59 protein-coding genes and 1 tRNA gene (1 of these 60 running past the window's edge) are annotated in these 57,671 nt (G+C 48.7%); 19 read left to right on the top strand and 41 right to left on the bottom strand.

Features of this window, described 5'->3' with window-relative positions:
- Positions 1-235, bottom strand: partial view of a 23S rRNA (pseudouridine(1915)-N(3))-methyltransferase RlmH gene (gene rlmH, locus V8F51_RS28405; protein ID WP_337103875.1) — the 5' portion only. It extends 245 nt beyond the left edge of the window; only the first 235 of its 480 coding nucleotides appear in the window; the start codon lies at positions 233-235; its stop codon lies beyond the left edge, outside the window.
- A 205-nt stretch (positions 236-440) separates the two neighbouring features.
- Between rlmH and V8F51_RS28400 the strand changes: the two genes are divergently transcribed.
- Complete coding sequence (locus V8F51_RS28400; protein ID WP_337103874.1) at positions 441-827, top strand: DnaJ family domain-containing protein; 387 nt, start codon at positions 441-443, stop codon at positions 825-827.
- Positions 828-890: 63 nt separating this feature from the next.
- Here the strand turns inward: V8F51_RS28400 and V8F51_RS28395 are convergent, their stop codons facing one another.
- Together V8F51_RS28395 and V8F51_RS28390 are read right to left on the bottom strand one after the other, a co-directional pair.
- Positions 891-1,058, bottom strand: a complete 168-nt coding sequence (locus V8F51_RS28395) for a CxxH/CxxC protein (RefSeq protein ID WP_307204279.1) — start codon at positions 1,056-1,058, stop codon at positions 891-893.
- Positions 1,059-1,513: 455 nt separating this feature from the next.
- Positions 1,514-2,866 carry a S1C family serine protease gene (locus V8F51_RS28390; protein ID WP_337103873.1) on the bottom strand — a complete coding sequence of 451 codons (1,353 nt, stop codon included), beginning with the start codon at positions 2,864-2,866 and terminating at the stop codon, positions 1,514-1,516.
- Positions 2,867-3,057: 191 nt separating this feature from the next.
- On the opposite strand from V8F51_RS28390, the gene V8F51_RS28385 reads away from it, so the two are divergent.
- Positions 3,058-3,279 (top strand): hypothetical protein, encoded by a 222-nt coding sequence (locus V8F51_RS28385; protein ID WP_337103872.1) that lies wholly within the window; start codon positions 3,058-3,060, stop codon positions 3,277-3,279.
- On the opposite strand, the gene V8F51_RS28380 is transcribed toward V8F51_RS28385, so the two are convergent.
- The 7 genes from V8F51_RS28380 to V8F51_RS28350 form a co-directional block, all read right to left on the bottom strand.
- Complete coding sequence (locus V8F51_RS28380; protein ID WP_337103882.1) at positions 3,248-4,054, bottom strand: MBL fold metallo-hydrolase; 807 nt, start codon at positions 4,052-4,054, stop codon at positions 3,248-3,250. The two genes, V8F51_RS28385 and V8F51_RS28380, sit on opposite strands and share 32 nt — an antisense overlap.
- A 381-nt stretch (positions 4,055-4,435) precedes the next feature.
- A complete protein-coding gene (yycI, locus tag V8F51_RS28375) occupies positions 4,436-5,185 on the bottom strand; it encodes a two-component system regulatory protein YycI (RefSeq protein WP_337103871.1) in 750 nt (249 codons plus the stop codon).
- A gap of 42 nt (positions 5,186-5,227) precedes the next feature.
- Complete coding sequence (locus tag V8F51_RS28370; RefSeq protein WP_337103870.1) at positions 5,228-6,691, bottom strand: YycH family regulatory protein; 1,464 nt, start codon at positions 6,689-6,691, stop codon at positions 5,228-5,230.
- Complete coding sequence (walK, locus tag V8F51_RS28365; RefSeq protein WP_337103869.1) at positions 6,688-8,535, bottom strand: cell wall metabolism sensor histidine kinase WalK; 1,848 nt, start codon at positions 8,533-8,535, stop codon at positions 6,688-6,690. The genes V8F51_RS28370 and walK overlap by 4 nt, the downstream gene beginning before the upstream one ends.
- Positions 8,532-9,302, bottom strand: coding sequence for a response regulator YycF (yycF, locus tag V8F51_RS28360; protein ID WP_337103881.1), 771 nt, complete (start codon positions 9,300-9,302; stop codon positions 8,532-8,534). Before yycF ends, walK begins: the two co-directional genes overlap by 4 nt.
- A gap of 209 nt (positions 9,303-9,511) precedes the next feature.
- The gene (locus V8F51_RS28355) at positions 9,512-11,089 is read right to left on the bottom strand and encodes a M23 family metallopeptidase (RefSeq protein ID WP_337103868.1); all 1,578 of its coding nucleotides are present in this window, start codon (positions 11,087-11,089) and stop codon (positions 9,512-9,514) included.
- A gap of 138 nt (positions 11,090-11,227) precedes the next feature.
- Positions 11,228-11,911: a hypothetical protein gene (locus V8F51_RS28350; RefSeq protein WP_337103867.1), complete on the bottom strand. Its 684-nt coding sequence runs from the start codon at positions 11,909-11,911 to the stop codon at positions 11,228-11,230.
- 167 nt (positions 11,912-12,078) lie between these two features.
- Here V8F51_RS28350 and V8F51_RS28345 point away from each other — a divergent pair, with 167 nt between their 5' ends.
- From V8F51_RS28345 to V8F51_RS28320, 6 genes are read left to right on the top strand one after another with little or no spacing between them, the layout of a single operon-like run.
- Complete coding sequence (locus tag V8F51_RS28345) at positions 12,079-13,653, top strand: spore germination protein (RefSeq protein ID WP_337103866.1); 1,575 nt, start codon at positions 12,079-12,081, stop codon at positions 13,651-13,653.
- The gene (locus tag V8F51_RS28340) at positions 13,650-14,846 is read left to right on the top strand and encodes a Ger(x)C family spore germination protein (protein WP_337103865.1); all 1,197 of its coding nucleotides are present in this window, start codon (positions 13,650-13,652) and stop codon (positions 14,844-14,846) included. The genes V8F51_RS28345 and V8F51_RS28340 overlap by 4 nt, the downstream gene beginning before the upstream one ends.
- Positions 14,843-15,061, top strand: coding sequence for a hypothetical protein (locus V8F51_RS28335; RefSeq protein WP_337103864.1), 219 nt, complete (start codon positions 14,843-14,845; stop codon positions 15,059-15,061). The genes V8F51_RS28340 and V8F51_RS28335 overlap by 4 nt, the downstream gene beginning before the upstream one ends.
- Positions 15,062-15,095: 34 nt before the next feature.
- The gene (locus V8F51_RS28330) at positions 15,096-16,229 is read left to right on the top strand and encodes a GerAB/ArcD/ProY family transporter (RefSeq protein WP_337103863.1); all 1,134 of its coding nucleotides are present in this window, start codon (positions 15,096-15,098) and stop codon (positions 16,227-16,229) included.
- A complete protein-coding gene (locus V8F51_RS28325) occupies positions 16,226-16,447 on the top strand; it encodes a hypothetical protein (protein ID WP_337103862.1) in 222 nt (73 codons plus the stop codon). The genes V8F51_RS28330 and V8F51_RS28325 overlap by 4 nt, the downstream gene beginning before the upstream one ends.
- A 36-nt stretch (positions 16,448-16,483) precedes the next feature.
- Positions 16,484-17,605: a GerAB/ArcD/ProY family transporter gene (locus V8F51_RS28320; protein ID WP_337103861.1), complete on the top strand. Its 1,122-nt coding sequence runs from the start codon at positions 16,484-16,486 to the stop codon at positions 17,603-17,605.
- A gap of 61 nt (positions 17,606-17,666) precedes the next feature.
- Here the strand turns inward: V8F51_RS28320 and V8F51_RS28315 are convergent, their stop codons facing one another.
- The 7 genes from V8F51_RS28315 to V8F51_RS28285 form a co-directional block, all read right to left on the bottom strand.
- On the bottom strand, positions 17,667-18,950 hold the full coding sequence (locus V8F51_RS28315) for an adenylosuccinate synthase (protein WP_337103860.1): 1,284 nt from the start codon (positions 18,948-18,950) through the stop codon (positions 17,667-17,669).
- Between the two features lie 191 nt (positions 18,951-19,141).
- A complete protein-coding gene (dnaB, locus tag V8F51_RS28310; protein ID WP_337103859.1) occupies positions 19,142-20,503 on the bottom strand; it encodes a replicative DNA helicase in 1,362 nt (453 codons plus the stop codon).
- A gap of 37 nt (positions 20,504-20,540) precedes the next feature.
- The gene (gene rplI / locus V8F51_RS28305; RefSeq protein ID WP_337103858.1) at positions 20,541-20,984 is read right to left on the bottom strand and encodes a 50S ribosomal protein L9; all 444 of its coding nucleotides are present in this window, start codon (positions 20,982-20,984) and stop codon (positions 20,541-20,543) included.
- Positions 20,981-22,942 carry a DHH family phosphoesterase gene (locus tag V8F51_RS28300; RefSeq protein WP_337103857.1) on the bottom strand — a complete coding sequence of 654 codons (1,962 nt, stop codon included), beginning with the start codon at positions 22,940-22,942 and terminating at the stop codon, positions 20,981-20,983. The genes rplI and V8F51_RS28300 overlap by 4 nt, the downstream gene beginning before the upstream one ends.
- Before the next feature lie 18 nt (positions 22,943-22,960).
- Positions 22,961-23,827, bottom strand: a complete 867-nt coding sequence (locus V8F51_RS28295) for a DUF2232 domain-containing protein (RefSeq protein ID WP_337103880.1) — start codon at positions 23,825-23,827, stop codon at positions 22,961-22,963.
- A 204-nt stretch (positions 23,828-24,031) separates the two neighbouring features.
- Complete coding sequence (locus V8F51_RS28290; protein WP_337103856.1) at positions 24,032-24,460, bottom strand: CBS domain-containing protein; 429 nt, start codon at positions 24,458-24,460, stop codon at positions 24,032-24,034.
- Positions 24,461-24,522: 62 nt separating this feature from the next.
- The gene (locus V8F51_RS28285; RefSeq protein WP_337103855.1) at positions 24,523-25,572 is read right to left on the bottom strand and encodes an LCP family protein; all 1,050 of its coding nucleotides are present in this window, start codon (positions 25,570-25,572) and stop codon (positions 24,523-24,525) included.
- A 226-nt stretch (positions 25,573-25,798) separates the two neighbouring features.
- Between V8F51_RS28285 and V8F51_RS28280 the strand changes: the two genes are divergently transcribed.
- Positions 25,799-26,152: a DUF4870 domain-containing protein gene (locus tag V8F51_RS28280; RefSeq protein ID WP_337103854.1), complete on the top strand. Its 354-nt coding sequence runs from the start codon at positions 25,799-25,801 to the stop codon at positions 26,150-26,152.
- A 35-nt stretch (positions 26,153-26,187) separates the two neighbouring features.
- Here V8F51_RS28280 and V8F51_RS28275 read toward each other — a convergent pair whose 3' ends face one another.
- From V8F51_RS28275 to V8F51_RS28250, 6 genes are all read right to left on the bottom strand, one after another.
- Complete coding sequence (locus V8F51_RS28275) at positions 26,188-26,526, bottom strand: MmcQ/YjbR family DNA-binding protein (RefSeq protein WP_337103853.1); 339 nt, start codon at positions 26,524-26,526, stop codon at positions 26,188-26,190.
- A gap of 156 nt (positions 26,527-26,682) precedes the next feature.
- Positions 26,683-27,837, bottom strand: a complete 1,155-nt coding sequence (locus V8F51_RS28270; RefSeq protein WP_337103852.1) for a cation:proton antiporter — start codon at positions 27,835-27,837, stop codon at positions 26,683-26,685.
- 129 nt (positions 27,838-27,966) lie between these two features.
- Complete coding sequence (gene rpsR, locus V8F51_RS28265) at positions 27,967-28,251, bottom strand: 30S ribosomal protein S18 (protein ID WP_337103851.1); 285 nt, start codon at positions 28,249-28,251, stop codon at positions 27,967-27,969.
- A 27-nt stretch (positions 28,252-28,278) separates the two neighbouring features.
- Entirely contained in the window at positions 28,279-28,809 is a 531-nt protein-coding gene (gene ssb / locus V8F51_RS28260) for a single-stranded DNA-binding protein (RefSeq protein ID WP_337103850.1), read from the bottom strand.
- Between the two features lie 36 nt (positions 28,810-28,845).
- The gene (gene rpsF / locus V8F51_RS28255; RefSeq protein ID WP_337103849.1) at positions 28,846-29,130 is read right to left on the bottom strand and encodes a 30S ribosomal protein S6; all 285 of its coding nucleotides are present in this window, start codon (positions 29,128-29,130) and stop codon (positions 28,846-28,848) included.
- Positions 29,131-29,303: 173 nt separating this feature from the next.
- The gene (locus tag V8F51_RS28250) at positions 29,304-30,290 is read right to left on the bottom strand and encodes an ABC transporter substrate-binding protein (RefSeq protein ID WP_337103848.1); all 987 of its coding nucleotides are present in this window, start codon (positions 30,288-30,290) and stop codon (positions 29,304-29,306) included.
- A 246-nt stretch (positions 30,291-30,536) separates the two neighbouring features.
- On the opposite strand from V8F51_RS28250, the gene V8F51_RS28245 reads away from it, so the two are divergent.
- Positions 30,537-30,719 carry a YjzC family protein gene (locus V8F51_RS28245; protein WP_337103847.1) on the top strand — a complete coding sequence of 61 codons (183 nt, stop codon included), beginning with the start codon at positions 30,537-30,539 and terminating at the stop codon, positions 30,717-30,719.
- 374 nt (positions 30,720-31,093) lie between these two features.
- On the opposite strand, the gene V8F51_RS28240 is transcribed toward V8F51_RS28245, so the two are convergent.
- From V8F51_RS28240 to V8F51_RS28220, 5 genes are all read right to left on the bottom strand, one after another.
- Complete coding sequence (locus V8F51_RS28240; protein WP_337103846.1) at positions 31,094-31,552, bottom strand: helix-hairpin-helix domain-containing protein; 459 nt, start codon at positions 31,550-31,552, stop codon at positions 31,094-31,096.
- Positions 31,553-31,633: 81 nt separating this feature from the next.
- Positions 31,634-31,724 (bottom strand) — tRNA-Ser (locus V8F51_RS28235).
- Positions 31,725-31,810: 86 nt separating this feature from the next.
- The gene (locus tag V8F51_RS28230) at positions 31,811-32,020 is read right to left on the bottom strand and encodes a DUF951 domain-containing protein (RefSeq protein WP_337103845.1); all 210 of its coding nucleotides are present in this window, start codon (positions 32,018-32,020) and stop codon (positions 31,811-31,813) included.
- A complete protein-coding gene (locus V8F51_RS28225; RefSeq protein WP_337103844.1) occupies positions 32,010-32,885 on the bottom strand; it encodes a mechanosensitive ion channel family protein in 876 nt (291 codons plus the stop codon). Before V8F51_RS28225 ends, V8F51_RS28230 begins: the two co-directional genes overlap by 11 nt.
- A 46-nt stretch (positions 32,886-32,931) precedes the next feature.
- On the bottom strand, positions 32,932-33,174 hold the full coding sequence (locus V8F51_RS28220; protein ID WP_337103843.1) for a DUF3343 domain-containing protein: 243 nt from the start codon (positions 33,172-33,174) through the stop codon (positions 32,932-32,934).
- A gap of 109 nt (positions 33,175-33,283) precedes the next feature.
- On the opposite strand from V8F51_RS28220, the gene yyaC reads away from it, so the two are divergent.
- The gene (gene yyaC / locus V8F51_RS28215; RefSeq protein WP_337103842.1) at positions 33,284-33,907 is read left to right on the top strand and encodes a spore protease YyaC; all 624 of its coding nucleotides are present in this window, start codon (positions 33,284-33,286) and stop codon (positions 33,905-33,907) included.
- A gap of 36 nt (positions 33,908-33,943) precedes the next feature.
- Here the strand turns inward: yyaC and V8F51_RS28210 are convergent, their stop codons facing one another.
- The 12 genes from V8F51_RS28210 to rpmH form a co-directional block, all read right to left on the bottom strand.
- On the bottom strand, positions 33,944-34,426 hold the full coding sequence (locus V8F51_RS28210) for a DUF4446 family protein (protein ID WP_337103841.1): 483 nt from the start codon (positions 34,424-34,426) through the stop codon (positions 33,944-33,946).
- Positions 34,427-34,452: 26 nt separating this feature from the next.
- The gene (locus V8F51_RS28205) at positions 34,453-35,625 is read right to left on the bottom strand and encodes an aminotransferase class V-fold PLP-dependent enzyme (RefSeq protein WP_337103840.1); all 1,173 of its coding nucleotides are present in this window, start codon (positions 35,623-35,625) and stop codon (positions 34,453-34,455) included.
- A gap of 123 nt (positions 35,626-35,748) precedes the next feature.
- The gene (locus tag V8F51_RS28200) at positions 35,749-36,600 is read right to left on the bottom strand and encodes a ParB/RepB/Spo0J family partition protein (RefSeq protein ID WP_337103839.1); all 852 of its coding nucleotides are present in this window, start codon (positions 36,598-36,600) and stop codon (positions 35,749-35,751) included.
- Positions 36,581-37,354, bottom strand: coding sequence for a ParA family protein (locus V8F51_RS28195; protein WP_337103838.1), 774 nt, complete (start codon positions 37,352-37,354; stop codon positions 36,581-36,583). The genes V8F51_RS28200 and V8F51_RS28195 overlap by 20 nt, the downstream gene beginning before the upstream one ends.
- Positions 37,355-37,559: 205 nt before the next feature.
- Positions 37,560-38,378, bottom strand: a complete 819-nt coding sequence (gene noc, locus V8F51_RS28190) for a nucleoid occlusion protein (protein ID WP_337103837.1) — start codon at positions 38,376-38,378, stop codon at positions 37,560-37,562.
- Between the two features lie 581 nt (positions 38,379-38,959).
- Positions 38,960-39,685, bottom strand: coding sequence for a 16S rRNA (guanine(527)-N(7))-methyltransferase RsmG (rsmG, locus tag V8F51_RS28185; protein ID WP_442956501.1), 726 nt, complete (start codon positions 39,683-39,685; stop codon positions 38,960-38,962).
- Between the two features lie 8 nt (positions 39,686-39,693).
- Complete coding sequence (mnmG, locus tag V8F51_RS28180; protein WP_337103836.1) at positions 39,694-41,583, bottom strand: tRNA uridine-5-carboxymethylaminomethyl(34) synthesis enzyme MnmG; 1,890 nt, start codon at positions 41,581-41,583, stop codon at positions 39,694-39,696.
- Between the two features lie 9 nt (positions 41,584-41,592).
- Entirely contained in the window at positions 41,593-42,972 is a 1,380-nt protein-coding gene (gene mnmE / locus V8F51_RS28175) for a tRNA uridine-5-carboxymethylaminomethyl(34) synthesis GTPase MnmE (protein WP_337103835.1), read from the bottom strand.
- 99 nt (positions 42,973-43,071) lie between these two features.
- Positions 43,072-43,692 carry an RNA-binding cell elongation regulator Jag/EloR gene (gene jag, locus V8F51_RS28170; RefSeq protein ID WP_337103834.1) on the bottom strand — a complete coding sequence of 207 codons (621 nt, stop codon included), beginning with the start codon at positions 43,690-43,692 and terminating at the stop codon, positions 43,072-43,074.
- Positions 43,689-44,483 (bottom strand): YidC/Oxa1 family membrane protein insertase, encoded by a 795-nt coding sequence (locus V8F51_RS28165; RefSeq protein WP_337103833.1) that lies wholly within the window; start codon positions 44,481-44,483, stop codon positions 43,689-43,691. Before V8F51_RS28165 ends, jag begins: the two co-directional genes overlap by 4 nt.
- Positions 44,484-44,846: 363 nt before the next feature.
- Positions 44,847-45,218 (bottom strand): ribonuclease P protein component, encoded by a 372-nt coding sequence (gene rnpA, locus V8F51_RS28160; protein WP_337103832.1) that lies wholly within the window; start codon positions 45,216-45,218, stop codon positions 44,847-44,849.
- Positions 45,219-45,547: 329 nt separating this feature from the next.
- The gene (rpmH, locus tag V8F51_RS28155; RefSeq protein WP_307204190.1) at positions 45,548-45,682 is read right to left on the bottom strand and encodes a 50S ribosomal protein L34; all 135 of its coding nucleotides are present in this window, start codon (positions 45,680-45,682) and stop codon (positions 45,548-45,550) included.
- Positions 45,683-46,248: 566 nt separating this feature from the next.
- On the opposite strand from rpmH, the gene dnaA reads away from it, so the two are divergent.
- The 6 genes from dnaA (at position 46,249) to gyrB (ending at position 52,585) form a co-directional block, all read left to right on the top strand.
- Positions 46,249-47,601 carry a chromosomal replication initiator protein DnaA gene (gene dnaA, locus V8F51_RS28150; protein WP_337103831.1) on the top strand — a complete coding sequence of 451 codons (1,353 nt, stop codon included), beginning with the start codon at positions 46,249-46,251 and terminating at the stop codon, positions 47,599-47,601.
- 218 nt (positions 47,602-47,819) lie between these two features.
- Positions 47,820-48,962, top strand: a complete 1,143-nt coding sequence (gene dnaN, locus V8F51_RS28145) for a DNA polymerase III subunit beta (RefSeq protein ID WP_337103830.1) — start codon at positions 47,820-47,822, stop codon at positions 48,960-48,962.
- Between the two features lie 40 nt (positions 48,963-49,002).
- Positions 49,003-49,218, top strand: a complete 216-nt coding sequence (gene yaaA, locus V8F51_RS28140) for a S4 domain-containing protein YaaA (protein WP_337103829.1) — start codon at positions 49,003-49,005, stop codon at positions 49,216-49,218.
- A gap of 27 nt (positions 49,219-49,245) precedes the next feature.
- Positions 49,246-50,355: a DNA replication/repair protein RecF gene (recF, locus tag V8F51_RS28135; RefSeq protein ID WP_337103828.1), complete on the top strand. Its 1,110-nt coding sequence runs from the start codon at positions 49,246-49,248 to the stop codon at positions 50,353-50,355.
- A 27-nt stretch (positions 50,356-50,382) separates the two neighbouring features.
- On the top strand, positions 50,383-50,634 hold the full coding sequence (remB, locus tag V8F51_RS28130) for an extracellular matrix regulator RemB (RefSeq protein WP_012772007.1): 252 nt from the start codon (positions 50,383-50,385) through the stop codon (positions 50,632-50,634).
- A 40-nt stretch (positions 50,635-50,674) separates the two neighbouring features.
- Entirely contained in the window at positions 50,675-52,585 is a 1,911-nt protein-coding gene (gene gyrB / locus V8F51_RS28125) for a DNA topoisomerase (ATP-hydrolyzing) subunit B (RefSeq protein ID WP_337103827.1), read from the top strand.
- Positions 52,586-52,722: 137 nt separating this feature from the next.
- Here the strand turns inward: gyrB and V8F51_RS28120 are convergent, their stop codons facing one another.
- Positions 52,723-53,481, bottom strand: coding sequence for a YheC/YheD family protein (locus tag V8F51_RS28120; RefSeq protein WP_337103826.1), 759 nt, complete (start codon positions 53,479-53,481; stop codon positions 52,723-52,725).
- A gap of 326 nt (positions 53,482-53,807) precedes the next feature.
- Here V8F51_RS28120 and gyrA point away from each other — a divergent pair, with 326 nt between their 5' ends.
- The gene (gene gyrA, locus V8F51_RS28115) at positions 53,808-56,291 is read left to right on the top strand and encodes a DNA gyrase subunit A (protein ID WP_337103825.1); all 2,484 of its coding nucleotides are present in this window, start codon (positions 53,808-53,810) and stop codon (positions 56,289-56,291) included.
- Positions 56,292-56,343: 52 nt separating this feature from the next.
- Positions 56,344-57,417, top strand: a complete 1,074-nt coding sequence (locus V8F51_RS28110; RefSeq protein ID WP_337103824.1) for an HD-GYP domain-containing protein — start codon at positions 56,344-56,346, stop codon at positions 57,415-57,417.
- Positions 57,418-57,671: the final 254 nt, after the last annotated feature.

Here is a 57,671-nt window from a genome sequence, read left to right as displayed (position 1 = left end):
CAAGAGCAAGCGCGACGACATGCGCGTCCGGCTTCAGCTGCGCCAGAAGCCGCTCGCCCTCGCGGTCGCGCACAATCGCTTCCTCCGCCGGACTCATCGTCTCCGGCGCCTTCTCATCGGGCACTTCCGTGAGCGTAAGCTTCACGTAAGGCCCGAGCCGCTTGGCATACTCCGCGATGCCAAGCACCAAATATTTTTCCTTCAGCTTGCCAACCGCCGCTATCTGTATATGCATAAGCTGTGCTACACATCCTTTTCCTAGTTGGTCCCAGCATAGCAGAAAATAACCCATGATGTGAAGCGAAGCCCCATCGCACTACGCTTAAAAGGTTACTCCTCTTCATCCTTCACACCCAGCAGCTGCCCTGCAAATCCCCTATTCCCTCTTCTTTAACTAGCATTGCTTTGTGATAAACTACTGCTAAAGGAGTTGATTCGAAATGGATATTTTTCGTACGCTTGCTGAGGAGAAGATACGCGAGGCCATGCGCAAAGGGGAATTCGACAATCTGCCCGGCGCCGGCAAGCCGCTTCCTCCGGACGATATGGACAACGTGCCGGAGGAGCTCCGAGTTGGCTACAAGCTGCTCAAGAACGCCGGGATGCTCCCGGAGGAAATGCAGCTTCGCAAAGAAATGATCACGCTTGGCGATCTCATATCCGCCTGCCAGAACGATACCGAACGCCAAAAGCTTCAAGGCCAGTTATCCGCCAAGAAGCTTCGCTATCAAACTATAATGTCCGAACGCGGCTGGGCATCATCCGAAGCATTCGTCGATTACCAGCGCCAAATTATACAGAGGCTGCTCGACAAGGACGAGAATTGACTCATAGCACCGCACCCATCCATTCCTGCCGTAAAGAACAGCCGCTGACCGAATATATTCCCGTTACACCACTAGGAAAGTGGCTGCTTCTTCACATAGATCACACTTGCGCGGCGGATCCCAATCCGCGAACTGCGTCTCCTTCAAATCGACCACGTCCGGCGCATCCTCATACTCATCTACGAATCTATCTAACGCGTTCTCAATATGAGCTTTACATACACAATACATAATCTGCTCGCTTCCTATCCCTAGTTGATAATTTGATTTTGTTCGCTATCTCCAGCATATCAGAAAATGTCGTATGCTGTGAAGTTAAGAAGTACGTTAGAAGTTTCCAATGCAACCAAACGGTCGCTAATCACTTAACAATTATTATGCTTTTTTTAACCAAGTAACGAATCCTAGAACGCTTATTCGCTGTTTCAACCTATATTCCGCATCCTTACGAATCCAGCGAACCTTATTCACCCAAGTACGATGCATTAGAGTGCCTTTTCAGAGAAATAAGTGTTTCTGGATTCGTTAGTAACCCAATTCCCTCTCTTATCCAACAATAAGCGCTTCTGAATTCGTTAGGCAAAAGCAAACATACAAAAAAACAGGATACAAACGGTCGCCCGTTCGCATCCTGTATCCATGTATCCTTCATCTTGCAAATACATCCTTATTCTGCGCTCAAAGGGTTACTCCTCGTCATCCTTCACGCCCAGCTTGAACTTCGTCGTCTTCAGCTCGCCCTCACGGTAGAACGTGACTTCGATCTCGTCGCCGATTTCCTTCTGGTCGTACAAGTATTTGCGGAGCTCCATCGTGCTGCCGATCGATTGACGATCCAGCTTCACGATCACGTCGTTGAACGCTAGGCCGGCATCCAGAGCTGGACCGACCGCCTCGAGCACGATGACGCCGTCATACACCTCATCCGGCAATCCAAGCTCCTGACCGCCTTCTTCAGCTGTTGCCTCATCCTTGTCTTTCGCCTTCGGCTCCTCGCCGCCGTCCTCTTCCTCGGACAATTCGCCTTCGAAAGCTTCCGCCATGCTCTGTTGTTCCCAATATTGCTCCAGGTCCATCGTATACACGCCAAGGTACGGTCGCGGCACGAAACCATTTTTGAGCAGACTCTCGATGACCGGCATTGCGTTGTTGATCGGAATAGCGAAGCCGATGCCTTCGACGCCGAAGTCGGCGATCTTCATACTGTTGATGCCAACCACATGGCCGTTCATATCAATCAAAGGACCGCCGCTGTTGCCTTGGTTAATAGACGCATCGATCTGAATAACCTCTTGCTCCCAATCATACACGCCATCTTGGTTCAGCGAGACAGGAATGATCTGATGTGTCCGGCTGACGATGCCCTGCGACAATGAATCGCCAAGTCCGAGCGGATTGCCGATCGCAATGACGAACTCTGCTGCGCGAAGCGCCGAAGAATCGCCGATCTCTGCCACTACATCAATACCCTTCGCATCGATCTCCAGTACCGCTAGATCGGTAATCTGATCTTTGCCGACGATACGCGCCTCGCGCTTCTCGCCATTCATGAGAACAGCCTTCACGGATACCGCTTTGTCGATTACGTGATGATTCGTCACGATGATTGCCTTGCCGTCGCTCTTCGATATAATAACGCCCGAACCGACGCCAGCCTCGCGCAGCGTGCCCTTGTCCTCGCTGCCTTCCTCTAGCGCCTCGCCTCCGAGCGAATACATTTGCTCGTTCACAATACTGACGACGGCCGGTCTTACTTTAGCCGACGCTTGAATAGCCCGCTCCGACGCGTCCATCGTCTGGATGACCCCGGCTGCGGCCTTCGCGGAAGGGCCGCTTCCGCTATCTCCAGCACCGCCGTAGAACGCTCCGAACAATAGAGTCGCAGCGATGGCGCTGGTGAAAGATGATACGAAGGCGACCTTTACATTGGACCATTTTCGGCCGCCACTTTTATAAGGAAACGCAAAGTCTTCTCGCTTGCTGACACGCGCGCGCCGAGAAACCTTTGTCGAGTAGAAATCGTCGTCGAATAAGCCCATCGCTATCGCTCCTCTCAATGTCTACCGACATCAAGACTATTTTTTGGTATCTAGGAATGTTTTCGGAAGAATTGACTAAAATAATAATAGATTCGTTAGAAAGCACAATCATTTCTACAGTTTTTGCTGCATCATTTTTCATAGTCATAGCGTTCATGTAACTATTCGTTCATTGAAGGAGAGAAGCCCTTATGAAATCCAAATCCCCCGCTTCATGGGAGCATGTTCAGCTCGTTGCCAAGCTCGCAGATCTGAAGGATGATCATTACCGCACCGTCCTCGCTCTTAGCGCCATGCTAGAGCTGTTCATAGAGAAAGGCCTGCTTACGAGAGAAGAGCTTAGCGCCAAGCAAGAAGAGCTTGATGCACAGATGGAATCGCTTATTTCCGCCTCACTTCATCCCATGGGGTAGGTTTGTCATGATGCGTCTCGCGCAGCGGATGCTCTTCCTTCTTATAAAATATTCCGTGGTCTTCCAATATAGAATTGACCGTCAATTTCGCTAAGTCCATTACATTATGGTCAAGGCTTAGATGAGCCAAATAGACGCGTTTCGTTCGGTCCGTCATGAGCTCGCACAACGCCTCGCCTGCCGCTACATTCGATAAATGGCCGACATCGCTCAAGATTCGGCGCTTAATATTCCAAGGATAACGCCCCATGCGGAGCATTTCCGTATCGTGGTTCGATTCGAGCACCAGCACATCGGAGTCAATGATCTGACGCTTCACCTTCTCGCTTACATAACCTAGGTCTGTAGCCAGACTGAGCTTCTCGCCCCGCTCTTCGAACGTGTACCCGACCGGCTCCGCCGCATCATGCGAGATCGGATAAGACTGTACCTTCATCGGTCCAAAATCAAGCGCCTCGCCCGTCTCCATAATGACGCGCTTCTCAGGTGCAATATTGCCGACGTGACGCTCAAGCGCGCCCCACGTTGCCTCGTTCGCATAGATCGGCAGCTCGTATTTGCGCGCGAACGCGCCTAATCCTTTAATATGATCGGAATGCTCATGCGTAACGAACAGCGCGTCTATGTGATGTCCGGCTATCCCTTGCTCCCGCATGACCTCATCCAGCTTCTTCATGCTGAGTCCCGCGTCGACAAGCACCGTCTTCTCGCTGCCCTGTACGATTGTCGCATTTCCTGTTGAACCGCTTGCCAGTACCGTGAATCGTAATCCCATAACCGCCCGTCCTATCCCTTCTGCCCATACATACGGCATACGCACGTATCTATCTATCATTTCTCTCTAGTTTCGCAATATCCTGTCTATCAACGGCATTTACTAGAAATTAGCAGTCAAATTCCCGCTAATTGGCTGCTCCCGCTGAAATAACTGGAATTTCTCCCGTTGTTGTCATGCTCATCGACTGCTTTAACCAAATAGCTGGAATTACTCCTGTTAATAGGGCCGGTTTTCAAGCAAATGGATGATATCAACGAAATTAACAGGAGGAATTCCCGTTATTCTATATTTTGGTTTCACTTCTCCATATATAACTGGACGAATTCCCTTTATTTTAAACACAGGAAGGTCTCCACACTTGCGCTGGGAACCCACTCTCTACCTAAGCCCTGCCGTCTCTACCTGTTCCTCATCCGTCGTAACTTCCCCGCTGATCGCATGAACGTAATAGATTTGACCGTCCTCCAGCATGACCCGCCAGGAAGGCGCGGACACTTGCTTCTCGGAGTCAAAGATTTGTCCGTGATAACCCAACTGTATATCGGTAATAACCGAGCCGTTCGGCAAGTACGTCTCTATCAAGCTGGCGACGACCTTGGCGGCAGGCAACACCTGCCTCGCATCGCCCCTGCTCAGAATCTCGATGCGATCCTGCTGATAACCCGTTATTTTCTGAAAGCTATGATGCAGCTCCAGTTTCACATCGAACATCGGCCGCCCTTCCGTCGTGCGATGCAAGACGAACACGCCGTCATCGCTGACGAGCTGGTCATAAACATATTGATTCAACTCCGGAATAATGTTCCCGAGCGTCTTCACCAGTTCCGATTGCGTGAAAACAATCCGGCCGTCGACAGCCGTCTCCAGCATGATCGGCCGCGCATTCTTCCTGCTGTCCGAATGCAGCAAATACGTAATATCGCGAAGCTCCGGGGTCTCCAGCGGCAGATTGGCACTCAGCGATATGCCCTTTTGCTGCATAAGCAGCACCTTGTCCTGCGGCAGCTCTGCCGAATTCACGTTCACGTTCACCTGCTCCCGAATATCGAGCCATAGCTGATAGCCTAACAAAATATTAAGCAGCAGGAACGAGAAAATAAGCACACTCTTCGCTCTACTCCAATCCACTCGCCTTCACCTCCATAACCGCTTCGCTGGTCAATTAATTGTTCAATCCGACTCCCCGCCGGCCGCTTTATTCGCCAGCAAACCCGCATTGCTAAGGGAGCTCAGCGAACCAGTCTGTCCGTTTCCTGGGCTGCCGCCAAGCGCTAGATTGCCCGAATTCGCCGCATTGCCTTCCTTCGTCGGTTCTTCCTGCTTCGGAGGCTCATATCCGTACGGGTATGCATTCTCGAGCACATGCTCTGAACCATCCTGCAGCCGTACGGCCCATACAGGGGTGAAACGCATCTTCTTCTCTTCCACCGGCAGCGCCTGCAATGCAGGGAATAACGCAATGACTTCGCTTCGGCGGCCGAACGATTGCAGCGTTTTGCGAAGCGGCTCGCCTCCCGGCAGCCAGCGTTCCTTCCTGCTCTCTTCCTTCACGCCGAGCGTAATCAAGGAACGTGCATATTCGGTGACGACGCCCTGTTGAAGCGCTAATCTCATATAACCGTAATGGAACGGAGCCGATTCAATGACCGGGTAATGCTCGATATATTGCTGGAACAGCACAAGCTTCCCTTTGCTTGATAGGCCAGGATTAACGAAACGATGCATACCGTCCCAACCGCCATGGTCGTTAATGAAATCAACGGAAGCGAACACATTGTCGCTAAGCACATTTTCAATATTTTGCGGAGCGGCGGGGTCTGTATAGCTAATCCACATCCCATTTTGCTCAACCTGCAAGCCACGTTTGCCGTCCGTATAAATTTGTGAGCCGTTGCGGTCCTCCCACGTTCTCGTCGTGCTAGGATCGAAGAACAGGTTGCGCTGCATCAGGTCGGGCGAATACGTCTCGTAAGGGTATACGATCTCCGACGCGACGATCGGATTGTCCGGATAGTACAAGCCGTCGGCCGTCATCGTATACGTCTGCTGGTATTGACCGAAGCCTACATAGTCCTGCACGTCGCGCACCGTCAAGTCGGCGCGTACCGATTCATACACCATTTGCCCGTCATCCGCGAAGAAGAACGTGCGCACCTCTTCCGTACCCGTCGTCTTGAAAATCCAGATTCGGTTAATCGTCTCGTTCAAGAACAGCAGGTCGCCCTCCAGCTTGAGCAGCTTCTGGAGCAGTTGCACCGGCACGCCGCTATCGAAGCGCAGCTCGATGCCGATATCGTTCTTCCGAACCTTGTCCCAATCGAGCATGTTCGCCGGATTGCGCTGGAAGCCCTTGAACTCCCTCCCCTTGATCCGTTGATTCAAGATCATCTCATAGAACTGGGTGCCCGGCAAAATAACCGTATGCTTATTGTCGCCCAAATGAACGATAAGCTGATCCGGAAAGATCACGCTCTCTACATTCAGCTCGCGTCCCATCGGTTCGGCGTTTGCATAGTTCTGATCGCTTCGGACGGTGGCGTTAAGACCGGGCATACTATAGGCAAGCAAATAGCTTTGTATCAGGCTGATTGCAACAAGCGCAATTAGCGCCCCCGTTTTGAATTTCTCTATCATGCAATCTCGCCCCCTTCCTGCAGCAATGGAAGCGTGAATGTTACGGTCGTTCCTTCATTTAGTTCGGAATCCAGCGCGATCGAGCCACCATGCGCTTTCACAATTTCCCGGGCAATCGATAGACCGAGACCCGTGCCGCCCATGTTCCGCGAGCGAGCCTTGTCCACCCGATAGAAGCGGTCAAAAATACGGCTTAAATCCTTTTTCGGAATACCGATCCCCGTATCCTTCACGCTAATAGCCATCGTCCCAGAGCTTTGCTGCTTCCGGGCCGTCAGCTCAATCTTACCGCCATCGAGCGTATATTTAATCGCATTCGATATGAGGTTATCAAGTACTTGGTCGATCTGATCACGGTCCAGCCACGCGTCCTGCAAGCCGGAGTCCACGCGGACGGTTGCCTTAATGGACTTCTGCCGCAACTGAAACGAGAAGCGATCCGCCACCTCGTCGAGCATATCATGAACGTTCGTCTGCCTCCGTCTAAGCGGCGCCTGATTGGAGTCAAGCCGCGACAGATGCAGCAGATCGGTGACAAGGCGAATCATCCGCTCCGTCTCATTGCTAATAACGCCCACGAATCGCGACGACAGCTCGCGCTCCTCGAGCGCGCCGTCATTAAGCGCCTCCGCGTAACTCTTGATCGTCGTAAGCGGCGTCCGCAGCTCATGCGAGACGTTCGCTACGAACTGGCGACGCGAATGCTCCAGCTTTTCTTGCTCCGTTACGTCCTGCAAGACGGCTATTGTACCCGTAATGCCCTTGTCCCGGCGGTGTATTGGCGTGAACGTCACGCGCAGCACATCGCCCTCTTCATCGCTGACATGCTCCACATCTTGTCCGCGATCAAGCAGCAGCGTCTGTCCGCGTCCTTGCTGCAGCTCTTGCAGCTTCTGCTCGGAGAGACCCAGCAGCGTGGGAAGCTCATATCCTTCGCAGGAACGTACATCCAGCAACTCTAGGGCTCGGCGATTCCATACGATGATTTTGCCATGCTCATCCGCAGCGACGACGCCGTCGCTCATATTGGAGAGAATCGAGGCAAGCTTCTCGTTCTCCTCCTCGTTGACCGACAACGCATCCTTAAGACGAATCGTCATATCGTTGAACGCCATGCTCAGCCTGCCGATCTCGTCATCGCCAAGCACCGGTACCTGAAAGTCGAATTTGCCCTCCGCTACCGCTTCGGCCTGCTTCGTCAAGCCTTGAATCGGACTCGTAATCGTATGCGCGAGCAGCACGCCTAGAACGCCGGTAAGTCCCAGCGCAATTAACGTACCCGAGAAAAAAATCTGGTTAACCCGGTTCACCGTGTCATACAGATCGTTCATGGAGGCAACAATATAGACCGCGCCAACGACCTTTTCGTTCAACACGACAGGCTGGGCAATCATCTTCTTATGCATATTATCTTCATCTATAATTTCTTCTTCGTTATCTCGAATGTTCTGCAAGGCGCGGCTAACCGCAAGCTCATTGTTCTTCTTGCCGATATCCGACTGCTGCATCTGCTGCGACGTCGCGACAATCTTGCCGTTCGAGTCCAGCACCTGCACCTCTGCGCCGCTAATACTGAACAGATTGCGCACGACGAGACTTAGCGTCTCGGTCGTATTCTCCGAGCTGTCGCTATCCGCTTCCAGCTTCGGCGACAAGCTAGGCGCGGCGAATTTGGATAAGATATCGGCCTGCTCCTTCAGGTTGTTCGTGAAGCTCTCGATCAGCGAGTTTTTGACCGTACTAATGAAGTAGACGCCAATCAGTTGCATCGCCACAAGAATAAGCAGCAAATATATTATAACGAGCTTTACTTGAATGGTGCGAAAAAAGGATTTCCCCTTCATCCGTAACCAAATCCCCCGGACTTCGGATTACGCATCACATAACCAAGTCCGCGCCGCGTCAAAATATATTCCGGACGGCTAGGATCATCCTCGATCTTCTCGCGCAGACGACGGATCGTCACGTCCACCGTCCGAACGTCGCCGAAATATTCAAAGCCCCATACCGCTTGGAGCAAATGCTCTCTCGTCATCACTTTACCGCTGTTGCGGGCCATGTAGTAGACAAGCTCATATTCGCGGTGTGTCAGATCAAGCGGCGTATTGTCCTTATAGACAACATACATATCCGTATCAATGAACAGGTTGAATAGCTTAAGCCCCTGCTTCTCTTGTTCCGGCGCGGCATTCAGATCAATCTGTTGTCCTCCCGCTCCGGCATCGCCATAACCTGTCGCAGCCGGCTTATTGTGGCGGCGCAAATGCGCCTTCACGCGAGCAAGCAGCTCCCTCGTGCTGAACGGCTTCGTGACGTAATCATCCGCTCCAAGCTCAAGACCGAGCACCTTGTCAATCTCCGTATCCTTGGCCGTCAGCATAATGATCGGCATCTGCAGCTTCGTGCGCACCTCGCGGCACACATCCATGCCATCCTTGACCGGCAGCATCAGATCCAGAAGAATCAGATCCGGCTTCTCCTCGAACGCCAATCTGACCGCTTCACCGCCGTCGAAAGCGCAGATGACCTGATGGCCTTCCTTCTCCAAATTAAACTTTATTATATCTGCAATCGGCTGTTCGTCGTCGACCACTAATATTTTTCCGTGCATCGCTACACCGCCCGTATCTTGTCCTTGTAATCCCTTATATTCTAACATACACCCGCTCCTCGTTCACAATGAAACTTCGCTCATGATATAAAACGCCTCTAGAGTAAATTTAAGGATGCACGAACCCACAAAAAAAGGAACGTCAACTCCGCTGTGTGCTACAGCGAAGCTAACGCCCCTTTATCTCTATAGGTATGAAATTATAAGTGTTATAAGTACCCTAACGGATTCACCTTCGTGCCGTTCTTAATGATTTCGAAATGAAGATGGACGCCAGTGGAGTTGCCGGTGTTGCCCATGACCCCGATCTTCTGACCCTTCTCGATAATCGCGCCTTCCTTGACGCTGTAAGAGCTTAAGTGTCCGTATAACGTCTTGTAGCCGTTCTTGTGGTTAATAATGATCGTCTTGCCTGTGCCCGACTTGCTGCCAACGAATTCAATGACGCCGGTATCGGATGCAAGGATCGATTTGTTGCCTGTTAAGTCGATACCCGTATGCATGCGGCCCCAACGCTTGCCGAACTTACTGGACAACCTGCTGCCGGTAACCGGCATTGCGAAGTTTCCTGAGCCTTCGCCAAGCACAACCTTCGTGCCCTTCATGACGATCGACGCTACCGCTTCCTTCAGTACTTCCTTCGAGAGCAGCTCTTCGCTAACGACGTAGCCGTTCTGCTTCACGATCTTATACGTTAGACGCTTCGAGCCCGGAACGCCTTCCTTGATTACCTTCGATTCGCCGAGACGCATGCTTGCGTTCTTCTGGATCTCAACCGCCGGCTCGATCGACTCGATCTCAACCAGGTTCTCCGACGTCGTGACGGTGAGCTCCGGCTGCAGTACAGTCAGATCAAGCACATCACCGATCGTGAGCTTATCATCCTTGATCCATGTATTGTTCTCATAGATGACTTGCGGTGAAATATCGAACTTCTGTGCGATACAGCCGACACAGTCGCCTTCTTCAACCGTGTATTTCGTCGGTTTCACGCTGCCTTGAACGAGCAGCTTGTACACATCCTCGGCTTGCATAATATCTTCCGGCGCGATATCTACCTCATCGACGATTACGTCTTCTACGAAGCCTACCTCCGTAACTTCCCGGCCAGGTGTCTTCGAAGGCGCCTTCGCCTCGGCTTCCGCCTCTTTCTGTTCCGAATCGGAATTAAAGGACAATACGGATACTTCATTTTTCTTCTTAATCGAAGCGGCCAGCTCAGGTGCGAACTTGCTCTGCACGCGAATCAATATATCATTGGCCGTCTGCTGATCCTTCACGATTCCGATTACTTTGCCGTCAATCTTCACTTCCACGCCGACTGCGTGTGTCGTGAACATGCCTTCCAGCTTCCCAAGCGTTGCCTCGGTCTCAGCGACCGCCTTGAATCCACTTTCACTGGCGTATGTAATCGTGCCGGTATCCAGAACCATCTTGATCTCCGGATTCGCTTCTTGCATTTCCGTAGTTTCTTGCTGTATAAGCAGCTCGACTGCCTCAGTCTGGTCCACCGTGCCAACGGCTGTACCATTCATATATACGTTGTAGAATTGAACTGTGTTTGCTTTGACATATTGGCTTCCGCTAAATCCGGCTACAGTGAGGAGTACAAGCGACCCAACCACGATGACAAACGGCTTCTTGCGCCAAAATGGCGAAGTCGTCTGAACGCTGGCGGGCTGTTGCTGCTTCTTGCCATTCAAGTGTTCTGATCGAGCAGGTCTAAAGTACTGGGTCGTCTTGTCCCATACCTTCTGCAGTCGACCCTTGTCCCTGAAAACGGTCATGATCGTCTCCTTTTCGCGTTAAAGCTACTATTTTTTTCTTAATCAACCAAAAAAAGCGAATTATCCTGTCGGATCACTCGCCTAATACTTTAACATATGCCTAACAAATGGGGCAACCTTTACAAACTGTTAAGAAGATTAATATTTTTTCAGAATATTCATCATTTGCTCGTATTCGGCTTTGTCGAGATGCTGTGCCATAATCTGTTGAACGCTTGTCAGCTCTTGTTCGGTTAGACCATCTTCTACATAGCCGGAGATCAATTGCATCGATTCCTGCGGTAATTTGCTCATGAGCAGACCGAATAACGTTTCCTTGTCGTCATCCGTCATTTGGTCCTTCGCCTCTGTCAAATCGTCGGTCGTAATGGCCGTTTCCGTGCCGTCGATTTCCCCGCTGTCATCGCTTCCCTGACCGGGCTGTGACGGCGAACCGCCCGCCTCTGTTCCTCCTCCGATACCGATATCCGTAAGCGGCGGATTCTCGATTTCTCCGAAAGCATCTTCCGAAACAGGCGCATCGTCCTGCTCGCCGTTGCCGCTTGATACAGTCGTGTCCTCCGGTGAAGATGAAGCCTCCGGCTTGTCCTGCCCGCTTCCGGCCTCCGCTATATCCTCTGCCGCAAGGGGAGGATCGCTCCCCCACAGCTTGCCCCACACACCCGACATCGCTATTGGCGGCACTTCAAGCGGCAAGTTGAATTGCTTCAGGAGCGAATCTACGTAACTCGTAACAATATAACCCGTCGTCCATATCGATAGAAAGCTTAAGATAAGCCCCGACGCGATGAGCTTGCCCAGCCACCCTACTTTTTTCATCATCTCTGCCTCAATCCCTTCTTGAGCCGCAATCTGTTATCTATCATTATGGTCAACTATAGAGAGAGACATTCCTCATTCACCTTATAAAAATGGAATTGTCTGCATGTATTTGTTCCCTGATGCGCATTCTATTTGGTAGTTGCTCTGTTAGGAGGTGCGCAATCGTTATGACTGAAAATAAAGATCCTGTGTCGCAGCAAAACAGCAAATCGGAGCGCATCTCGCCGCTGCAGCAGTTAGATGAGCAGCGCAAGCTACTGGCTAAGCCGCTTACCGGCAGTCTCAAGGAAGATATCGACTGTCTGCGGCAGCTATATGCAAGCAGCAAGGACGTCATTTTCCATGAATTCAAGACTCACAGCGGAGTCAAGCTTGCCATTGTCTATATCGATGGCATGACTGACATTAAGGAAATCGATGCGGAGATGCTGCGACCGCTTAAGAACAATAAGCCGCCGGAGGACGCGGTCGGATGGGAAAGCGTTATTCGGGTCGTGACGCTCACCTCCTCCAAAAGCATTGCGACGATGGATGAGGCTTGCACGCATATTTCCGCGGGGGACAGCGTGCTGCTGCATGACGGAGAGCCGACGGCGCTCGTATTCTGCATGCCGCTTTGGGAGTCAAGAGCGATCGAAGAGCCTGAGGCAGAAGTTGTCGTAAGAGGACCACGCGAAGGCTTCGTGGAGACGCTTAGAATTAATACGGCTATGCTTCGGCGCCGTTTGCAGTCGCCAGCCTTTCAGTTGAAAACATTATCGATTGGCCGATATACGAAAACAAAGGTCGCAATCGCATATATGGAAGGGATAACCGATCCAAGCCTCATAGAGGAGATGGAGAATCGATTGAGCATCATCGATGTGGACGGCGTCATCGACAGCAATATGATCGAAGAGATGATAGAGGACGAACCGCTCTCTCCGTTTCCCCAGCTGCAAACGACAGAGCGTCCGGATGTCGTCTCAGCCGCCTTGCTCGAAGGGCGTATTGCCGTCCTTATAAACGGTACGCCAATTACATTAGTGGCACCTGCTACATTGTTCAGCATGATGCAGTCGCCGGAGGATTTCTACCAGCGCTCTCTCGCCATGACCGGCATTCGCTGGCTCCGCTTTCTGCTTGCCGTTATAGCGATCTTCATGCCGTCGCTATACGTTGCCATCCTATCCTATCATCAAGAGATGATTCCAACGACATTGCTGCTGACGATCTCCAAGTCGCGTGAGCAGATTCCTTTTCCAGCGCTCGTCGAGGCGCTGCTCATGGAGATTACGTTCGAAGCGCTGCGCGAAGCCGGCATTCGCTTACCGAAGCAGGTCGGTGCCGCCGTCAGCATCGTTGGCGCCCTCGTTATCGGCCAAGCCGCTATATCCGCGGGTATCGTATCCTCGCCGATGATTATGGTCGTCGCCATCACCGGCGTCGCTTCTTTTCTCATACCGAACTATTCCCTCGCGATTGCGCTGCGTATCATTCGTTTTCCGATGATTTTCAGCGCGGGTATTCTTGGGCTGTACGGCATCGTGTTGTCGACCGTTCTCATCATCGTTCATCTGCTCTCGCTTCGCTCGTTCGGCGTTCCGTATTTGTCACCAATCTCGCCGTTGCAGCCGGAGCAGTTGAAGGATACGCTAATTCGCGCGCCGCGCTGGGCGCTGAATACAAGGCCGCACTTTACCGGCGGGCCATGGAATAAATACCGTCTCAGGTTGCCCAAATCACGCTTGAAGAAGGAATGATACATGTGTACGCCTACCGGCTTGTCCGCCCTGCAGCCGTACTGCTTACGCTGCTTATCGCAACGTCATGCCTGACTGCCTGCTGGGATCGGAACGAAATTAACGACCTGGCTATCGTAACCGCCGCGGGCTTTGATCTGGCTGATGACAATAAGATTAAGCTCAGCGTTCAGATCTATGTCCCTGCCAGCTCCAGCTCCGGACAGTCGCTTGGCAGCGAGCCGAGTGGGGAAATAAAGCAAGCCTTCGTCGAGAGCGCGATTGGCGCCAATACGTCGGAGGCAGCATCCAGGCTGCAAGAGCTGCTGTCGCGCAGGCTGTTTTGGGGACAGTCTGATGTATTCATATTTAGCGAGAAGCTGGCCAAACACGGCTTGAACGATCCCTTGGACTTCCTTATTCGCCATCCCGATCCGCGCGAGCGGGCGAATATCTACATTTCCAAGGGAGGTGCAGACAAGCTGCTGGCTTGGAAATCGAATATCGAACGCAACAGCGCAGAAGCGCTGCGGGAAATGTCCGTTATTCAGACAGGACTCGACGTGTCGCTCCTCGAGGCGGTTGTCGACTTATCGGATGAAGCCCACACGACGCTTATACCATTGGTACGAATGAAGAAGAGCGGCAACAAAACTTCCCCCTACTTCAGCGGTATCGGCTCAATCAAAGCACAGAAGCTGAATTATTTATATGACATCTATCAAGCGCGGGGACTATTATGGCTGCATGATCAGATTGAGTCAGCCACGCTTACGACCAAGATCGACGACGGCAATGGATATGCCTCAATGGAAATCGTGAGCGGTGACACCAACTTGAAGCCCATCGTACAAGGCGACAAGCTAGCCGTGAACGTTCAGATCAAGATAGCGGGCAACATTAACGAGAATACGACGAAGCTTGATGTGACGAAGCCTGAGAACGTGAAGATGCTTGAGAAGCAGTTCGGCCTGGAAATCATCGAGCGGATAGAAGGTGCAGTCAAGATTGCGCAGCAGACGAATACGGACGTGCTCGGGTTCGCCGACCAATTCCATCGCCATCATCCGCAAGTATGGAAGAAGAACAAACCGAATTGGGACCATGTTTTCTCCCAGGTAGAGGTGAAGTATGACGTCGACGTAACGATACTGCGGATCGGCTTAGTAGGTAAGAATAAAGTGCTGAACGACGGGATGGAACAGTCACAATGAGCATAACCGGGCTGATTTATATTAGTGTCGTAACCGCTGGACTGTTTCTTCTGCAATGGAAGCAATTGCGCGATCCGAAATCCAAAGCCGTGTTTGCCGCTCTCATGGTCGTCATGTGGGCTCTCGCGGTCGTCGTCGCGTATGATCCGACGTTGCCCGGACCCTATCAGCTCGTGGAAACGGTCATAGGAGCATGGATTAGGGACAGCAATTAAGACTGCGCATTTATTAGAAAAGAGGGAACGATATATGCCGAAAACGTTCATATCCGCCTTTCAGCTCTGTGTGCTCATGTTCCTCTCGCTCATGGGAACGGCATTCCTAACCGAAGTCAGCTCGGCTGCGCCAACTGCCGGCCACGACCTGTGGGTCGCTCCGATTTGGGGACTTGCCGGAGGTCTGCTGTGTATCTTTTCCTGGATCAGTCTGCATAACCGCTATCCCGGCATGTCACTTGTGCAATACGCCGATCGAATCGTTGGTCCGGTTGTCGGCAAGCTGCTGTCGCTGCTCTTTCTGTTTTACGTAACGTACGCAACCGCTTATATGCTGAGACAATTTTGTGATTTTATCAATATATCCTTTTTGATGAGAACACCGCCTATTGCGCTTGCCTTTTGCCTCATTTTGCTGTCCGCAATCATTATTCGGTGCGGCGTTGAAGTTCTCTGTCGATTAGCCGTATTTTTTCTGCCGTTTCCGTTCCTGCTCTGCGCCCTCATATTTTGGCCCTTGTACAAAGACTTGAAGCCAATCTTGCCCCTATTCGAGAACGGACTGCTCCCTTCGCTCCAGGGAGCGTTCGTTTTGCAAACCTGGTATGCGATGTTCTCTTTAATAACATTCTATTTGCCTTCGGTAGGAAGAAATCAAAAAATTAAAGGATGGAGCGTAACCTCGACCGTTATGTTATGTCTCATGCTCGTCATCGTCAATTGGCATGTTGCTTCCTTCCTCCGGCATGCGACAGAGCTATATTTATACCCCGTTATGGTCATTAGCCGATACTCCTCATTCAGCGAATTTTTTGAGCATTTGGAATCGATCGCGATGATGGTTTGGGTAGTCTTGGTCATTATTCGGGTTTCATACGGTTATTACTGCTTAGCCACGGGAATGGGACAATGGTTCAAGCTGCCCGACCTGAAGCCCGTTGTCATTCCAATGGGCATGCTCCTTCTCATCTTCAGCTTTTGGGGAATGCAGAGCTCTCTTCAAGTAACAATTAATCGTTGGATCGTCCCTGCATTTTATATAGCCTGCGCCATCGTGCTGCCGCTTCTGCTTCTGCTAGTCGATCTATTCCGGAGAGGGATTCACCCGAATAAAAAGGCAACGGAGCCTTCTCTCTCTAAGGATGAAGCGGAAGGAGCCGCGCTTTGAGCACCTGTATCGCCATTCTTATGGTAGCTGCGGCCACTACCTTGTTCGACCTGAAGTGGCTGACCAACAAGCGGCTCATTATCAGCTATGCCGTTATTTATGCGCTCGGTCTTACTCTTGGCATCTATGTCTTGATGTTTCCGCATACGCAAGGGCCAGCGCAGTGGTATATTCGGATATTCGGACAATTAAGCCGCGCTATATTCATTCAGTCGTAGCCCTTACACACGGAACGACCGGGAGGAATAAAAATCATGCTTGACCATGGCAAAATCCAATCTTCTCAGCTCGCGTGCATGATCTATTTGAGTACGCTCGCCACCTCTATGATATTAGCGGCTCAATTTGCTTATATCCAAGCCAAGACGGACATGTGGCTTTCTCCGGCGCTGGCCTCGGTAACAGCCTTTTACCTGATTGCCATTCTCTTCTACATGCATCGATTATTTCCCGGGCGATCGCTCGTTCAATACAGCGAGGAGCTGCTTGGCGTCTACGCCGGCAAGGCAGTAGGCTTCATTATCCTTCTCGTCATGCTGTTGATGAACGCCAACCAAACGAGACTGTTCGGCGAAGTGATGTCGGCCTACTTCTTCCGCGAGACGCCGCCCCTCGTCATTAACCTGTCCTTAATACTCGTATGCGCGATTGCGGTTCGCTCCGGCATAGAGGTCGTTGGCAGGCTCGCGCAGCTTTGCACGCCGATTATCGTCATTCTGATGCTAATCTTCTTTTTGCCTTTTTTATCTGAAATTGAATTTGACCGCCTGCTTCCGATGCTGCAGCAAGGCATCGTACCTGTTCTAAGGAGCTCGGTCTATTTGCAAGTATGGTTTCCGATGTATATCTTCATGACCTTCTTCCTGCCTTATGTCAGCGATATCGGCAAGGCTAGAAAACACGGATTCATCGCCGTATGCGCCACGACGGCTTCACTCACCGGCATGATGCTTCTCGTATTGCTCATTCTCGATCAATCAACGTCACTCTTTAGCCACCCCTTTATGATCCTTGCCCGATATGTGGAGGCATTCGATTTCATCGAGCAGTTTGACGTCTTCCTTATGATTTTTTGGGTGCTTGACGTGCTCATTCGGACCACTGTTATCCTTAGCGCCACTTGCCTTGCCGTTGCGCAATGGTTAAGACTGTCCGCTTACAAACCGCTCGCCTTCCCTCTAAGTTCTCTTACTCTGGCTATTAGCGGGTGGGGAACGCCGCGCGTTATGGATTATAACCAAAGCGGGAATTATATTATGTTCATCTATATCATTGGTTTCTTGCTCATTCCAACGCTTTTGTTTTTGGTATCCCTCTTTCGAAAGCCGCATTCGGCGACTAGCGATAGTGCGCAAGCAACCGCCGACTCCGGATAAAAAAAAGAGCTGCCCATATCGTGTATGGGCAGCTCTTTTATTCACATTAAGCGAACTATTATTAGTAGATCGGACGTACAATGTTCGTTTGCTCGCGATTACGGCCTACCGAGAAGATTGCGATCGGAATGCCCGTCAACTCGGATACGCGGTTCAAGTAGTTGCGCGTATTCGTCGGCAGATCATCAAGCGTCTTCGCGCTCGTAATATCTTCGGACCAGCCTGGATATTCCTCATACACCGCTTCACATTCAGACAGCATCTTAAGGCTAGCTGGGTAATGCTCGATCAATTCCCCGCGATACTTATACGCAGTACAGATCTTAACTGTATCGAGTCCGCTCAATACGTCAAGCGAGTTGAGCGACAAACCGGTGATCCCGCTAACACGGCGCGCATGGCGGACAACAACGCTGTCGAACCAGCCGACACGGCGCGGACGGCCTGTAACCGTACCGTACTCATGTCCTTTATCACGGATCAATTGACCGATCTCGTTATCTTGCTCGGTTGGGAACGGACCATCACCGACACGAGTCGTATACGCTTTAGCAACGCCGATTACTTGTTGAATCTTCGAAGGACCTACACCTGAACCGATACATACGCCGCCAGCCGAAGGGTTGGAGGATGTAACGAACGGATAAGTACCTTGGTCGATGTCGAGCATAACGCCTTGAGCGCCTTCAAACAACACTTTGCTGCCAGCATCGATCGCATCGTTCAGAATAACGGATGTATCCGATACATAAGGACGAAGCACTTCAGCGAAACCAAGATAATCAGCTACGATCTTGTCAGCATCAAGCGTTTCTCCGCCGTATACTTGTTGGATCAGGTGATTCTTCTCCAGCATAACAGCGCGTACGCGAGTTTCGAATTCTTCCGCATCCATCAAATCAGAGATCCGAATACCGTTGCGAGCCGCTTTGTCCATGTAGCAAGGGCCAATGCCTTTGCGTGTTGTACCGATTTTATTGTCGCCCTTGCGATCTTCCTCAAGGCCGTCCAATACGAGGTGATAAGGCATAATGACATGTGCGCGATCGCTGATTTTCAGGTTTTCCGTTGAGAACCCATTGTCATGAATATAGTTAATTTCGTCGATCAACGCTTCAGGATTAATAACCATCCCGTTGCCGATGACGCATACTTTATCGTTATTGAATATACCCGACGGAATCATCGTCAGCTTATATTTTTTATTATCAATGAGAATGGTGTGTCCGGCATTGTTACCACCTTGGTAACGAGCGACGACATCGGCTCCCTCAGCCAAATAATCAGTGATTTTGCCTTTCCCTTCGTCTCCCCACTGCGTACCGACAACAACAACCGTAGACATAATCATACCCCCGTCCGGCGTTTAAGAACACCGAAAATTACCGTCTCACAGCCTATACCCAGCTATGATGCCCTAAGGCAGCCCAGCTGATACAAAGCAAAAAGACAGCATTATTAGTGTAGCAGTACGTCATAGATAAGTCAAACGAAAAACGAACAATTGTACAGTCGCCCATACAATTGTTCGGATATTTACGATGCTTGCGATGGATCCTGATGCGCTCTGTCAATACTAACAAATTTATTGTAGTTTTTGAGAAACACCAGCTCGACCGTTCCAACCGGCCCGTTACGTTGTTTCGCAATGATGATCTCGATAATATTCTTTTTCTCGGACTCTTTGTCATAATAATCGTCACGATATAAGAACGATACGATGTCGGCATCCTGCTCGATCGATCCCGACTCCCGAAGGTCGGACATCATCGGACGCTTGTCCTGCCGCTGCTCAACGCCACGGCTAAGCTGCGACAGCGCGATAACCGGAACTTCCAGCTCGCGCGCGATATGCTTAAGCGTACGCGATATTTCCGATACTTCCTGCTGCCTGTTCTCTCCCGCTTTGCCGCGGCCTTGAATGAGCTGCAAGTAGTCGATCAGAATCATGCCTAGCCCTTTCTCTTTCTTCAAGCGACGGCACTTGGCGCGGATTTCCGCTACCGTAATGCCGGGCGTATCATCGATGAAGATTTGCGCTTCCGACAAGGAACCGATCGCCATTGTTAGCTTCTCCCAGTCATCGCCTTCGAGATGGCCGGTACGCATCCGGCCGGCATCGACGTTCGACTCGGCGCAGATCATACGTTGCACGAGCTGCGCCGCGGACATCTCCAGAGAGAAGATGGCTACTGTCTCTCTAGCCCGTACGCCAACGTTCTGCGCAATGTTCAGCGCGAACGCCGTCTTGCCGACGGATGGACGTGCCGCCACAATGATCAGATCGCTTCGCTGGAAGCCGGACGTCATCTTGTCCAGATCCACGAAGCCGGACGGAATGCCAGACGTTCCGCCCTTGTTCATATATAAGTGCTCGACCTTCTCGAATACCTCCATCAGCACATCGCGGATCGAGATGAAGCCGCTGCTGGAGCGGCGGTTCGAGATTTCAAGAATTTGTTTCTCGGCATCGCTTAATAGGACGCCTACATCCTCAGAGTTTGCGTAGCCGTCAGAGACGATATTCGTCGCTGTACGAATAAGCCGGCGAAGCATCGATTTCTCTTCTACGATCTGAGCATAATAGTCGACATTGGCTGCCGTCGGTACGGAATTGGCCAGCTTCGCCAAGTAGCTGACGCCGCCAATTTCCTCAAGCACTTGCTTATCCTGCAGATGCGCGGTTAACGTGACAAGGTCAATCGGCTGATTGGTCTCGCCAAGCTCGATCATCGACTCATATATTAGCCGATGGGGACCGCTGTAGAAATCCTCGCTTCGCAGGCGCTCCATGGCTGTAATAAGCGCTTCAGCCTGCAGAAGCACGGCTCCGATAACGGCTTGCTCGGCTTCCACGTTTTGCGGCGGAATTCGATCAAATCTCAGCTCTTCTTCCATCACTTACCCTCGCTTCCTTCTTTCGATGTTGCTTTGCTTATTCTTCTGCTGCCTGTACGTTCAGCTTCGCTTTCACTTGCGGGTGGAGCTTAATTGGTACTTGCGTAACACCAAGTGTTCGAATCGGATCTTCAAGCTCAATCTTACGTTTATCAATCTTAATGCCGAGCTCTGCAAGAGCCTCGCCAATTTGTTTGCTTGTAATAGCGCCGAACAGTCTGCCGCCTTCTCCCGCTTTCGTCTTCACGACTACGGTCATCTCGCCGAGCTTCTTCGCAAGCGCTTCAGCATCTTCTTTCTCCTTGTCCTTGCGCTTCTGCTCGGATGCGTTCTGAACTTCCAGTGTCTTCAAGTTGCCGTCGGAAGCCAGCTTCGCTAGACCTTGCGGCAACAAGAAGTTGCGTACATAACCTTCGGAGAGCTCCTTCACGTCGCCCTTTTTCCCTTGTCCCTTAACATCTTTCAATAAGATCACTTTCATTCAAATAACCCCTCTTCCGCATCAATTTCTTTTAATACTTGCTTCAACTTCTCGGCGACTTCGCCTACGGTTCCTTCAAGCTGCGCGGCCGCATTCGTTAGATGTCCGCCGCCGCCCATTCTTTCCATTACAACCTGTACGTTCATATGGCCCAGCGATCTCGCGCTAATGCCGATTAATCCGTCAGCCCGCTCGCCGATGACGAACGATGCCAGAATATCCGTCATGTTAAGCAGTGTATCGGCGGTCTGCGCGATAAGCAGTTGCGAATACTTGCGTCCGCTCTCCGTTACCGCAATAGCGACATGCTCATAGAGCACCTCGGCATGCTTAATAATTTCGGCCTTGCGCACGTATTCCTCCAGGTCTTCCTTCAGCATCCGTTGAATCATCATGGAATCCGCACCGTTGCGGCGCAGGAACGATGCCGCCTCGAAGGTGCGGGCGCCGGTGCGCAACGAGAAGCTCTTCGTATCGACCGTAATGCCGGCAAGCAGCGCCGTAGCTTCCCGAATATCAAGCACGACACGCTCATGAATATATTGCAGCAGCTCGGTAACAAGCTCGCATGTGGATGAGGCGTAAGGCTCCATATAAACCAATATCGCGTTCGAAATAAATTCCTCGCTGCGGCGATGATGGTCTACCACCACAATGCGATCCGTTTGCGACAGCAGCTTCGGCTCCTTAACCATAGACGCCTTATGCGTATCGACGACAACCGCGAGCGTATGCGGCACAATAAGCTGCGCCGCTTGCTCCGGCGTCACGAACCGTTTCGCTAGCCGCTCGTCTTCCCTGATGAGAAGCATCATCTTATCGATAGCCGGATTAACGCCCTCAAGTACGATATAAGCTTCCTTGCCGAACAGCTGAGCGGCCTTCAGCACCCCGATGGCCGCTCCAATCGCGTCCATATCCGGCATCTTGTGACCCATGATAACGACGTTATGGCTCTCTTTGATCAAGTCGCGCAGCGCATGAGCGACAACACGCGCTCTTACGCGCGTCCGCTTCTCTACTGCGTTCGTCTTGCCGCCGTAGAATGATTGACGCGCGCCGACCTTGACCGATGCCTGATCGCCTCCGCGGCCGAGCGCAATATCAAGGCTCGTATGCGCCCATTGGCCAAGCTCGATGATATGCTCCGCTCCTGCTGCGAACCCGATACTAAGCGTAATCGGAATCTTCTGGTCGCCTGTCATTTCGCGTACTTCATCTAGAATAATGAACCGGGATTGCTCAAGCACCTTAAGCGTCTTCTGGTCCGTAATAAGCAGGAATCGGTCGGAGGTGAGACGCTTCAAGTAAATATGATACTTCTGCGCCCATTCCGTAATCTCAGTCGTTACCTTCGATAACAGCGTACCGCGTTGATGATCGTCCATTCCGGTCGTAACCTCTTCGAGATTATCGATCATGACGACGCCAAGCGCCAGCTTCTCCTCATCGTAACGTTTGCTAAGCTGCCAGCGCTCCGTAATGTTCTTCACGTAGAGAATACGTTCCTTCGGCTTGAATATAAGCTCATACACCTGCGAGCCAACCGTAGCCTCAATCGTACCCTCGCGTTCCTTCGCCTGTTGCAGCGATGGGAACAGCTCCGTCAGCGGACAGCCGATCACCGATTCTTTGCCTACGATTTGCGTGATATACGGATTATGCCACTCAACGGCTCTGTCTTCATTATAAATAATAATACCGAAAGGGAGCTCGCTGATAACATCATTGCCCGCCTTCTTAACCCGATAAGACAACGTACCTAGGTAGTTCTCCAAGTCTCTGCGGAAAGCCCGTTCCGCCAATATCGTATAGAGAAGCACAGCCCCTGTAAAGAGCAGTCCAATTAACCCCAGCAGCCACTCATACCACGAGAGCACAAGAGTCATAAGAACCATCAATACGAAAGACCATACCTGGTGCATGCCATGCCACCGTGTAACCAAAAACTTCGGCATTTCTAATTCGCTCCCGTGTTATGATTTGACAAACGACTTCCGGATCGGAAAGGCAGTATCCAGCAAACCAATCAAACAAAGAGGCGGGAATAGAAGCACCGGAATTGCGATAAGAATCGGCACGGCTCCATTCCATTTCCGATGGTAAGCGAGATAGAAGAAAAAGCCGATCGTCTGAATCGAAAATACATAACCGAGCAATGGCACCAAATTGGTCAGCGCCACGGCAAAATAAGTTTCGCTCGTGCTGGATGTGAACATCTGCATTACGTAGGTAAGCAGGTAAAGGAACACGAGCAAGCGCGGCAGACGCCAGTCCTTGGCCTTCGTGAAGGCCGGCACTTCTAGTCCGCTGCGGTTCACAATACGACGTGCCAAATACTGCGTTAAGATCGCATACAGCAGCGAAGTCAGCATGAACGTAAGCGGAATAGCATTCACAATCGTACGAATCATCATTTCTGTCGTATCGGAATTCCATTCCTTCGGCAGAAGCCCCTGCGCAGTAAGATCGGTAACCGTAGTACGAATCATCGAGCTAAGTTCCCCAATAATGGAGGTATCCAGCATCGTCTCCGATATGAGCAGCAAAAGCATCATTTGCGCCAGAACAACAAGCGTTACGGTACGTATGACGCTAGACGCCCTTGACTTCATCTTGTACATCATACCCATCGCAATCGAAGGCAGAACGAAGAACAAGCCGACAATCAGCACCGGCAGTCCAATCACCCATGTGGCGAGCGCGAAGGGAATAATAAGATGAATGGCGAACGATGTCTTCGGCAGAATCGCGTACAACACAACAATTGGCACCATCATGAACATAACAGTAAGAACATTGAGAAGCGGAACAGCAATAGACATTAGTAATAAGAGTGCCACGAAGCTCCATAGCACTGGTTTCAAGCCGGTTTTCAAACCGTTCACCTCTTGCGCATGTAATCTGATATTTGGGCGAAACTTTACAACTCATTATAGCACAAAAGCAAAACATATCACGTACTACAGATTTGACGTCGATTGAATACAAAAGAGGCGAAATCCGATTATGAATTCCGCCTCTATCCTACGAGATAAAGCTAATAATTAGTCCTGCATCACATTATTATGTTGTTCAAAAATCAGCTTCTCGCAATAATCGATAATTTCGCTCCTGCGCACAATGCCGATGAATCGGTTCATATCGTCAACGACAGGGACAAAGTTCTGCGCCTTCGCAAGCGAGATAAGATCGTTCATATTGGAGTCGATTCGAACCGAACGGTTATTCATCCGCAGCGGCACCTCCGACAGGCTGATCTTGCTCGTCTGATCGAAGCCAAGATCCGTTCGGCTCTTCAAGAACCATAGCAGATCGCCCTCCGTCACCGTTCCTACATAACCGCCCTCATCGTCTATGATCGGCACCGCCGAATAACGATGATACTCCATCCGCTCCAGCGTCTGCCTGAGCGTCGCATCGACCGTAACGGTCACAACCTCCTGCTTCGGAAGCAAAAAAAACGCAATATTCATTTTGGTAACAACTCCGTTCCGTATGCTCTGCTATAGTCTAGAGCGATAACAGCCGTTTTAGCTTACTCTACTTCTTTATTCTCGCTAGAGAGCGATTGTACCTCTTTTTCTTTCTGAGCCATATATTTCTCGGGCAGTTGCAGCGCAGCTGCCGGCGTATCTTCATTCAACCAATTGTCGATCATAACCTTCACATTTGACAAGTCCTCTTCATCGGCAAAATAATACCAAATCCCGCCGCTGACAAGCCTTCTGCCCTCTCCCGTGAGAGAATGGCTGTAGATGTGCCGCTCCTTCGAAAGCAGCAGCGACTGAGCCAGGTCAAGCATTTGGTCAGGACGCATATCCGTCTCGAAGTTGTTGCCCATAATATCAATCAACTCCGGAATCTTCGTCCATTGATTCATGCTTGATGCCTTATCCATCATCGCGCCTAGGAATGTCTGCTGACGCTCCGTCCGGCTAATATCGCCGCCCGCATCCTCGCGGTAGCGCACATAATAGAGCGCATCTTGACCGTTATAGCTGCTCTGCCCGCCTTTGATCGTGAACTTCTCATGATTCGGATCCTTATTAACGATATCCTCTTCTATCGGAAGCGAGATGCCGCCAAGGGCGTCAATCGCCTCTCGGAAGCCTTCGAAGTTGATCGAAGCGTAGTAGTTGATCGGCGCATCGAACAAGTTCTCCACCGTGTCCATCGCCATTCCAGCTCCGCCGAATGCATACGCATGGGTGATTTTATCCTCTTTGTCCTTGCCTACGATTTCCGTGTACGTATCCCGAGGGATCGAGACCATTAGCAGATTGCCGTCAGACGGCCGTACGACCGTATAGATCATTGTATCCGAACGTCCAATCTCCTTGTCCCGTTGATCGACCCCAAGCAGCAGCACGGAGAACGGCTCCTGCTCCTCTACAGTGAAGTTTACCGGCATCGGCTCACGTCCAAGAACCGGTTTATATGTTTTCTCCAGCTGTTTCTCTATTTGTCCGGCAACGAACCAATCGAATCCGAGCGCAGCCAGCGCGCCTCGATTAAAATACCCGGCAACTGCGGCGATGACCAATATGGCAGCTGTCGCCGACAGCCATTTATACTTTCTTTTCATAGCAGATTGCTCCCATTCACTCTGTTGTCACTTTCGCTCATCTTACATTCTAGACGATCTATTATAACAACAGGTTACAAAACTTTTACAACGGATTGGTGGCAAATGTGGAAAAATGCAGATAAAACTTGTAAATGATTAGATATTCAAAAAGAGGTCTATTGGCTCTCGGCATCGAATACAATCATTGCATAAATATGTTAATAGGAAAGGGTGAACAATAGTTATGCAACATCCATCCATCAATCCCGACAGCTCATCGACTGGTCTTGATCCAAAGGTTGCAGCATTGCTTTGTTATTTAGCCGGCTTCATTACAGGAATCATCTTCCTGGTTATCGAGAAGCAAAGCCGTTACGTCAGACTGCATGCCATGCAGTCGACTGTTATTTTCGCGGCAATCTTGATCATCAACATCGTTTTGGGCTTCATTCCGTTCCTTGGCTGGCTGCTTGGGCTTCTGCTATCGCTGGCTACCTTCGTGCTTTGGATTGGTCTTATGGTGCTCGCGCTGCAAGGCAGAATCTATAAGCTTCCTATCGTAGGCGACTTCTGCGAGAAACAGCTAAGCAGATTCTAAACTCGGCACTCTCAGCTAGCGTACTACATGCAGCGCTAACCTAAACCGTGTTTTCTTCGATCTGCCTTCGTGAGACTGGCAACAACGAGCTCATAGGAATGATCAATCATCGCATGCAGCTCCTCTTCGGACAAGGAAGCATCGATATGCACGGTATTCCAATGCTTCTTGTTCAAGTGATAACCGGGCTTCACGGCTTCGTGCTGTTCGCGCAAGTTTTGGGCGATGACGGGATCGCACTTAAGGGAGATCGATTGATCGCCGAATAAGGCGAACATTTTGCCTGCGACCTTCATCACGAGCGGTTCGGGACCAAACGGATATTCCTCTGTTGCGCCCGTCATCTGCGCGCAATACATAACAAGCTGCTGCATACCATCATTCTCCTCTCCATTCGTTAGTCATCATCCATTATAACGAATACAATAGAGGATTCGCATCTCTATTGTCATTTCAGCGCCAATAGGCTGCCCGCCGCTCACTTTCGAGCGTAGGGCAGCCTATTCGCTGTTTCTTTTATTGAATATGGATTAAGCGGCTCCCTCTTGACGTTCCTTCGGAAACAACAGCTTAAGCAGCGGTGGCGTTACGAGCGTCGTAATAATGACCACCATAACGACTGAAGTGAAATAGACAGAAGGCAACAGACCCGATTGCAAGCCTGATGCGGCGATAATAAGCGCCACTTCCCCCCTCGATACCATTCCCGCTCCGATCACTAGCGAAGATCTTGTATTGAAACCTGTTAATCGCGCACCGATCCCGCCGCCTAACAGCTTCGCCGCAATGGCCACGATGGAAAATATCACAATGAAGGTAATCTGATTTCCGAGCCCTATGAACGTAATATTGAGTCCGATGCTGACGAAGAAAACGGGCACGAACAGCGCGTTGGCTACAACCGCTACCTTCGTATCAACCTCATGCTGGAACGACGTCTGCGAGATAGCAATTCCCGCTGCGAAAGCACCGATAATGCCCGCTACACCCATCCATTCAGCGAAGTAGGCACTGGTCAGGCATACGATAAGAGCGCCGCTTATGACCGTCTCCGTCACTTTAAGACGCGAGATCAGCTTCATGAAAGGCGGTATGACCCATATAGCGGCAGCTATAATTACGATGAAGAACAACGCCTTCTTACCGATCAGTACCGGCAATGATACATCGCCGCCTCCTCCTAGCATGCTCATCATAACCGCGAGCAACACAACAACTACAACATCGTCCACAACCGCTGCGCCAAGTACCGTCGTCCCTTCCCTTGAACCAAGCTGATTCATCTCCTTCAGCGTTTGAACCGATATGCTGACGGAGGTGGCGCATAACAGTAAGCCTAGGTAAAGCGACTCGTTACTCGTGAGCCCGAAAGCTTCGGCTATGGCGTAGCCGCCTATGAAAGGCAGTATAACGCCGCCAAGCGCTACGGCGAACGCAGACTTCCAATTATCGCGGAGCTGCTTCATGTCTGTCTCCAGACCGGCGATGAACATTAATAGCAGAACACCGATTTCGGCCATATGATCAATGAATTCACTTGGCTCCACCCATCCGAGCAGTGCAGGGCCTATAATAATGCCGGCAATCAGCTTGCCTAACACGGAAGGCTGGCCAAGCCGCACGGAGAGATGACCTGCAAGCTTCGTTGCAACAATAATGATGGCTAATTGCAGGATGAATAGCATGATGGTTCCCTCCAAACAATGTTACTAATATACAACGGGGGTTCGTATTTATTCATACGAACCCCCGAAAATAAACAGAGGAGCCCGCTGGTGGCAGGCTCCTCCGATTATTGCTTATTCAATTAGCGACTATTCAGTCGTGTATGGAAGCAATGCGATTTGACGCGAACGTTTAACAGCGATAGTAAGCAAGCGTTGGTATTTCGCGCTTGTACCCGTTACACGACGTGGCAAGATTTTGCCGCGCTCGCTGATGAACTTCTTGAGCAAATCAGTATCTTTATAATCAATGTTCGTAATTTTGTTTACAGTGAAGAAACATACTTTACGACGTTTGTTACGGCCGCCTTTACGTCCGCTGAACTTACGTTCTGGACGCTCATCTCCGCCGTTATCTCTTTGCTTGAAAGCCATGAGTCATATCCTCCGTTTCGCAATAAATTAAAATGGCAAATCATCTTCCGAAATATCAATCGGGCGTCCGTCATCCTGGAACGGATCACGGCTGTTGCTATTCGAGTTATTACCGGAACGATTGCCGCCGCCATTAGAAGAGTTGCCTCCGCCGTATGAGCTGCCTCCGCTGCTATTGCTTGTACCGCCGCCGGAAGCACTGTACCCGCTGCCGCCCTCTTCACGCGCTCCGCCTTCTTTGTTGGATTCCAAGAACCGAACGTTATCAGCGATAACTTCCGTCACGTAGACGCGTTTGCCTTCGTTGTTCTCGTAATTCCGCACTTGAATGCGTCCTTCAACCGCTGTTAAGCGGCCTTTGCGTAAGTAGTTGGCGCAAGTCTCAGCAAGCTGCCGCCAAGTTACGACCGGGATGAAATCCGCTTCGCGCTCGCCCTGTCCGCTCGTGAACGGACGGTCAACCGCAATCGTAAACTGCGTTACCGCAACACCCGCAGGCGTATAGCGAAGCTCGGGGTCTCTCGTCAATCTGCCAATCAGTATAACACGGTTCAACATCGTTTCCGACCTCCCAATCGCTTGCGTTGACTAGACTTAAGCTACGTCTCTGACGATCAATGTACGGATAACTTCATCCGTAATCTTCATGACGCGGTCAAGTTCATTCACAACTTCAGTCGTTGCGTTGAAATGTACCAGTACAAAGTACCCGTCACGAAGCTTATTGATCTCATACGCAAGACGGCGTTTTCCGATCACGTCTGATTTCGTGACTTCTCCACCGTTGGAGATAATGCCATTGAATTTATCAACGAGAGCTTGAAGAGCCTCTTGCTCAACGTCTGGACGAATGATGTACATTACTTCATATTTGCGCATATTGTTTCACCTCCTTTTGGACTAACGGCCCCATAAATGGAGCAAGGAACGAGCCATAGGCTCGCATCTCTATACTATATCAAATTGAATACCACATGACAAGTGCGCTTTAATTGTAAAATAAAGAGAAGCCGTCCCTCACTCGTTGTGAAGGTACGGCTCTTCTAAATTTATTACTTCACGATGCTTTCCAATACATCATCGATGACTTGGGAGAAAGCTACCGTTCCCCCATACAGCCAGCTCGACGAAGCTGGATACTCATAAATATTGCCGCTCTTTACAGCCGGAATCTCTTTCCAGATCGGATCGTTAAGCATCTCGGAACCTGAATCCTTGTCGCTGTTGATCAAGAACAAGTGGTCAGCATCCAGCTCAGCCAGTTTCTCAAGCGAGATCGCCTTCCAGTTGCCGCCTTCTGTAGCGGAAACCTCTTTTACGACCTCTGGCACTGGAATGCCGAGTTCTTCATACAGCAAGGAACCTGTAGACAAACCTTCACTTACCATATAGAAGTTTTTCCCTACCAGCCAGATCGCTGCTGCGGATTCGCCTGGCGCTGCTGCTGCGATTTTTTCCTTTGCTTCTTTTGCTTTGGCATCATACGTCTCCAGCGCCTTCTTAGCTTCTGCATCTTTGCCCAATACTTCGCCGACTTTGAGCAATGCTTCGCGCCAGTTGTTATTGATGTCATCACCAAGAACAAAAGTAGGGGCTATTTTGTTATATTGATCGTATTTTCCTTCGACTGTTGAACTCATGCCCACAATAATAAGGTCCGGCTCCAAAGCAGTTACCGCTTCGAATGGAAGATCATGCGCCAGCGTTGGCACCCCTGCAAGATCACCTTGCAGATAATCCTGAATCCCGTTCGGCACTGACCATTGCGCTACAGGTTTAACGCCTAGAGCAATCAAGTGATCCTCCAGGTAGGATGCGATAATGCGTTGCGGATTCGCAGGAATCTTAACTTCGTTGCCTAGTCCATCCACTAACGTTCTCTCTTCAGCAGCGGCCGGTGCATCTGTTGCAGCAGGTGCATTCGTTGCCGCATTACCGGCATTTTTATTATTATCGCTTGCTCCGCATGCTGCGAGCCATAACGACATAACCATCAAACTAATCAATACGAGCATAAATTTCTTATTGCGTAATACCAAAGTACTTCCCCCTAATAAGTAGTTTCTCATGAAACGCACAACACCGCACGTCTTAGATGCCTTTAAGATGATAACAATTCTCATTATCAAAGTCAATCGTTCAAATTTCGGCAAATTTATGAACATGCCTTGTGACAACCGTATTCTGCTACTTATGCGATAAGCGTTTGCTGCTCATACTAAAGTCCGAGCGACCGTAGACAGTTGCTCAGTATTATCAAATCAATAGCACTGGAGGCGAGCAGCATGGGCGAATGGACCTTATTTTCACCGGGCGACAAAGCTCCTAATGACGGCACTTATATTGAGGATGGAGTCAATTCGTATCATATGGGGATACAGAACCCGAAGAAAGTGACGCTTAGTAAGGGCCAGCGTTTTCCCGACACGTCGAATCACGAGCGTAAGTGGAAACGAATAGGTCATTAATTTTTTGTAAATGCGATGAATAGTAAAGCGAATATCGGGTCATATTAATATCGACGGTGATTAGAGAGGTGTGGTTCCGTTGAACCGTTTGGTGAAAGGGCCTTTAGAGGATTTCGTCCACTCAGTTTAGAAGCGGAGGGTTGTGCCAAAGACTACCGTCTGTAACACACGCGCATTCGAGCAACCATATATACACCGTTCAAACGGATATGTATGTCTGTGCTCAAAAGGGTAATGAAGCTATCAGCTGATTTGTTCCGATTGACGAATGATGGCTCATGCTTTCTGTAATTTGTAGTGTGAATTGATCGACTCAACTTATCAAACACCGTCCAAGGAGAGAGCTCGCGAGAGCTCTCTTCTTGCTTGTGGTTTCATTTATGCCAAGCTTTAGCTGGCCGATCAGTCGGATAGCCGTGCTCGTTTCTGTACGCTTTACGCTCGGCGGTAAAGTCCCACCACTGCTTCTCGCTGCCTGGATGCTGGGCATGATGGACAGCCAGCCGCATTACATCCTCTACGCAAGGATCCATCCAGACGCCATGCAGCTTCTCTAGACGATTAACAAGCTCCTCGCCGCTCTCTCCCCCATCCTTAATATCCTGCAGCGTGTGAAAACCCAGCTCAACAAGATTATGCGCTAGTGATGGACCAATAGAGGGTACTCGCTGAAACTGCGCTAAGGCGCATAGTAGACTCGCCCTGTCTTCGCTAATATCCAGACTCCTAGCCAATTCAGCTTGGCTGTAGTCAGCTATCTGAGCTAACTTGATCTTCAACGCTCTAAGGCGTTTGCGTTCATTGTCGATTAACGGCAGCTTTGGCGTACTCATTGGTTGCACCCTCATTTCTCTTCAATATTAAGGCACAAAAAAAACGATCCGCGTGCGAATCGTTTGACTGTTAGTTATAAGTGGCGGAGAAGGTGGGATTCGAACCCACGCACGCTTTGACACGCCTAGCTGATTTCGAGTCAGCCCCCTTGGGCCTCTTGGGTACCTCTCCGCATTCAAGACAAAATTTATCTTAACATATAGGACAGACTATTGCAACACTTAATATAAAATAATTTTGATCTCGCAGTTCCACTATTATTGCTGCTCTTCCTCAGCCTTTGACCTAAGTACCTTTTTCATGTTTTTCTCGAACTTCGCTCGCGGCACGAGAACGCTATGCTTGCAGCCTACACATTTGATTCGTATATCCATCCCCATGCGTATAATCTCCATTTCATTCGATCCACAGGGATGCTGCTTCTTCATTAGAACAATGTCCCCAAGCTCGAATTGCTTACGCTCCATCCTTCACGCCTCCCTTCTCATTCCGTTGAAAGGTAACCATCCTCGGATACGGAATTTCGATCCCATTTTCATCGAGCGCTTTCTTAATCACAATATTCAGCTTACGCGCCATCACTGGATGTGTATTCGGCTTGCATTCAGCTATGATTCGAACCGTTACGCCAGATGCCGCAATGGTCTGAATACCGAGCACCTCCGGTGCATTAACCAAATTCTCATCCTGCATGCCAGCCATCGTCTTCCGGATAACTTCAAGTGCGCGATCGACGTCTTCTTCGAAAGCGACTGCTACATCGACAACAGCAAGTGTATTGTTGATAGAGAAGTTCGTTACTTCATTTATCATTCCATTCGGAATAATATGTATCTCGCCTGTCCAGCTTTGTATCCGGGTTGTTCGAAGTCCGATCATCTCTACCGTGCCTTTGAACAGCCCCGTCTGGATAACATCGCCTACAGCGAACTGGTCCTCTAAGACAATGAAGAAACCCGTAATGACATCCTTCACCAAGCTCTGCGCACCGAACCCGATCGCAAGCCCAAGTACGCCCGCTCCTGCCAGCAACGGCCCAAGATTTATTCCGAATTCAGACAATATGAGCATGCCCGCTATAAAATAAATAACGTAAGAAGCGACATTATTCATTAGCTTACCGACCGTCGTCATTCTTCTGCCTTGGCTGGATGGCCGCTTCGCTTCCCGATCCAGCACAACACGGTTAATCGTCTTATGAATAATCCATACGGCAATCCGGCATATAACCAGAATAAGAACGATGCGCAGCACCGAAGAGCCAAAGCCTTGCCATAGTTCCTTGTCAGTCACCCAATTTACACTGTTTGTATACAATTCTCGAATGGACATTGGGTTCATCCCTCCATTGCCTTTATCCCTCTTAGCTCAAGCTAACCTAAATGTCTATTTGGATATATCCTGCAACCGTATCCGGCTTGAATATGCCTCTTATTTCTACATGTTCCTGCTCGATGACATCCTTAACCGTCTCCATATCCTCTTCTGGAAAATGAATCGATAAGGCGCAGCCTGCCGTAATTTCTTTCGGCGTTGGACAAATATCAATATCAACTTCAGCGTATTCCAGCAGCATCTCCGCCCGTAGCGCCTGCTGCGTGGAGTCAAATGCAATTAGCATACGCACCTCCAACATTTCAGTTCGTACTTTTTTACTATGTGAGCCTACGTATAAAATGGTTGTCCTATCCATATACTAGTATCATATTTGCAATTAGCGGAGGGATTCTATGAAGCTACCATTTATGAAGGAAACACCTTTGAAGGTACCTTACACGACCGCGAATGTAGTCGGGCTGCTTGTTAACCGGCTAACCTCAATGCTCGATGAACAAGCTGGCAAACGCCCCCTTGTTATTGTATGCGTCGGCACTGACCGCTCGACCGGCGATTCGCTTGGTCCGCTTATCGGTACTTCCTTGTCCAAATTCAGAAGTCCTCATTATGCCTTGTTCGGTACGCTGGAAGAACCTGTTCATGCCATGAATCTAGAAGAAACTCTTCTAGAAATCAATCGCCGATTCCATAAGCCTTTTATCATCGGCATTGATGCCTGCCTCGGCCAAGTTTCCAGCGTGGGCTCTATACAAGTCGGCTCAGGTCCGGTTCGTCCAGGCGCCGGCGTGAACAAAGACCTGCCTCCTGTTGGTGATATGCATATTACCGGTATCGTTAATGTTGGCGGATTCATGGAGTATTTTGTTCTGCAGAACACTCGCTTGCACTTGGTTATGAAGATGGCGGACATCATTTCCTTAAGCCTATTCACTGCTGTAGCGAATTCCGTCCATATTGCGTCCAGTACCCGTGAACAAACCGCTGCCTCCGACTACACATCCCATTTGCATCTATAAATGATAGGAGTCCATATAACCGCTGTGTGGCCCTTATTACTTCGCTGTCTGAATCGCTTTACGTTCTTCCGGTGTTAGCGGATACGGGGACTCGCCCTTCTCAATTGGTTTGGCATACACGTACGTATTTTCTCTGCTATGAATGCCCGATAGTACTGCCCCATCATTCAATTCATTTACAATCGCGATGGAGAAGCTTAAGTCGCTTCCTTGCTCTGCGAATGCGTTATAACGAAGCACACCAACTCTGCTCTTCTGCTCCGGCAGCGCTTGCTCTACTGTAGCGAGCTGCGTCTGCAAACGTTGAATGGTTTGAGCTTGTTCTCTCAGCCCATCCTTCATTTCAACGATTACATCTTCGAAGTTTGTTATGCCCGTATTCCCCATCACCTCAGTATATTGTTTCCTTAATCGTTTCAACTTACTGCCCAGCACCGCGATCCAAATGAATAAAATAATAACGAATAAAGCTACTACTGCCGTTACTGCATTCATCGGATTTGTCGTCCAGTCTTCCATGGTTGTCTTCCGCCCCCATTTTAATTCTACAATCCGTAGTTCTTCGTTATCTCCGTCATCGCATTCGTCAAGGCATCAACTTCATCCTCTGTTGTGAACAAGCCTACACTTGCTCTTATTGCACCTGTAGATGTTGTTCCGGCGCATGCATGCGCGAGCGGCGTACAGTGGAAGCCTGCTCTTACTGCAATGCTATAATGCTGATCGAGTATGAAGGACAGTTCAGATGGATCAATTCCATCTACAACAAATGCAACAATTCCTGTACGCTGCTTGCCAAGCTTCGGACCTAACAGCCTCAATCCCGGTACCGTACTTAGCCCCTCCATCATTCGCTGAGCGAGCGTCCATTCTTTAGTATGGATGTTCTGTACTGTCTCATTCAGCACATACTGCACGCCTGCTCTTAGCCCTGCTAGGCCAGGCGTATTTTGCGTCCCCGCTTCGTACCGATCAGGTCTTACCTGAGGCTGTTCACGCGCCTCAGACTGGCTTCCAGTGCCGCCATGCAGCAATGGCACCAGATCCACCTCAGGATCGATATACAAGCCTCCTGTGCCCTGTGGGCCAAGCAACCCTTTATGTCCTGGAAATGCCAACAGATCAATACCCATCCCTCTTACGTCCACTGGAAGAATACCTGCACTTTGCGCTGCATCTACAAGAAGCTTTATGCCTTTACTTTTCGTCAGTTCAGCTATCTTATCTATGGGTATAATCGTTCCGAGCAGGTTCGAACTGTGATTTGCAACAACTAACGTTGTATTGGACTGTATAGCTGCGGCAACATCGTCAACATTAATGTTCCCTCGTTCGTCCCCTTCTACATACGTCACTTCAATGCCAATCGTTTGCTCTAAATAATATAGAGGCCTTCTAACTGAATTATGTTCAACGGATGTCGTAATGACATGGTCACCTGGTTTGACCCATCCTTTAATCGCCATATTTAGCGCCATCGTTGTATTTGAAGCGAATGCGATGTCATTTGGGTTTTTTATATTAAACAGTTTGGCAAGCTGCTTACGCGTATCGAACAATACGCGACTAGCTCTTACCGCCATCGCATGGCTGCCTCTCCCTGGATTAGCAGCATCATGGAGCATAGCCTGTACAACCGCGTCTGTCACCTGTGGCGGTTTAGGCCACGAGGTAGCGGCATGATCTAAATATATGAGCGGCTGTTCGCCATTCCCCACTCCAATCACATCCTTCTATAATATTCGTAATTAATATACCTTTTAAGGCATAACAATGGCATACCTTAGTTTAATCTTTCAAATCGAAGATTACAACTCGGGTATGCCATTGTTCAGCAGGTATTATGCCATGTATTGAAGCAGTTCCAATAGTCGTTCCAAATCCTGCTTACTATAATATTGGAGCTCTATTTTACCTTTATCCTTTTGCTGCTTAATCTTCACTGTCGTCTTAAACCGATCTCGTAAAGACTCTTCCAAATGATCGATATACGGATCGCGTTTTTTCTGACTAAGCTTCGTTTTGCTTTCCGGTTGTTTGGCGTCAAGTTTCTGTATCGCTTCTTCCAGATCACGAACAGTCCATTCTTGACTCACGATGCGATCAGCGAATTCTCTCTGAATCACTTCGTCCTTAATACCGACTAACGCCCTAGCATGACCCATTGATATTGTTCCACGTGAAACATTATCTTTGATTTCCGTCGGAAGACTTAATAGTCTAACGAAGTTCGCAATATGGGAACGAGATTTACCTACCTTCATCGACAACTCTTCTTGTGTTAATTTGAACTTATCCATAAGCGCTTGATAAGCAATAGCTGTTTCAATCGCATTCAGATCTTCACGTTGAAGATTTTCAATGAGGGCAATCTCCATTACTTGCTGATCGGAGAAGCTTCTTACTACTGCAGGAACGGTTGTGTTGCCGCAAAGTTGAGATGCGCGGAAACGCCTCTCCCCTGCAATAATCTCATATCCCTTAAGCACTGTGCGAACGATGATCGGCTGAATAACGCCATGCTGCTTAATGGATTCAGCTAATTCCTTAATGGAATCCTCATCAAACGTTTTACGCGGTTGATATGGATTCGGTCGTAGCTGTGCTAACGAAACATCAATGACTTTATCGTCATCATTGACAGATAGCGATGGTATTAGTGCGTCTAATCCTCTACCTAGCCGCTTGCTCATACGTTATCACTTCCTTCGCGAGTTCAAGATAAACTTCCGCGCCTTTGGATCGTGGGTCGTAGGTGATAATCGCTTGCCCGTGTGAAGGAGCTTCGCTCAGACGCACGTTGCGCGGAATGATGGTTTGGTACACTTTTTGTTGAAAATACTTTTTGACTTCTTCGATAACTTGAATACCAAGATTCGTTCTTGCATCAAGCATCGTAAGCAATACACCTTCGATTTGCAGTGTCGTATTGAGATGCTTCTGAACAAGTCGAACTGTATTCAATAGCTGACTCAAACCTTCAAGCGCATAATATTCGCATTGAATTGGAATCAGAACGGAGTCAGCAGCCGTTAAGGAGTTAATCGTCAATATACCCAATGAAGGTGGGCAATCGATAAGAATATAGTCGAACTGATCTTTAACCATGTGCAAAGACTTCTTAAGTCTAAGCTCACGCGAGATCGTAGGTACTAATTCAATTTCAGCGCCTGCAAGCTGTATCGTTGCAGGTATTATTTTTAAGCCAGGAACGTTCGTTTCTACCATAGCATCCTTAGGATGGACTTCATTAATAAGCACATCATAAATACAATTGGCTACATCCGCCTTGTTGATGCCAAGCCCGCTCGTTGTGTTTCCTTGAGGATCTATATCAACGAGCAACACTCTTCTACCCAACGACGCTAGACATGCAGCCAAATTAACGGACGTAGTCGTCTTACCGACACCGCCCTTCTGATTGGCAATAGCAATTATTTTGGACAAAACTGTCTCACCTCTTATGCAAAACTATTATAAAACACCATACACAAGCGAGATGCTCGTGCCTCTTCATTGTTGAAATTACGGCTACAAATGGCATCGCCGCCCTCAGCGAGGGCGGCATCGAGCATGATTCATTGCTGCTATAAGTAACAGTGCTTAGCAGCTATGTGTATCATTTTATAACGAATATAAGTATCGATCATTGCTATCTTTTTGGAATTTGGATGACGATTTCATAATGATCGTCATGATCCTTCTCGTTTGTCTTAATTTGCAGACCTGATCCAGATACCATCTCAATCGATTGACGGATCGTGTTCAACGCAAGACGTACATCTTTCGTGAACGATATGCGCTTAGCTTTCTTCAGCTTCGTCGACTCTTTCAGAAAGGCGATTCGAACCTCAGTTTGCTTCACATTCAAATCTTTAGTTAGTATTTCTTCCAAAACCTTATGCTGCAGCTCTTCATTATCCAAGGAAAGAAGTGCGCGGGCATGTCGTTCTGTAATTTTTCGTTCCGCTAGCGCTTGCTTGATGGTGTCACTTAGCGCCAACAATCTGAGCTTATTAGCGATGGTTGATTGACTTTTGCCAAGCCGCTGCGCCAAGCTTTCCTGCGTTAATTCATGCAACTCTATAAGCTTCTGATAGGCAATCGCTTCTTCTATAGCGGTTAACCCTTCACGTTGCAAGTTCTCAATAAGAGCAATTGAAGCCGTCTGCGAATCATTGAATTCTCGCACAATGCCTGGAATCGTATCGTACCCGAGCTTAGTTACAGCACGCCAACGGCGTTCTCCAGCGATAATTTCATACCTGCCATTACGCATACGGACCACAATAGGTTGAATAACACCATGTGTCTTAATCGTTTGGCATAATTCATCAATACGATCATCATCGAAGATCGTACGTGGCTGAAACGGGCTCGCATCAATATCCTGAATTGGAATCTGACGAACCTCTTCTTGCGCGATGCGCTGCTCGGATAAGCCGAATAAACGAGAAAATTGTTCTTTCATATCGATAATTACCACCCGATCATGAGATAAACCTTCCAAGCCATCTTATTTCCTTGCTATCTCGCTACCATTTTTACGTAGGAATATCACGCTTCATTGATGATTATCCTGTAAAGTCTAATTATAAACCTATTACCAGGCATCATCAAGCACGATCAATCAGTGCTGTAGTCTTACGTCTTAGATTGAATCATGCACAGAAAAATAAACCTACTGATTGATAGAAATGCTCGAGGAACAACATGAAAGAATGATAGATTAGAAGGTTTTTGCAATAAACTCGCTTTAACAGCAGGATTGGATGCTCCTGACTAACCATCAGTTAAGTATTAAGCTATATCAGCTTAATCAGCTTTAGTCATGGTATAAGTGGAGCTTCCTCCTCCTATTGTGATGTTAAGCGTTAGAAACTGTCGCAACTACGAGCCAACAAGCTTATATCACGTCCATTACATCCATAACAATATAATTCGACTTAACGAGGTCTATCTCCTGCTTGATAATCGTTCAATTCCATATAAATATGCAAATGCTCAACAGGTAATTTTGAATGTTCCACGTGAAACATTTATCACTCCATCTTAACCAATAAGCGGTTGCTTAAGTGGTGTGCCTGCTTTTCTTGGGTATTTACGTGGCGTCGCGTCAAGCTTCTCTATAATGACGATATGTCGTTCCGATTGTTCATTCGGAAGCTGCAGCTGATGCTGCGCTTTGATTTTCGCCTTAAGCTCACGCAAGCTGAATGACGCCTCTCGCACCTCTTCCTCCGATTGGGAACCTTTCATAGCAGCGAATAACCCACTTTTACGAACGAAGGGTAAACAAAACTCATTTAATACATTCAATCTTGCAACCGCTCTTGCAGTAACTAGATCATAGCTATCTCTATGCTCTGGCAGCTTAGCAATATCTTCAGCGCGGCCATGAACACAGGAAACATCCGAAACACCTAATTGCTCCACTAGAAAATTAAGAAACTGGATTCGCTTGTTCAAGGAATCAACGATTGTTACTTTAAGATGAGGGAAACAAATTTTAAGTGGGATACTTGGGAAGCCTGCACCGGAACCAATGTCGGCTATCCTCTCAACCTTATCTATATTTACAAAAAAAGAAAGCGACGCCGAATCGTAAAAATGCTTCTCGTATACGGCGTCCCTTTCCGTTATGCCAGTCAAATTCATCTTTTCGTTCCATTCCACTAACAAACGGAAATAGGTGTCGAATTGTTCAAGCTGATGAGGAGAGAGCGTAATGCCGCTCTCCTCCATACGCGATGTAAACCATTTCAACGTTTGATCCATACGCTTAACTATCCTCTCGCCGCTATTACGCGGTTATAATGCTCAAGATATACAAGCAAGATTGAGATGTCCGCTGGCGTAACGCCGGCAATCCGCGAAGCCTGCCCAATAGACAGCGGACGAATAACAGCCAGCTTCTGCTTCGCCTCGGAAGCAAGACCATGAACCTGGCTATATTCGATATCATCCGGAATACGTTTCTTCTCCATCTTATTAAGACGCTCTACTTGAATCAGCTGCTTCTCGATATATCCTGCATATTTAATTTGGATCTCAACTTGCTCCTTCATCTCTTCCGTCAATTCATGTTCCGAAGAAGGGACAACCGTCTCCACCATCGCATACGTAATTTCAGGTCTTCTTAACAGCGACAACGCATCGGCTCCATTCGTCATTGGAGTAGATCCAGCAGCTGTCAGCATCTCAAGCACATCGTCCGGCTTCACTTTTGTCGATTTCAATCGTTCAATCTCAAGCTCAACCAGTTCTTTCTTGCGAAGGAACTTGGCATACCGCTCTTCCGAAATAAGACCGATCTCATGACCAATAGGCGTAAGACGAAGATCCGCATTATCGTGGCGAAGCAACAGACGATATTCGGCACGAGACGTCAGCAATCGATAAGGATCATTCGTCCCTTTCGTTACGAGATCATCGATCATAACACCGATATAACCTTGCGAACGATCAATAATGATAGGCTCTTTGCCTTGTACTTTGCGCGCTGCGTTAATACCCGCAATGATCCCTTGTCCTGCTGCTTCTTCATAACCGGATGTTCCGTTGATTTGTCCAGCTGTGAATAACCCATCAACGACCTTTGTCTCCAGGGACGGCCAAAGCTGTGTCGGTACTACCGCATCGTATTCAATTGCGTAACCGTTACGCATCATCTCAACATTTTCCAAACCTGGGATTGACCGTAAAATTCCAAGCTGTACATCCTCAGGCATACTTGTGGATAACCCTTGGACATAATATTCCGATGTATGCATACCTTCTGGCTCAAGGAAAATCTGATGCTTCGGTTTATCTGCAAAACGGACAATTTTATCTTCAATAGATGGGCAATAACGCGGCCCAGTCCCTTCGATCGCACCTGAGAACATCGGCGCGCGGTGCAAGTTATCGTTGATAATCTTATGTGTTGCTTCAGATGTGTACGTCAGCCAACAAGGCAACTGTTCGTTATCCGACGACTCCGTCTCATGAGAGAAGAACTTCGGCGACTCGTCGCCAGGCTGAATCTCCGTCTTGGAGAAATCAATCGTATCCTTATGAACGCGCGGCGGCGTACCTGTCTTAAAGCGGACAAGCTCGAACCCGTGCTCCTTCAAACTCGCGGACAGCCTTACAGAAGGCTGCTGGTTGTTCGGGCCGCTTTCATACATAAGCTCACCCATAATGATTTTGCCGCGCAAGTACGTGCCTGTTGTAACGATAACAGCGCGTGCGCGATATTCTGCGCCTGTCTTCGTTGTAATGCCCACAATCTTGCCCTCTTCGACAATGATCTCCTCTGCCATCCCTTGTCTCAGTGTCAGATTATCGGTCTCTTCAATCGTCTTCTTCATCGTATGCTGATAATCGAATTTATCCGCTTGCGCACGCAGCGCATGAACAGCCGGCCCCTTGCCCGTATTCAGCATCCTCATTTGAATAAACGTTTTGTCGATATTGCGTCCCATCTCGCCGCCCAATGCATCAATCTCGCGCACGACATGGCCTTTCGCCGGTCCGCCGATAGACGGATTACACGGCATGAATGCAACCATATCCAGGTTAATCGTTAAGAGCAGCGTATTGCAGCCCATCCTTGCCGAAGCAAGCGCTGACTCGCAGCCCGCGTGACCAGCTCCAATAACGATAACGTCAAATTCACCAGCTAAATAACCCATTATTTATCCCTACTTCCCTAAACAGAACTGTGAAAAGATTTGATCAATTAATGAATCGCCTACTTCATCGCCAAGAATCTCGCCAAGCGACTCCCAGGCCGACCGCACATCAATCTGTATAACATCTATTGGAATTCCCATATTCGACGCCTCAATGGCATCGACGAGCGATTGATTCGCGCGCTTCAGCAAAGAAATATGCCGAACATTGCTTACATATGTCAGATCATTCGCTTCAAGCTGGCCTTCGAAAAACATTTCGCTAATCGCCTGCTCCAATCGATCGAGCCCACGCTCTTCAAGCACCGACATTCGTACGATCGAATCGGCCGGAACGAACTGCTCCACCACCTCAATTTCTAATTGATGCGGCAAGTCAGTCTTATTGAGGATAACAATGACAGAACGACCAGCTAATTGCTCCAATAATTCGCGATCACCGGGCTGCAAAGGTTCATTATAATTCAGAACGAGCAAGATCAGCTCTGCTTCCTCCAGCGCCGAGCGCGAACGTTCAACACCAATCTTCTCGACGACATCATCAGTATCCCGAATACCCGCGGTATCGAGCAGGCGAAGCGGAATGCCGTTTAACGTAACGAATTGCTCGATCACATCACGAGTCGTACCCGGTATATCGGTGACAATCGCCTTGTTCTCTTGCGTCAGTACGTTCATGAGCGACGACTTTCCAACATTCGGACGCCCAACGATAGCGGTCAATATACCTTCTCGCAATATTTTGCCTTCGTTTGCCGTTTTTAACAACTTCCCGATCGATTCAATCGCAGAACCGCATTGCTCACGTATATAAGCACTCGTTAAATCTTCAACATCATGCTCGGGATAATCAATATTAACCTCTATATGTGCTAGCAGTTCAATAACCGTTTGCCTAAGCGCCTTAATCTGCTTCGACAGCGCACCCTCAGCCTGCTTCCTTGCTACCGAGAATGCCCGATCCGACTTCGAACGAATTAGGTCGATAACCGCCTCGGCCTGCATCAGATCAATGCGTCCGTTCAGGAAAGCCCGCTTCGTGAACTCCCCCGGCTCTGCCGTACGGAAGCCCTCCAGCTGCAGCACAACATCAAGCACCTGTTTAACCGCTACTACGCCACCGTGGGCATTGATCTCCACGACATCCTCCGCCGTGAAAGAGCGTGGTCCGCGCATGACGGTCACAAGCACCTCTTCCACCTGCTCACCTGTTGCAGGATCAATAATATGTCCGTAGTTGACCGTATGCGACTGCACATCATTCAAGCTTGTTTTGGATTGAAAAATGGAAGCCGTACCGCTTATCGCATCGGGCCCGCTTATCCGTATAATCGCAATGCCGCCCTCTCCGACTGCCGTCGAAATAGCCGCAATCGTATCCAATATCACCTTTAAGTCAGCACCTCTCAAATGGAAAAACAGCAATGACCATAGGAGCCATTGCTGCGTACCGTATCTAAATATCTATTTGTTGCCTGCCTACTAGCATTACCTAAGCGAGATAACGACTCTCCGATTGGGCTCGTCGCCCTTGCTATAGGTCTTCACCCGAGGATGGTTCTGTAATTGCGAATGAATGACTTTGCGCTCATGCGGAGACATCGGCTCAAGCACAACTTCCTTCTTGGTCCGAATGACTCTGCCCGCAAGGCGTTCCGACAGCTCTTCCAGCGTCTTGCGCCGGCGCTCGCGAAAATCCTCTGCATCAAGGACGATTCGAAGATGACTATCCGAATAACGATTAGCCACAATGTTAACCAAGTACTGTAACGCATCCAACGTTTGTCCGCGACGCCCAATCAGCATACCAAGGTCTCCGCTGCCCGTAACGGCCAGCCTCGTCCCTTCTCTCGTTTGCTTACGATCGATGCTTACTTGCAGCCCCATTGTTCCGGCAATCTCCAGAAGAAACTTCTCAGCTTCTTCCGTAGCATCCGGAATCAATTCAAGCTCAACTTTCGCTTCCTTTGCGCCAAACAATCCGAACAACCCTTTGGTGGGCTGTTCAAGCACAACCTTCTTCACGCGGTCTTCAGTCACTTGCAATTGTGTCAAACCATTACGCACAGCATCGTCTATCGTCTTTCCTGATGCAACGATTTTCTTCATTTCGCGAGGGCCCCCTTACCCTTGTCAGATGAACGCACGTACAGGAAGTAGTTTTGAACGATTGTATAGATATTGCTATATACCCAGTACAGCGGAAGCGCCGACGGGAAGTTGATCGCCATAACGAAGATTAATACAGGGAAGATCGTGAGCATCATGCCCATACCCGGCATCGTTTGCGTTTGCTGCTTCTGCATCATTTTCGACTGAATGAATGTCGTTGCGGCTGCGAGTAATGGAAGCAGGTAATACGTCCATCCTCCATCATTAGCACTCTTGCCTAACTCAAACCACAAAAACGTATGCTCGCGAATATCCGGGTTTTTGTAGATCGAATTGTAGAGCGCGATGAAAACCGGCATTTGCACAATTAGCGGCAAGCAGCCCGCCATCGGATTAACCTGATTCTGCTGGAACAGCTTCATCGTTTCTTCTTGCTGTTTTTGCGGGTTATCCTTATGTTTCTTCTTAATTTCAGCCATCTGAGGCTGAATCGCCTGCATCGCCTTCGAGCTTCGATATTGCTTAAGCGTCAGCGGAAGGATTAACGTTCTTACAATAATCGTCAGCAGCAATATAGCTAGACCGTACGAATCACCGAACCACTTGGCAAATGTATCGAGCGTGATTGCGAAGTAATAAACGACGTTTTTCTCCCAAAAATTGCCCTTCAATAAATCAGCCGTTTCCGTCGTCTGATTCGTAGGAGCTCCACAGCCTGCAAGCACGCCCATAACAAGGACGAGCCCCAATACTAGAAGCCATTTGCGTTTTGAATTCCGAAACAACATGAAAACTCCTCTCTAAGAGCCATTGCCCAAGGCGTAAACGGTAGATGCCAATGTTTGGCGTCTAAAGCAACGTTTCGCGGTGAAATATAGGTCAAGTATAACGAGAAAAACGTATACTTTCCTATACATAAACAAATAGTCAACTTCCCTAATACTGAATATGAAGCGTTAGGGTTTCAACTATATGACTATAACTTGATAAGCACAGTGCCAACGCCGTTTGACGATTGAGTTAGCATCTTTACGACAGGCTCGTCAATCTTGACTATACCATAATTTATGGGACAAAGAAACAAGCAGCATCAAGGTGCATACGCTTTCTTAACGACTTTGAATGATCGTCCATTTTCAGCCAAAAACAGGCTATTCCTTGCGCTTAACAGGCGGTTGGCCCAAACTCTTCAGCAGCCCTGCCTTCTTAAGCACATGAAGCACCGATTTCTCCATTTCCTTCATCTTCATGACCGTTGCCGGTTTCCTGACAATAAGAATAAGATCCGTCTTCGGGGCTATCCGATCAGCCTGGTGGCGCACGATCTCCTTAACCATCCGCCGCATCCGATTGCGCATGACCGCATTTCCGATTTTTTTGCTCGCCGAAACACCGAGGCGGAATGGATCCGCGTCCGGCTGTTTAGACCAATATACGACAAATTGTCCATTTGCGAATGATTTGCCGCCTCGATAGATCCGGCTGAAATCCCCGCGGTTACGCAGACGCAACTTTCTATGCACGACTTATGGCCACCGTTCTTTCGTTTCATCTAATAAGTATAGCCTGAGTCGAAACGACTCAGTCCTCCTAAATAGAGGACATTGCGTTTCGTGAAAAATATAGGGCTTGTATAAACAAAGTTATACTCACCTATATTTCAAGCGTAAACGACCTACACCAACATTTGGCGGTGTAGTACCGTTTCGCGATGAAATATAAGCGTGATTATAAGTGTAAACTTATAAATTCTTATATTTGGAGATGAAATATCTCAGCCCTCTTTAATAAGGAATAAGGATTTCATTGCGCAAATACAAAAAAAAGAAGACCACCGGACGTGGTCTTCTGCTTATGCGCTCAGTACTTTTCTTCCTCTTTGACGACGCGCTGCCAAAACTTTACGTCCGTTTTTCGAGCTCATACGTTTGCGGAAGCCGTGCACTTTGCTGCGTTTGCTTACATTCGGTTTAAATGTAGGTCTCATCGTTCTGCACCTCCTATATTACATATATCAATGTGTCAGTTATAACTTCTTCTCTTTATTTAAAAAACACCTTTTTAATTAAACCATGTGGGCGGTCAAAAGTCAATGTACCTCTCCGATGCAAAATACAGGAATAAGCTTTATCCGATTTTTATTGTGGATAACGTATGAAATGCCGCTCATTCTAGAAAACTAATAACATGTGCACAGTTTTTCACGATCGACAACGAACTTTGTCGAAATGATAACAAGATATAAACAATATGTAGTGTTGTAGATAACTTCTATGCACAAGCAGTTGAGAATGTGGATAAAATCAGCGAATTCGTTGAAATATAAGGGATCTTTTGCTATGATTATTATGTTTTTGATGTGGATTACATCGTAGAAGCCTCATATTTATCAACAACCTGTGGATAACATTGTGAACAAAATCATCCCCTATTTATAACTCAGTTTCTTCATCTACGTCATAATGTGGATGCTTTCGTTATAAATCCCTGATTTTCGACAACGTTTAGCTTAACCGCGCCGACTTAGGCGAGTTGAATAAGGAGTGACAGTCTGTGGACAGCCATACCTATGATTTATGGCAGCAAGTGTTGTCAATCATCCAGACCAAATTAAGCAAGCCGAGCTTTGACACCTGGTTCAAAGCGACGAAGGCTTCTTTTGTCGATGATTCCATACTTGAAGTAACCGCCCCGACAACATTTGCTGTCGAATGGCTGGAGAATCGCTATACGAAGCTCATAAGAACGACACTGTTTGAATTTTTGGGCAGGCAGGTGGACGTTCAATTTGCAATTGAAGAGCAGCGCAGCGCAGAACCGATCATTTCGCTTCCGCCGAAGACCGTACAAACACCGGTTGCGCAAGAAGAAACGCATAGCCATATGCTTAACCCAAAATATACGTTTGATACATTCGTAATCGGAGCCAACAACCGGTTCGCCCATGCGGCATCGCTCGCCGTCGCTGAAGCTCCGGCCAAGGCGTATAATCCGTTGTTTCTTTATGGTGGTGTTGGACTAGGCAAGACGCACTTAATGCATGCGATTGGCCACTACATCATGGACCATAATCCGAATACGAAGGTACTCTATATATCATCCGAGAAGTTCACGAACGAGTTCATTAACGCCATTCGTGACAATCGCGGCGAGAGCTTCCGTACGAAGTACCGCAATATCGACGTATTACTCGTCGATGATATTCAGTTTCTAGCAGGCAAGGAGCAGACGCAGGAGGAGTTCTTCCATACCTTCAACGCGCTGCATGAAGAAAGAAAGCAGATCGTCATCTCTAGTGACCGTCCGCCGAAAGAAATTCCAACGCTCGAAGAACGGCTGCGTTCACGGTTCGAATGGGGACTTATTACCGACATTCAACCGCCTGATCTCGAGACGCGGATCGCCATTCTGCGCAAGAAAGCGAAAGCTGAGAATCTCGATATTCCAAACGAAGCGATGGTGTATATCGCCAACCAGATCGATACGAATATCCGGGAACTTGAGGGGGCGCTTATCCGCGTTGTGGCCTATTCATCCTTAATCAACGCCGATATTACGTCGCATCTGGCAGCTGAAGCGCTGAAGGATATCATTCCATCAAGCCGGCCGCGGATGATCACGATGCAGGACATTCAGGCAAAGGTCGGAGAGTTCTACGGACTGCGCCTGGAGGAATTCAAAGCCCGCAAGCGTACGAAAGCCGTTGCCTATCCGCGCCAAATCGCGATGTACCTGTCACGCGAGCTTACCGACTACTCGTTGCCGAAGATCGGCGAGGCGTTCGGCGGCCGCGACCATACGACAGTCATCCATGCGCACGAGAAAATTTCGCAGCAGCTTAAAGTGGATCATGACCTTACGAAGATCATTCAGAATTTAACCGAAAAAATCAAAAATCATATGTGAACAACCAAGCAAGCCTATGCACACGCTATGCACATGTGGATAGGCTTGCTTTATCGGTTTTCCGCAGGGTTATCCACATATTCAGTGCCCCTACTACTACGTCTACTAAAAATCTTTAATAAACATCATCAAATATAGACGGCTAACGCCGCCTGTTGAAAGCCCGTCAAAAAACAATTTCGCATCGCTCAATCTATATAAACGCTAGGAGTGTAATCATGAAACTAACGATCTCAAAAAATGAATTGAACGACGCTATCCAACAGGTTGCCAAAGCAGCGTCCTCTCGCCCTACAATTCCGATTCTTGGCGGTATCAAGATTGAAGTTACACACCAAGGTGTAACATTAACAGCGAGTGATACCGATATCTCCATCCAAAGCTTCATACCTGTTGAAAGAGATCAATTCGTTATTTCACATGTGGATAAACCGGGTAACGTCGTATTGCCTGCCAAATTTTTTGTGGAAATCGTTAAGAAGCTCCCGTCGGACCAGGTCAGCATCGAAGTCGGCGCTCATTACCAGACGATCATTCGTTCAGGCGCTACCGAAATTCAAATGGTTGGGCTTGATCCTGAAGAGTTCCCAGTGCTGCCATCCATTGAGCAAAATGAAATATTCCAAATGCCTGGCGATTTATTAAAAGCGATGATTCGCCAATCCGTGCTAGCTGCATCGACAAGCGAACAAACGCCAATTTTGACGGGTGTCTTGTGGAATCTGAACGAAGGCGAGCTCAAGTTCGTAGCAACTGACCGCCATCGTCTTGCGAGTCGTACTGCAAAAGTCGATACGCATCCGGATTACCGTTTCAACAACATCGTTATTTCCGCGAAAACGCTCGTGGAACTGTCGAAGCTTGTTCCCGAGCATAATATGCTCGTCGATATCGTTGTCGCCGACAATCAAGTGCTGTTCAAGATCGGCAACGTGTTGTTCTATTCGCGTATATTGGACGGGACTTATCCCGACACTTCTAAAATTATTCCGCAAGTGTTCAAAACAGAACTTGTTCTTGATACAAAAAATGTGATGGACGCGATCGATCGCGCTTATTTGATGTCGCGTGAGGAAAAAACGAACATTGTCCGCCTTATGACCCTTGAGGATGGCAGCATCGAAATTTCGTCGAGCTCAACTGAACTTGGCCGTGTAACGGAGCAGCTTGAGGCGAAGCAGTTCAATGGCGAACCGCTGCGAATTGCGTTCAACTCCAAATATATGCTCGATGTGCTTAAAGTTATCGACAGCGAACAATTGTTCATCGGCTTCACAGGGGCGATGAGCCCGATCATTATTCGTCCGCTTGACCACGAATACAGCATGTACGTCATTTTGCCGTATCGTACAACCGGCTAAGTTGAGAAATCACTAGCGAAGAAGGGACTGAGACATTAGGGTGAAGGAAATCTCCATTCAAACCGAATACATTGCGCTTGGACAATTTCTGAAGCTGTCGGATTGTATATCCACAGGTGGACAAGCAAAATTTTTTCTGCAGGAAACGGCTGTTCACATTAATGGCGAAGCGGATAACAGACGTGGACGGAAACTTTATGCCGGCGATCGCGTAGAAGTGGAAGGATGCGGCGTCTTTACGGTTGTTAGGAGCTAATGCATCAACAGACCGGGAGGACGAAGCGTGTTTCTAACGAGCATACAACTGCAAAATTATCGCAATTACGGTCAGCTTGACCTGCAAACGCCGAATAAGGTGAATATATTTCTTGGGCCTAACGCCCAGGGCAAGACGAATCTGCTTGAAGCTATATTTGTGCTTGCGCTGTCGAAGTCGCATCGTACGTCGAAGGATAAGGAGCTGATCGGCTGGGAAGCCGATTCAGCTCGCCTAAGCTGCGAGGTAGATAAACGCTACGGCTCAGTCAAGCTTGATCTCGCATTCACACAGCAAGGAAAGAAGGCACGGATTAACGGCCTGGAGCAGCGCAAGCTGAGCGATTTCATCGGTTCGGTGAATGTCGTCATGTTCGCGCCTGAGGATCTCGAAATTGTAAAAGGTACGCCGGGGGTACGAAGACGGTTTCTCGATATGGAAATCGGACAAGTGCAGCCCGGTTATTTGCATACGCTTCAGCAATACGGCAAAGTGCTTCAGCAGCGCAACAATTACTTAAAGACGGCAGGCCCTGGAAGCGTGAATCAGACGATGCTTGACGTGTGGAATATGCAGCTTGCGGAGCATGGTGTTAAAATAATGAAAAAAAGGAAACACTTCATACATAAATTACAAGCGTTCGCCGAGCAAATTCATGCAGGCATTACTGGCGGCGCAGAGCAGCTCACGATCGAATATTGCCCCTCCTTCGACACCGACGCGCTTCAAGATGAATCTGTTTTATTTGATCAATTTATGATAAAGTTAACACAGGTGAAAGATCAGGAGATTCGCAGAGGCGTTACTTTGGCGGGACCGCACCGCGACGATTTGACGTTTTTTATCAACGGCAAGGAAGCGCAGACCTATGGTTCGCAAGGCCAACAGCGAACGACGGCCTTATCTTTAAAATTGGCAGAAATCGAGCTCATTAACGAGGAAATCGGTGAATATCCGCTATTGCTCCTCGATGACGTCTTATCCGAACTCGACCAAAATCGGCAGACGCAGCTCATCGAAACGTTTCAGAGCAAAGTGCAAACGTTTATAACGACGACCGGACTTGAAAGCGTGAATTTATCCAAGCTTCAAGATGCCGGCATCTACCATGTGCAAGAGGGCCGAGTGACGAGATAAGGCGCTATTAGAGGAGAGGTGGACGTTATGTATATCCATTTGGGCGGCGAGAAAATTATCCGGGCTGCGGAATTAGTAGCCATTTTTGATATTTCGATCGAGCAATCCTCCAAGTTGTCCAAGCAATTCGTTGCGGGAGCACGGAAGCGGAAGGATGTCGAGACGATTGGCGAGGAAGAGCCGAAATCAATCGTTGTGACGAAGCAAAAGATTTATTATTCGCCCATATCATCCTCTACGTTGAAGAAACGAGCACATCATTTTGCGGCGAACGGGTAAGGCGATCAGGAAGAGCAGTTGAGAGGAGCAGTGAACTTGCATGTCTTTGGAACAACATACGTATGACGAGAGTCAGATACAGGTCCTGGAGGGCTTAGAGGCAGTACGCAAACGTCCGGGGATGTATATCGGCTCCACAAGCAGCAAAGGTCTTCATCATCTTGTTTGGGAAGTTGTCGATAACAGTATCGACGAGGCACTTGCAGGCTACTGTAACAGAATCGAAGTTATCGTTCACGAGAATAATAGCATCACCGTTATTGATAACGGCCGCGGCATTCCAGTAGGCGAGAATACGAAGCTGAAGAAGTCGACGCTTGAAGTCGTTATGACCGTCCTGCATGCGGGCGGCAAGTTCGGAGGCGAAGGCTATAAAGTATCCGGCGGTCTCCATGGCGTCGGTGTATCGGTCGTCAATGCATTGTCGGAGCTCGTTATCGTTCAAGTTAAACGCGACGGCCAACTGTATCAGCAAGAATATCGCAGAGGCGCTCCACAGTATGACATCAAGATCGTCGGCGAGTCCACGGAGACAGGCACGCAGGTAACATTCCAGCCAGATCCTGAAATATTTACAGATACGACTGTCTATGATTACGAGATCCTGCAATCGCGGATACGCGAGCTGGCTTTCTTGAATAAAGGCATCCAAATCGTATTGACCGACGAACGTACTGGCGTATCTAATACGTTCAAGAATGATGGCGGTATTATCGAGTTTGTTGAGTATTTGAACCGTAACCGCGAGGTACTCCACGAGAAACCGATTTATGTGGAGGGCTCGAAGGATTATATACAGGTCGAAGTAGCACTGCAATATAACGACAGCTACGCTGAGAATATTTATTCGTTCGCGAATAACATCAACACACATGAGGGCGGTACGCATGAATCCGGCTTTAAGAGTGCGCTCACGCGTATTATTAACGATTACGCCCGTAAGACGAACCTGATTAAAGATAATGACTCGAACTTCTCGGGCGATGACGTACGGGAAGGCTTGACTGCGATCATTTCGGTTAAGATTCCTGAGCCGCAGTTCGAGGGTCAGACGAAGACGAAGCTTGGCAACAGCGAGGTTCGCGGTATCGTTGAATCGTTCTTCGCCGAGAAGCTGCAAGAGTTCCTTGAGGAGAATCCTTCCGTATCGCGCAAAATCGTCGAGAAGGGGCTGCAAGCTGCCCGTGCCCGTGAAGCTGCGCGCAAAGCACGTGAGCTGACTCGCCGCAAGAGCGCGCTTGAGGTCGGTTCATTGCCGGGTAAGCTGGCTGACTGCTCATCCAAGGACGCTTCGATCAGCGAACTGTATATTGTCGAAGGTGACTCCGCTGGCGGATCGGCTAAGCAAGGACGTGATCGCCACTTCCAGGCTATCTTGCCGCTTCGAGGTAAGATTCTGAACGTTGAGAAGGCGCGTCTGGATCGGATTCTCGGCAATGCCGAGATTCGGGCTATTATTACCGCGCTTGGCACCGGCATTAGTGATGACTTCGATCTCGCGAAGGCTCGTTATCACAAAATTATCATCATGACGGATGCCGACGTCGATGGCGCGCACATTCGCACGCTCATGCTGACATTCTTCTATCGCTACATGCGAGATATTATCGAAGCAGGTTACATTTACATCGCTCAACCGCCATTGTTCAAGGTTGAACGGAATAAAGTCATTCGATACGCGCAGACCGAGAAGGAGCGCGACCAAATTATTGCCGAGTTCGGTGAAGGCGTAAAGGTTAACGTACAGCGTTACAAAGGTTTGGGCGAGATGAATGCGACGCAGCTATGGGAAACGACGATGGATCCGGAGAGCCGTACGATGCTCCAGGTTACGATCGACGATGCGATGGAGGCGGATATCGTCTTCGATACGCTGATGGGCGATAACGTTGAACCGCGTCGTGACTTCATCCAAAAGTACGCGAAATATGTGAAAAACTTAGACTTCTAGCCTTTCCGGACATTCAGACACAGGCTAGCAAGCCCATAAATAATAAGCAGCCATCTGTAAGTGAACTCTACCTCCATTGTTAGTCATTCTAACAAATGGAGTGTAGTTCACCGTGAGAGGCTGCTTATTCCTTTTTATTAGTGCTTATAGCGTCCGTAGGCTACCGCATAACGATACATTTTGTGAAACACATTCTGGTCGGAGAGCTTGCGGAAGATTTGCAGATCGGGCCGCGTATTAACTTCAAGAATCCAAGGGTGAAGTTTATGATCGATAGCGATATCGACGCCGATTTCCTTCAAGTTCGGATAGGCGGCGACTAATTGATTCGCAATCGTAATGCTAAGCTTTTGGAGTCTGTTTTTGTAGATCGTGATTTGCTGAGGGCTGGCATGGTCGGACATTAAGGAATCGATTGGCATCGGAGTTCCTCCGCTGTGATAATTGGTTACGATTTTGGCTGGATGGGCGAGGCGCCCGATAATACCCGTCGCTTCCCATTCGCCGCGCAAGTTTTTTTGGACCATGACCCGAATATCGAAGCGCCGCTTTTGGTGACGGAGCAGATGAATGCCTTTTTGGACAATATATTTGCGATTTTTCTTCTGCTTCAGCAGCATTTTGTAGAGAGCTTCAAAGCTTGCATAGTGGTGGATGACTGTGTCCTGTTGATACTTATAGCTGCGGTTCGAGTCAGTCGTGCGTTCGACACGTATAACTCCTTTGCCAAACGTGCCGTTAATGGGTTTCACATAAATCATGCCGTACTCATTAAGCATCCGGTAGACGGTCTCGCGGCTGAACAGCTTCGTAAGCGGGATATATTGGCGTAAATACTCGGATTTGAGCAAGACGAGCGTTTTGGCCCATTTGCTGTTAACGCGCTGAATGGTCAACGTCCGTATCTCCTTTCACAGAATCGGTTATTTTCCCAAAAGTTTATATCGATGATCTCCTCGAGCCGGAGAAGAAGATCGATGATATAAAAATCGCTTCTTCGTTCCAATGAGGCAGGAGACAGACTTTGGAATGAGTGGTATAATGAAGTTTGGGTCTGTTTATTTTATGGTGATTTTTAGCATCTGGAGAGCGGTAATTAACCTATTTTTATGAGCATTTTCTCTATTTGCGCTTATAGGGTTTAGCAGCCCTCTATTTGTGAAAGTAATATAATGGTTATGTTGATTAGGACTAGCTATAGATGACGTCAGGGAGGTAAATCATGGCGGAAGAACAACGATTGTCAGTTAAGGATCGGGATATCGGTACCGAGATGCGGGATTCATTCATGGATTATGCGATGAGTATCATCGTTAGCCGTGCTCTTCCCGATGTTAGGGACGGACTTAAGCCCGTGCATCGCCGTATTTTGTTCGCGATGTCTGAGCTTGGCATGTCGCCGGACAAGCCGCATAAGAAATCAGCGAGAATCGTAGGCGAGGTTATCGGCAAGTACCATCCGCACGGCGATTCTGCTGTTTATGAATCAATGGTCCGGATGGCTCAAGATTTCTCTATGCGTTATATGCTCGTCGACGGTCACGGCAACTTTGGTTCCATTGACGGCGACATGGCAGCTGCGATGCGATATACCGAAGCAAGGCTATCCAAGATTGCGATGGAGCTGTTGCGAGATATCAACAAAGAAACGATCGACTTCGTACCGAACTACGATGGTGAAGAGAAAGAGCCGGTCGTATTGCCAGCTCGTTACCCGAACCTTCTTGTCAACGGTGTTACCGGTATTGCGGTAGGTATGGCTACGAACATCCCTCCTCACAACTTGAACGAGGTCATCGATGGCGTGCAAGCATTGATTCGCAACCCGGATATTACGCCGGTGGAATTGATGGAATTTATTAAAGGTCCGGATTTCCCGACGGCTGGTTTCGTTATGGGTTATCAAGGTATCCGCCAGGCTTATCTGACAGGCCGCGGTTCCGTTACAATGCGTGCTCGGGCAACGATAGAAGAGAATGGCAACAAGGCGCGTATTATTGTTCATGAACTTCCTTACCAAGTTATTAAAGCGCGTCTTGTCGAGAAGATCGCCGAACTTGTCCGTGAGAAGAAGATCGAGGGCATTACAGATCTCCGCGATGAGTCCGATCGGAACGGCATGCGGGTCGTCATTGAGCTTCGCCGTGACGTTAACCCAAGCGTCGTATTGAACAATCTATACAAACAGACTCAATTGCAAACGAACTTCGGCATTAATATGCTGGCGCTCGTTAATGGAGAGCCTCGCACGCTTAATATACGCGAGATGCTTTATCACTACCTCCAGCATCAGATTGAAGTTATTCGTCGCCGTACAGAGTTCGATCTGAAGAAAGCAGAGGCACGCGCTCATATTTTGGAAGGCTTGCGTATCGCGCTTGACCATCTGGATGAAGTTATTGCATTGATCCGCAGCTCGCGTACGACGGACGAAGCGCGCGAAGGATTAATTTCGCGCTTCTCGCTCAGCTTAGAGCAAGCACAAGCGATTCTGGATATGCGTTTGCAACGTCTGACTGGCTTGGAACGCGAGAAGATCGAAGCGGAATACGCGGAATTACAGCGCAAGATTGCTGAGTTCAAAGCGATTCTGGCCGACGAGCAACTCGTATTGGACATCATTAGCACGGAGCTTGCAGAATTGAAGGATAGATTCGGCGATGAGCGCCGCACCGAGATTACGGCTAGCGACGATGAAATATTGGACGAGGATCTCATTCCTCGCGAGGATGTTATTATCTCGATTACCCATACAGGCTACATTAAGCGTCTGCCTGTAACGACTTACCGCAGCCAGAAGCGGGGCGGCAAGGGCGTAGTCGGCATGGATACGAAGGAGCATGACTTCGTTGAGCATCTATTCGTATCGAACACGCATCATTACTTGCTGTTCTTCACGAACAAAGGGAAAGTTTATAAGCTAAAGGCTTATGAAATTCCAGATCTCAGCCGTACGGCTCGCGGAACGCCGATTATTAACTTGATTCAGATCGAACAAGGCGAGACGGTTAACGCCGTTATCCCGGTTCAAGATTTCGATCCCGATCATTATCTGTTCTTCGCTACAAGGCAAGGTGTCGTTAAGAAAACGCCGCTCGATGATTATATTAATATCCGCCGCGTTGGCTTGATTGCAATCTCGCTTCGTGAGGATGATGACTTAATCGGAGTGAAGCTGACTGACGGCAACCAGGAGATCATTATGGGTACAGCCCAAGGGATGTCCATTCGCTTCTCTGAGCAGGATGTCCGTTCGATGGGACGTTCCGCAACAGGCGTGAAAGGGATTGCGATTGATGATGATGATACGGTTATCGATATGGACGTCATCGTTCCGGAGAAGGACGTATTGATCGTAACCTCCAAAGGTTATGGCAAGCGTACGCCAGTTAGCGATTATCGGAGTCAGAACCGCGGCGGCAAAGGCATCAAGACGCTTAACGTTACGGATAAGAACGGTCCGATCGTATCGCTCAAAGTCGTTGAGAACGATGAGGATCTTATGATTATGACGGCTCTTGGAACATTGATTCGTACGAGCATGGAAGGCATCTCGACGATGGGTCGTAATACGCAGGGCGTTAAGCTCATCAATACGCGTGATGACGATACGGTAGCAACCGTAACTAGAGTCGCTCGCAGTGAAGAAAATGACAACCTTGAAGACGGCGAAGAAGAGAATGAAGGCGAAACGCCGGTCGAATAAGCTCAGACAGTAGCATGCAGAAGCAGTATAAGCACAGGGGAGGGGACAGTAGATGGCAGCGGTAAATGTATCTCAGTTGAAGCTGGGAGATAAAATCGGAGAAGATGTCCTCACCCCGTTAGGCGGAGTTTTGTTCCAAAAGGGCAAAGTCATTACGCCGAAGGAACTTGAGATCTTGCACGCATTTCTAGTAACGTCAGTTGTTGTAGATTACGGAGCAATCACTTCGAAGGCCAAAGAGGACACGCAAGATGAGCCTCGAGCGGAGGGAACTGCACAGCAGGAGGTTTCTCCCCTTCATAGTGAATATGAGAAGATGCTGACGCTATTGAGAAAAGTATTTGCATCGTATGTGACGGGCGAAGGTTTACCCATCATGGATATACGGTCTCAGCTCGAGAAGCTGCTGCTGCATGTTCAAGACTACAAAATATTAACCTTCATGCCTCGTCAATTCAACGAGCGTGATTATTTGCTTCATAATAGCATTACGTCAGCAATGACTTCGTACCTGATCGCACAGTGGACTGGGTTCGCGCAGAAGGACTGGATGCAGATTGCGCTTGCAGGCTTGCTGCACGATATTGGCAACATTCGTATCGATAAGGCTATCTTGAACAAGCCTAATGCGTTGTCAGGGGATGAGAAGGAAGAGATGAAGCGTCATACCGTGCTCGGCTATCAGTTGCTTAAGAGCGTAGCAGCGCTGAATGAGGGCGCTAAGCTGACTGCCTTGCAGCACCACGAGAAGGTTGACGGTTCCGGTTACCCGCTCGGTATTGACGCAACAAAAATTCATCCCTATGCCAAAATAGTGAGTATAGCGGACATCTTTCATGCAATGACGCTTAACAAATCTTATCGCAAAGCAACTTCACCATATCTCGTATTGGAACAAATCCAGGAAGACGCATTCGGTAAGCTGGACCCTGGATATGTAACGATCTTTGTGAATAAGGTGACGCAATTTCACAACGGTACGGTTGTGAAGCTTAGTGATGGACGGATCGGCGAAATTGTATTCTCTGATGCTAAGCATCCTACTAGGCCATGGGTGTCGATTGGCGGGGTCATCGTTAACCTGACTGTTGAACGACATCTTCATATTAACGAAGTATTGAAATAGGTACTATGCATATGAGCCTTGCTGCAGCTTACAGATGATCGCATCGTCTAAGCTTCAGCAAAGCTCATTTTTGTTTGTTAAAGAGTAATGATTAATACGGAATATTAGAGCTGAATGAAGTAGAAATATCGCAGCAATAATAAAAATGAAATTAAATCAAAAAAGTGCTTGCAATGCTATAGGCGTCTGTGATATATTATCTAAGTCGCCGCTGAAACATACGGCCGACACGAAAGAAAAGATTGTTCTTTGAA

The organism is Paenibacillus sp. YIM B09110 (genome assembly GCF_037167145.1).
In the GTDB taxonomy this organism is placed as follows: Bacteria; Bacillota; Bacilli; order Paenibacillales; family Paenibacillaceae; genus Pristimantibacillus.
This window is presented reverse-complemented; position numbering and strand designations above follow the sequence as displayed.

Excerpts from the sequence above, each read along its gene's own strand:
- V8F51_RS28385 (WP_337103872.1), top strand. The coding sequence starts at position 3,058 with ATGAAATCCAAATCCCCCGCTTCATGGGAGCATGTTCAGCTCGTTGCC.
- V8F51_RS28275 (WP_337103853.1), bottom strand. The coding sequence starts at position 26,526 with ATGCAGCAGCTTGTTATGTATTGCGCGCAGATGACGGGCGCAACAGAG.
- V8F51_RS28350 (WP_337103867.1), bottom strand. The coding sequence starts at position 11,911 with ATGATGAAAAAAGTAGGGTGGCTGGGCAAGCTCATCGCGTCGGGGCTT.
- V8F51_RS28270 (WP_337103852.1), bottom strand. The coding sequence starts at position 27,837 with ATGCTATTCATCCTGCAATTAGCCATCATTATTGTTGCAACGAAGCTT.
- V8F51_RS28345 (WP_337103866.1), top strand. The coding sequence starts at position 12,079 with ATGACTGAAAATAAAGATCCTGTGTCGCAGCAAAACAGCAAATCGGAG.
- ssb (WP_337103850.1), bottom strand. The coding sequence starts at position 28,809 with ATGTTGAACCGTGTTATACTGATTGGCAGATTGACGAGAGACCCCGAG.
- V8F51_RS28240 (WP_337103846.1), bottom strand. The coding sequence starts at position 31,552 with ATGAGTACGCCAAAGCTGCCGTTAATCGACAATGAACGCAAACGCCTT.
- rsmG (WP_442956501.1), bottom strand. The coding sequence starts at position 39,685 with ATGGATCAAACGTTGAAATGGTTTACATCGCGTATGGAGGAGAGCGGC.
- dnaB (WP_337103859.1), bottom strand. The coding sequence starts at position 20,503 with ATGGAAGAAGAGCTGAGATTTGATCGAATTCCGCCGCAAAACGTGGAA.
- V8F51_RS28230 (WP_337103845.1), bottom strand. The coding sequence starts at position 32,020 with ATGGAGCGTAAGCAATTCGAGCTTGGGGACATTGTTCTAATGAAGAAG.
- V8F51_RS28290 (WP_337103856.1), bottom strand. The coding sequence starts at position 24,460 with ATGAATATTGCGTTTTTTTTGCTTCCGAAGCAGGAGGTTGTGACCGTT.
- V8F51_RS28380 (WP_337103882.1), bottom strand. The coding sequence starts at position 4,054 with ATGGGATTACGATTCACGGTACTGGCAAGCGGTTCAACAGGAAATGCG.
- V8F51_RS28280 (WP_337103854.1), top strand. The coding sequence starts at position 25,799 with ATGCAACATCCATCCATCAATCCCGACAGCTCATCGACTGGTCTTGAT.
- V8F51_RS28370 (WP_337103870.1), bottom strand. The coding sequence starts at position 6,691 with ATGATAGAGAAATTCAAAACGGGGGCGCTAATTGCGCTTGTTGCAATC.
- V8F51_RS28340 (WP_337103865.1), top strand. The coding sequence starts at position 13,650 with ATGATACATGTGTACGCCTACCGGCTTGTCCGCCCTGCAGCCGTACTG.
- remB (WP_012772007.1), top strand. The coding sequence starts at position 50,383 with ATGTATATCCATTTGGGCGGCGAGAAAATTATCCGGGCTGCGGAATTA.
- jag (WP_337103834.1), bottom strand. The coding sequence starts at position 43,692 with ATGAAGAAAATCGTTGCATCAGGAAAGACGATAGACGATGCTGTGCGT.
- rpsR (WP_337103851.1), bottom strand. The coding sequence starts at position 28,251 with ATGGCTTTCAAGCAAAGAGATAACGGCGGAGATGAGCGTCCAGAACGT.
- dnaN (WP_337103830.1), top strand. The coding sequence starts at position 47,820 with ATGAAACTAACGATCTCAAAAAATGAATTGAACGACGCTATCCAACAG.
- rpmH (WP_307204190.1), bottom strand. The coding sequence starts at position 45,682 with ATGAGACCTACATTTAAACCGAATGTAAGCAAACGCAGCAAAGTGCAC.
- V8F51_RS28200 (WP_337103839.1), bottom strand. The coding sequence starts at position 36,600 with ATGAGCAAGCGGCTAGGTAGAGGATTAGACGCACTAATACCATCGCTA.
- V8F51_RS28395 (WP_307204279.1), bottom strand. The coding sequence starts at position 1,058 with ATGTATTGTGTATGTAAAGCTCATATTGAGAACGCGTTAGATAGATTC.
- V8F51_RS28390 (WP_337103873.1), bottom strand. The coding sequence starts at position 2,866 with ATGGGCTTATTCGACGACGATTTCTACTCGACAAAGGTTTCTCGGCGC.
- rplI (WP_337103858.1), bottom strand. The coding sequence starts at position 20,984 with ATGAAAGTGATCTTATTGAAAGATGTTAAGGGACAAGGGAAAAAGGGC.
- gyrA (WP_337103825.1), top strand. The coding sequence starts at position 53,808 with ATGGCGGAAGAACAACGATTGTCAGTTAAGGATCGGGATATCGGTACC.
- gyrB (WP_337103827.1), top strand. The coding sequence starts at position 50,675 with ATGTCTTTGGAACAACATACGTATGACGAGAGTCAGATACAGGTCCTG.
- V8F51_RS28300 (WP_337103857.1), bottom strand. The coding sequence starts at position 22,942 with ATGCCGAAGTTTTTGGTTACACGGTGGCATGGCATGCACCAGGTATGG.
- V8F51_RS28210 (WP_337103841.1), bottom strand. The coding sequence starts at position 34,426 with ATGGAAGACTGGACGACAAATCCGATGAATGCAGTAACGGCAGTAGTA.
- noc (WP_337103837.1), bottom strand. The coding sequence starts at position 38,378 with ATGAAAGAACAATTTTCTCGTTTATTCGGCTTATCCGAGCAGCGCATC.
- V8F51_RS28165 (WP_337103833.1), bottom strand. The coding sequence starts at position 44,483 with ATGTTGTTTCGGAATTCAAAACGCAAATGGCTTCTAGTATTGGGGCTC.
- walK (WP_337103869.1), bottom strand. The coding sequence starts at position 8,535 with ATGAAGGGGAAATCCTTTTTTCGCACCATTCAAGTAAAGCTCGTTATA.
- V8F51_RS28320 (WP_337103861.1), top strand. The coding sequence starts at position 16,484 with ATGCTTGACCATGGCAAAATCCAATCTTCTCAGCTCGCGTGCATGATC.
- V8F51_RS28285 (WP_337103855.1), bottom strand. The coding sequence starts at position 25,572 with ATGAAAAGAAAGTATAAATGGCTGTCGGCGACAGCTGCCATATTGGTC.
- mnmG (WP_337103836.1), bottom strand. The coding sequence starts at position 41,583 with ATGGGTTATTTAGCTGGTGAATTTGACGTTATCGTTATTGGAGCTGGT.
- V8F51_RS28220 (WP_337103843.1), bottom strand. The coding sequence starts at position 33,174 with ATGCTAATTGCATTTGACTCCACGCAGCAGGCGCTACGGGCGGAGATG.
- V8F51_RS28330 (WP_337103863.1), top strand. The coding sequence starts at position 15,096 with ATGCCGAAAACGTTCATATCCGCCTTTCAGCTCTGTGTGCTCATGTTC.
- V8F51_RS28110 (WP_337103824.1), top strand. The coding sequence starts at position 56,344 with ATGGCAGCGGTAAATGTATCTCAGTTGAAGCTGGGAGATAAAATCGGA.
- yyaC (WP_337103842.1), top strand. The coding sequence starts at position 33,284 with ATGAAGCTACCATTTATGAAGGAAACACCTTTGAAGGTACCTTACACG.
- V8F51_RS28245 (WP_337103847.1), top strand. The coding sequence starts at position 30,537 with ATGGGCGAATGGACCTTATTTTCACCGGGCGACAAAGCTCCTAATGAC.
- V8F51_RS28315 (WP_337103860.1), bottom strand. The coding sequence starts at position 18,950 with ATGTCTACGGTTGTTGTTGTCGGTACGCAGTGGGGAGACGAAGGGAAA.
- V8F51_RS28400 (WP_337103874.1), top strand. The coding sequence starts at position 441 with ATGGATATTTTTCGTACGCTTGCTGAGGAGAAGATACGCGAGGCCATG.
- V8F51_RS28335 (WP_337103864.1), top strand. The coding sequence starts at position 14,843 with ATGAGCATAACCGGGCTGATTTATATTAGTGTCGTAACCGCTGGACTG.
- V8F51_RS28225 (WP_337103844.1), bottom strand. The coding sequence starts at position 32,885 with ATGTCCATTCGAGAATTGTATACAAACAGTGTAAATTGGGTGACTGAC.
- rpsF (WP_337103849.1), bottom strand. The coding sequence starts at position 29,130 with ATGCGCAAATATGAAGTAATGTACATCATTCGTCCAGACGTTGAGCAA.
- V8F51_RS28355 (WP_337103868.1), bottom strand. The coding sequence starts at position 11,089 with ATGACCGTTTTCAGGGACAAGGGTCGACTGCAGAAGGTATGGGACAAG.
- yycF (WP_337103881.1), bottom strand. The coding sequence starts at position 9,302 with ATGCACGGAAAAATATTAGTGGTCGACGACGAACAGCCGATTGCAGAT.